55 protein-coding genes and 1 tRNA gene (1 of these 56 running past the window's edge) are annotated in these 55,849 nt (G+C 64.0%); 31 read left to right on the top strand and 25 right to left on the bottom strand.

Translation table 11 applies throughout. The features are described 5' to 3' along the window. Window positions 1-22: 22 nt before the first annotated feature. Window positions 23-1,312: an acyl-CoA dehydrogenase family protein gene (locus BSY18_RS06435; RefSeq protein ID WP_054135242.1), complete on the bottom strand. Its 1,290-nt coding sequence runs from the start codon at window positions 1,310-1,312 to the stop codon at window positions 23-25. Window positions 1,313-1,337: 25 nt separating this feature from the next. Beyond that, window positions 1,338-2,771 carry an MFS transporter gene (locus BSY18_RS06430; protein ID WP_171900184.1) on the bottom strand — a complete coding sequence of 478 codons (1,434 nt, stop codon included), beginning with the start codon at window positions 2,769-2,771 and terminating at the stop codon, window positions 1,338-1,340. Between the two features lie 323 nt (window positions 2,772-3,094). Between BSY18_RS06430 and BSY18_RS06425 the strand changes: the two genes are divergently transcribed. From BSY18_RS06425 to BSY18_RS06405, 5 genes are all read left to right on the top strand, one after another. Beyond that, the gene (locus BSY18_RS06425) at window positions 3,095-4,276 is read left to right on the top strand and encodes an acyl-CoA dehydrogenase family protein (RefSeq protein WP_069051747.1); all 1,182 of its coding nucleotides are present in this window, start codon (window positions 3,095-3,097) and stop codon (window positions 4,274-4,276) included. A gap of 138 nt (window positions 4,277-4,414) precedes the next feature. Next, a complete protein-coding gene (locus BSY18_RS06420) occupies window positions 4,415-5,551 on the top strand; it encodes an acyl-CoA dehydrogenase family protein (protein ID WP_069050039.1) in 1,137 nt (378 codons plus the stop codon). Window positions 5,552-5,665: 114 nt separating this feature from the next. Then, window positions 5,666-6,808 carry an acyl-CoA dehydrogenase family protein gene (locus tag BSY18_RS06415; RefSeq protein WP_054135238.1) on the top strand — a complete coding sequence of 381 codons (1,143 nt, stop codon included), beginning with the start codon at window positions 5,666-5,668 and terminating at the stop codon, window positions 6,806-6,808. A 5-nt stretch (window positions 6,809-6,813) separates the two neighbouring features. Beyond that, window positions 6,814-7,614: an SDR family NAD(P)-dependent oxidoreductase gene (locus BSY18_RS06410; RefSeq protein WP_069051746.1), complete on the top strand. Its 801-nt coding sequence runs from the start codon at window positions 6,814-6,816 to the stop codon at window positions 7,612-7,614. A gap of 108 nt (window positions 7,615-7,722) precedes the next feature. Beyond that, the gene (locus BSY18_RS06405) at window positions 7,723-8,442 is read left to right on the top strand and encodes a DUF4197 domain-containing protein (protein ID WP_069050038.1); all 720 of its coding nucleotides are present in this window, start codon (window positions 7,723-7,725) and stop codon (window positions 8,440-8,442) included. A 2-nt stretch (window positions 8,443-8,444) separates the two neighbouring features. Here the strand turns inward: BSY18_RS06405 and gmk are convergent, their stop codons facing one another. The 4 genes from gmk to BSY18_RS06385 form a co-directional block, all read right to left on the bottom strand. After that, window positions 8,445-9,104, bottom strand: coding sequence for a guanylate kinase (gene gmk / locus BSY18_RS06400; RefSeq protein WP_069050037.1), 660 nt, complete (start codon window positions 9,102-9,104; stop codon window positions 8,445-8,447). A gap of 86 nt (window positions 9,105-9,190) precedes the next feature. Next, on the bottom strand, window positions 9,191-9,577 hold the full coding sequence (locus tag BSY18_RS06395; protein WP_069050036.1) for a hypothetical protein: 387 nt from the start codon (window positions 9,575-9,577) through the stop codon (window positions 9,191-9,193). 69 nt (window positions 9,578-9,646) lie between these two features. After that, on the bottom strand, window positions 9,647-11,044 hold the full coding sequence (gene fumC, locus BSY18_RS06390) for a class II fumarate hydratase (protein ID WP_069050035.1): 1,398 nt from the start codon (window positions 11,042-11,044) through the stop codon (window positions 9,647-9,649). Window positions 11,045-11,077: 33 nt separating this feature from the next. Beyond that, window positions 11,078-11,551 carry an SspB family protein gene (locus BSY18_RS06385; RefSeq protein ID WP_054134881.1) on the bottom strand — a complete coding sequence of 158 codons (474 nt, stop codon included), beginning with the start codon at window positions 11,549-11,551 and terminating at the stop codon, window positions 11,078-11,080. 119 nt (window positions 11,552-11,670) lie between these two features. Between BSY18_RS06385 and hisB the strand changes: the two genes are divergently transcribed. From hisB to BSY18_RS06340, 9 genes are all read left to right on the top strand, one after another. Continuing rightward, window positions 11,671-12,264: an imidazoleglycerol-phosphate dehydratase HisB gene (gene hisB / locus BSY18_RS06380; protein ID WP_054134882.1), complete on the top strand. Its 594-nt coding sequence runs from the start codon at window positions 11,671-11,673 to the stop codon at window positions 12,262-12,264. Next, the gene (gene hisH / locus BSY18_RS06375; RefSeq protein ID WP_069050034.1) at window positions 12,257-12,877 is read left to right on the top strand and encodes an imidazole glycerol phosphate synthase subunit HisH; all 621 of its coding nucleotides are present in this window, start codon (window positions 12,257-12,259) and stop codon (window positions 12,875-12,877) included. Before hisB ends, hisH begins: the two co-directional genes overlap by 8 nt. Window positions 12,878-12,879: 2 nt before the next feature. Continuing rightward, entirely contained in the window at window positions 12,880-13,605 is a 726-nt protein-coding gene (hisA, locus tag BSY18_RS06370) for a 1-(5-phosphoribosyl)-5-[(5-phosphoribosylamino)methylideneamino]imidazole-4-carboxamide isomerase (RefSeq protein ID WP_054134992.1), read from the top strand. Then, window positions 13,605-14,372 carry an imidazole glycerol phosphate synthase subunit HisF gene (hisF, locus tag BSY18_RS06365; protein ID WP_069050033.1) on the top strand — a complete coding sequence of 256 codons (768 nt, stop codon included), beginning with the start codon at window positions 13,605-13,607 and terminating at the stop codon, window positions 14,370-14,372. The genes hisA and hisF overlap by 1 nt, the downstream gene beginning before the upstream one ends. A gap of 149 nt (window positions 14,373-14,521) precedes the next feature. After that, window positions 14,522-14,782, top strand: a complete 261-nt coding sequence (locus BSY18_RS06360) for a hypothetical protein (RefSeq protein WP_069050032.1) — start codon at window positions 14,522-14,524, stop codon at window positions 14,780-14,782. Between the two features lie 57 nt (window positions 14,783-14,839). Then, a complete protein-coding gene (locus tag BSY18_RS06355) occupies window positions 14,840-15,163 on the top strand; it encodes a phosphoribosyl-ATP diphosphatase (protein WP_069050031.1) in 324 nt (107 codons plus the stop codon). Window positions 15,164-15,169: 6 nt separating this feature from the next. Then, a complete protein-coding gene (locus BSY18_RS06350; protein WP_069050030.1) occupies window positions 15,170-15,550 on the top strand; it encodes a histidine triad nucleotide-binding protein in 381 nt (126 codons plus the stop codon). Window positions 15,551-15,607: 57 nt separating this feature from the next. Further along, the gene (locus BSY18_RS06345) at window positions 15,608-17,161 is read left to right on the top strand and encodes a pentapeptide repeat-containing protein (protein ID WP_150126222.1); all 1,554 of its coding nucleotides are present in this window, start codon (window positions 15,608-15,610) and stop codon (window positions 17,159-17,161) included. A gap of 139 nt (window positions 17,162-17,300) precedes the next feature. Continuing rightward, window positions 17,301-18,848, top strand: a complete 1,548-nt coding sequence (locus BSY18_RS06340) for an amino acid permease (RefSeq protein ID WP_054134889.1) — start codon at window positions 17,301-17,303, stop codon at window positions 18,846-18,848. A 46-nt stretch (window positions 18,849-18,894) separates the two neighbouring features. On the opposite strand, the gene BSY18_RS06335 is transcribed toward BSY18_RS06340, so the two are convergent. After that, window positions 18,895-20,130 (bottom strand): multidrug effflux MFS transporter, encoded by a 1,236-nt coding sequence (locus tag BSY18_RS06335; RefSeq protein WP_069050028.1) that lies wholly within the window; start codon window positions 20,128-20,130, stop codon window positions 18,895-18,897. 108 nt (window positions 20,131-20,238) lie between these two features. Here BSY18_RS06335 and dinB point away from each other — a divergent pair, with 108 nt between their 5' ends. Further along, the gene (gene dinB, locus BSY18_RS06330) at window positions 20,239-21,339 is read left to right on the top strand and encodes a DNA polymerase IV (RefSeq protein ID WP_069051745.1); all 1,101 of its coding nucleotides are present in this window, start codon (window positions 20,239-20,241) and stop codon (window positions 21,337-21,339) included. A 15-nt stretch (window positions 21,340-21,354) separates the two neighbouring features. Here dinB and BSY18_RS06325 read toward each other — a convergent pair whose 3' ends face one another. Both BSY18_RS06325 and gyrB read right to left on the bottom strand, forming a co-directional pair. Then, window positions 21,355-21,825, bottom strand: coding sequence for an NUDIX domain-containing protein (locus tag BSY18_RS06325; protein ID WP_054134891.1), 471 nt, complete (start codon window positions 21,823-21,825; stop codon window positions 21,355-21,357). Between the two features lie 36 nt (window positions 21,826-21,861). Beyond that, window positions 21,862-24,378, bottom strand: a complete 2,517-nt coding sequence (gene gyrB, locus BSY18_RS06320; RefSeq protein ID WP_069050027.1) for a DNA topoisomerase (ATP-hydrolyzing) subunit B — start codon at window positions 24,376-24,378, stop codon at window positions 21,862-21,864. Between the two features lie 154 nt (window positions 24,379-24,532). On the opposite strand from gyrB, the gene BSY18_RS06315 reads away from it, so the two are divergent. The 3 genes from BSY18_RS06315 (at window position 24,533) to guaA (ending at window position 28,331) form a co-directional block, all read left to right on the top strand. Beyond that, the gene (locus tag BSY18_RS06315) at window positions 24,533-25,066 is read left to right on the top strand and encodes a hypothetical protein (protein ID WP_069050026.1); all 534 of its coding nucleotides are present in this window, start codon (window positions 24,533-24,535) and stop codon (window positions 25,064-25,066) included. Window positions 25,067-25,173: 107 nt separating this feature from the next. Then, the gene (locus BSY18_RS06310; RefSeq protein ID WP_069050025.1) at window positions 25,174-26,733 is read left to right on the top strand and encodes a class I adenylate-forming enzyme family protein; all 1,560 of its coding nucleotides are present in this window, start codon (window positions 25,174-25,176) and stop codon (window positions 26,731-26,733) included. Between the two features lie 32 nt (window positions 26,734-26,765). After that, window positions 26,766-28,331, top strand: a complete 1,566-nt coding sequence (gene guaA, locus BSY18_RS06305) for a glutamine-hydrolyzing GMP synthase (protein ID WP_069050024.1) — start codon at window positions 26,766-26,768, stop codon at window positions 28,329-28,331. Between the two features lie 35 nt (window positions 28,332-28,366). Here guaA and BSY18_RS06300 read toward each other — a convergent pair whose 3' ends face one another. Beyond that, window positions 28,367-29,269: a LysR family transcriptional regulator gene (locus BSY18_RS06300; protein ID WP_069050023.1), complete on the bottom strand. Its 903-nt coding sequence runs from the start codon at window positions 29,267-29,269 to the stop codon at window positions 28,367-28,369. Between the two features lie 130 nt (window positions 29,270-29,399). Here BSY18_RS06300 and BSY18_RS06295 point away from each other — a divergent pair, with 130 nt between their 5' ends. Both BSY18_RS06295 and BSY18_RS06290 read left to right on the top strand, forming a co-directional pair. After that, entirely contained in the window at window positions 29,400-29,729 is a 330-nt protein-coding gene (locus BSY18_RS06295; RefSeq protein WP_069050022.1) for a nuclear transport factor 2 family protein, read from the top strand. Beyond that, window positions 29,726-30,544, top strand: coding sequence for an SDR family oxidoreductase (locus BSY18_RS06290; protein ID WP_069050021.1), 819 nt, complete (start codon window positions 29,726-29,728; stop codon window positions 30,542-30,544). Before BSY18_RS06295 ends, BSY18_RS06290 begins: the two co-directional genes overlap by 4 nt. Window positions 30,545-30,550: 6 nt before the next feature. Here the strand turns inward: BSY18_RS06290 and BSY18_RS06285 are convergent, their stop codons facing one another. Both BSY18_RS06285 and BSY18_RS06280 read right to left on the bottom strand, forming a co-directional pair. After that, window positions 30,551-31,309: an NYN domain-containing protein gene (locus BSY18_RS06285; RefSeq protein WP_054134899.1), complete on the bottom strand. Its 759-nt coding sequence runs from the start codon at window positions 31,307-31,309 to the stop codon at window positions 30,551-30,553. Between the two features lie 37 nt (window positions 31,310-31,346). Continuing rightward, entirely contained in the window at window positions 31,347-31,973 is a 627-nt protein-coding gene (locus tag BSY18_RS06280) for a pyridoxamine 5'-phosphate oxidase family protein (protein ID WP_069050020.1), read from the bottom strand. A gap of 110 nt (window positions 31,974-32,083) precedes the next feature. Here BSY18_RS06280 and lipA point away from each other — a divergent pair, with 110 nt between their 5' ends. Both lipA and BSY18_RS06270 read left to right on the top strand, forming a co-directional pair. Beyond that, complete coding sequence (gene lipA / locus BSY18_RS06275; protein WP_054134901.1) at window positions 32,084-33,025, top strand: lipoyl synthase; 942 nt, start codon at window positions 32,084-32,086, stop codon at window positions 33,023-33,025. Between the two features lie 10 nt (window positions 33,026-33,035). Then, window positions 33,036-33,500 carry a type II toxin-antitoxin system RatA family toxin gene (locus tag BSY18_RS06270; RefSeq protein ID WP_054134902.1) on the top strand — a complete coding sequence of 155 codons (465 nt, stop codon included), beginning with the start codon at window positions 33,036-33,038 and terminating at the stop codon, window positions 33,498-33,500. Here the strand turns inward: BSY18_RS06270 and BSY18_RS06265 are convergent. The 3 genes from BSY18_RS06265 to BSY18_RS06255 are packed head-to-tail and all read right to left on the bottom strand — an operon-like array spanning window position 33,458 to window position 35,722. Then, entirely contained in the window at window positions 33,458-33,961 is a 504-nt protein-coding gene (locus BSY18_RS06265) for a CinA family protein (protein WP_231683905.1), read from the bottom strand. The two genes, BSY18_RS06270 and BSY18_RS06265, sit on opposite strands and share 43 nt — an antisense overlap. Further along, the gene (locus tag BSY18_RS06260; protein WP_150126221.1) at window positions 33,958-34,506 is read right to left on the bottom strand and encodes a hypothetical protein; all 549 of its coding nucleotides are present in this window, start codon (window positions 34,504-34,506) and stop codon (window positions 33,958-33,960) included. The genes BSY18_RS06265 and BSY18_RS06260 overlap by 4 nt, the downstream gene beginning before the upstream one ends. Window positions 34,507-34,519: 13 nt before the next feature. Continuing rightward, window positions 34,520-35,722 (bottom strand): bifunctional 2-C-methyl-D-erythritol 4-phosphate cytidylyltransferase/2-C-methyl-D-erythritol 2,4-cyclodiphosphate synthase, encoded by a 1,203-nt coding sequence (locus BSY18_RS06255; protein ID WP_069050019.1) that lies wholly within the window; start codon window positions 35,720-35,722, stop codon window positions 34,520-34,522. A 94-nt stretch (window positions 35,723-35,816) separates the two neighbouring features. Between BSY18_RS06255 and dusB the strand changes: the two genes are divergently transcribed. The 7 genes from dusB to hflX all read left to right on the top strand — a co-directional run bounded on the left by dusB (window position 35,817) and on the right by hflX (window position 45,119). After that, a complete protein-coding gene (gene dusB / locus BSY18_RS06250; RefSeq protein WP_442856578.1) occupies window positions 35,817-36,815 on the top strand; it encodes a tRNA dihydrouridine synthase DusB in 999 nt (332 codons plus the stop codon). After that, window positions 36,815-37,897 (top strand): two-component system sensor histidine kinase NtrB, encoded by a 1,083-nt coding sequence (locus tag BSY18_RS06245; protein ID WP_054134906.1) that lies wholly within the window; start codon window positions 36,815-36,817, stop codon window positions 37,895-37,897. Before dusB ends, BSY18_RS06245 begins: the two co-directional genes overlap by 1 nt. Before the next feature lie 5 nt (window positions 37,898-37,902). Beyond that, on the top strand, window positions 37,903-39,306 hold the full coding sequence (locus BSY18_RS06240) for a sigma-54-dependent transcriptional regulator (protein WP_069050017.1): 1,404 nt from the start codon (window positions 37,903-37,905) through the stop codon (window positions 39,304-39,306). A gap of 114 nt (window positions 39,307-39,420) precedes the next feature. Next, on the top strand, window positions 39,421-41,754 hold the full coding sequence (locus BSY18_RS06235) for a sensor histidine kinase (RefSeq protein WP_069050016.1): 2,334 nt from the start codon (window positions 39,421-39,423) through the stop codon (window positions 41,752-41,754). A gap of 3 nt (window positions 41,755-41,757) precedes the next feature. Beyond that, window positions 41,758-43,122: a nitrogen assimilation response regulator NtrX gene (gene ntrX, locus BSY18_RS06230; RefSeq protein ID WP_054134909.1), complete on the top strand. Its 1,365-nt coding sequence runs from the start codon at window positions 41,758-41,760 to the stop codon at window positions 43,120-43,122. Window positions 43,123-43,273: 151 nt separating this feature from the next. Beyond that, window positions 43,274-43,771, top strand: a complete 498-nt coding sequence (gene hfq / locus BSY18_RS06225; protein WP_082382278.1) for an RNA chaperone Hfq — start codon at window positions 43,274-43,276, stop codon at window positions 43,769-43,771. Between the two features lie 40 nt (window positions 43,772-43,811). Next, entirely contained in the window at window positions 43,812-45,119 is a 1,308-nt protein-coding gene (gene hflX, locus BSY18_RS06220) for a GTPase HflX (RefSeq protein ID WP_069050015.1), read from the top strand. Here the strand turns inward: hflX and mazG are convergent. Genes mazG through BSY18_RS06170 form a run of 10 tightly spaced genes read right to left on the bottom strand, consistent with a single transcriptional unit; the run spans window position 45,114 to window position 54,820 of the window. Then, a complete protein-coding gene (gene mazG / locus BSY18_RS06215) occupies window positions 45,114-45,908 on the bottom strand; it encodes a nucleoside triphosphate pyrophosphohydrolase (protein WP_083231339.1) in 795 nt (264 codons plus the stop codon). The two genes, hflX and mazG, sit on opposite strands and share 6 nt — an antisense overlap. A 44-nt stretch (window positions 45,909-45,952) precedes the next feature. Beyond that, on the bottom strand, window positions 45,953-46,567 hold the full coding sequence (locus BSY18_RS06210) for a retropepsin-like aspartic protease family protein (protein WP_069050014.1): 615 nt from the start codon (window positions 46,565-46,567) through the stop codon (window positions 45,953-45,955). After that, window positions 46,567-47,343 (bottom strand): MBL fold metallo-hydrolase, encoded by a 777-nt coding sequence (locus tag BSY18_RS06205; protein ID WP_069050013.1) that lies wholly within the window; start codon window positions 47,341-47,343, stop codon window positions 46,567-46,569. The genes BSY18_RS06210 and BSY18_RS06205 overlap by 1 nt, the downstream gene beginning before the upstream one ends. Further along, entirely contained in the window at window positions 47,340-48,119 is a 780-nt protein-coding gene (locus tag BSY18_RS06200) for a TatD family hydrolase (protein ID WP_069050012.1), read from the bottom strand. Before BSY18_RS06200 ends, BSY18_RS06205 begins: the two co-directional genes overlap by 4 nt. Continuing rightward, window positions 48,119-49,681: a methionine--tRNA ligase gene (gene metG, locus BSY18_RS06195; RefSeq protein ID WP_069050011.1), complete on the bottom strand. Its 1,563-nt coding sequence runs from the start codon at window positions 49,679-49,681 to the stop codon at window positions 48,119-48,121. Before metG ends, BSY18_RS06200 begins: the two co-directional genes overlap by 1 nt. A 53-nt stretch (window positions 49,682-49,734) precedes the next feature. Next, window positions 49,735-50,745, bottom strand: coding sequence for a hypothetical protein (locus tag BSY18_RS06190; protein ID WP_083231338.1), 1,011 nt, complete (start codon window positions 50,743-50,745; stop codon window positions 49,735-49,737). A gap of 4 nt (window positions 50,746-50,749) precedes the next feature. After that, window positions 50,750-51,376 (bottom strand): dTMP kinase, encoded by a 627-nt coding sequence (gene tmk / locus BSY18_RS06185; RefSeq protein WP_442856571.1) that lies wholly within the window; start codon window positions 51,374-51,376, stop codon window positions 50,750-50,752. A gap of 10 nt (window positions 51,377-51,386) precedes the next feature. Next, on the bottom strand, window positions 51,387-52,532 hold the full coding sequence (locus BSY18_RS06180) for a D-alanyl-D-alanine carboxypeptidase family protein (protein ID WP_054134917.1): 1,146 nt from the start codon (window positions 52,530-52,532) through the stop codon (window positions 51,387-51,389). A 54-nt stretch (window positions 52,533-52,586) separates the two neighbouring features. After that, window positions 52,587-53,702, bottom strand: coding sequence for a septal ring lytic transglycosylase RlpA family protein (locus BSY18_RS06175; protein ID WP_069050009.1), 1,116 nt, complete (start codon window positions 53,700-53,702; stop codon window positions 52,587-52,589). Between the two features lie 26 nt (window positions 53,703-53,728). Further along, on the bottom strand, window positions 53,729-54,820 hold the full coding sequence (locus BSY18_RS06170) for a lytic murein transglycosylase (protein WP_083231337.1): 1,092 nt from the start codon (window positions 54,818-54,820) through the stop codon (window positions 53,729-53,731). 239 nt (window positions 54,821-55,059) lie between these two features. Between BSY18_RS06170 and BSY18_RS06165 the strand changes: the two genes are divergently transcribed. Together BSY18_RS06165 and BSY18_RS06160 are read left to right on the top strand one after the other, a co-directional pair. Further along, window positions 55,060-55,149: transfer RNA gene (locus tag BSY18_RS06165), tRNA-Ser, on the top strand. 636 nt (window positions 55,150-55,785) lie between these two features. After that, window positions 55,786-55,849: the start of a curli assembly protein CsgF gene (locus BSY18_RS06160; RefSeq protein WP_069050007.1), read on the top strand. The gene runs 314 nt beyond the window's last position; 64 of the gene's 378 nt are visible here — the first part of the coding sequence; the start codon lies at window positions 55,786-55,788; its stop codon lies beyond the right edge, outside the window.

The raw sequence follows: 55,849 nt of genomic DNA, 5'->3' as shown, positions 1-55,849 counted from the left end.
GTTAAGGGAGAGGGAAAAACGTTCAACGCGTCACACCCAGATCACCCGAGCTGAGCGCACCGTCGTCATCATTCACGCCGTGGCGTCCCAGTTCCATCCGCGCGATGGTGCGGTTGTGCACCTCATCGGGGCCATCGGCAAGCCGCAGCGTGCGCATATGCGCATAGGCCTTGGCGAGACCGAAGTCTTCGCTGACACCAGCGCCGCCATGTGCCTGGATGGCATCGTCGATGATCTTGAGCGCCATGCGGGGCGCGGCGACCTTGATCATCGCGATCTCGGCCTTGGCGTACTTGTTGCCGACCTTGTCCATCATGTCAGCAGCCTTGAGGCAGAGCAGGCGGTTCATCTCGATATCGATGCGCGCAGCGGCCAGACGCTCATCCCAGATGCTGTATTCCGAGATGCGCTTGCCGAAAGCGACGCGGGTTTGCAGACGGCGGGCCATCTTGGCCAGTGCCTCTTCGGCCACGCCGATGGTGCGCATGCAGTGGTGGATGCGGCCAGGTCCAAGCCGACCCTGCGCGATCTCGAAGCCGCGACCTTCACCCAGCAGGATGTTCGAAGCCGGGATGCGAACGTTGTTGAGCTCGATCTCCATATGGCCGTGCGGCGCGTCATCATAGCCGAACACCGGCAGGTGGCGCACGATGTTCACGCCGGGCGCATCGAGCGGCATCAGCACCATCGATTGCTGAGCATGGCGCTTGGCCTCGAAATCGGTCTTGCCCATCACGATCGCGATCTTGCAGCGCGGATCGCCCGCGCCAGACGACCACCATTTGCGGCCGTTGATGACATATTCGTCGCCTTCGCGGCGGATCGAGGTTTCGATGTTGGTCGCATCGGAAGAGGCAACCTGCGGCTCGGTCATCAGGAACGCAGAGCGGATTTCGCCGTCCATCAGCGGCTTGAGCCACTCGTCCTTGTGCGCACGGGTGCCATAGCGGTGCAGCACTTCCATGTTGCCGGTGTCGGGCGCCGAACAGTTGAACACCTCGCTCGCCATGCCGACACGGCCCATTTCCTCGGCGCAGAGGGCATATTCAAGGTTGGTGAGGCCGGGGCCATCGAATTCGAAGCTGTCGTCGACATGCGCCAGATTGGGGTTGGAGGGCGGCATGAACAGGTTCCAGATGCCCGCGGCCTTGGCCTTGGCCTTCTCTTCCTCGATCACGGGCAGCACCTTCCAGCGCGACCCTTCCTTCTGCTGGGCGTCATAGTCCTTTTCGCGCGGACGGACGTTGCTTTCGATGAACGCGCGGACGCGGTCGCGCCAATAGGCCTGGCGCTCGGTAAGATCAAAATCCATGTTTCGGGTTTCCTTTCATAGGGATCTAGCGATTGGCGATATCTGCAAGCCGCGCTTCATGATCGGCGCGGCCCAGCGGAAAGCGGGTGAACAACCAGGCGCACAACACGCCGATGGCCGTGGTGGCGATGGCAAAGGTAACTGCGAGGCGATCGATGACCTGCGCGGCCACTTCCCCCGGCTGGGCATTTTCGGGGAAACCGGCGGTCGACAGGATCAGCGCAGACGCCAGAATGCCGAGCCCGCCGATGCACTTCTGCATGAAGAAGAAGCCGGCAAAGAAAATCCCCTCGGTGCGCTTGCCGCTGCTGGCTTCGGCCGCGTCGGTGACATCGGCGATCATCGAACTGATCATCATCATCGCGCAGATGCCGAAGGTTGTCGACAGCGCAATCAGCCCCAGCACCAGCGCGATCGACAGCGTTGTGCCGTTGTCGGGGAACAGCCCTGCCAGACGCAGCCAGTACGGCATCGTCGCAAGCGTCAGCGACAGCAGTGCGCCGATCGCGGCGGTACGCGGCTTTTCCAGGCGCCGCGAAACCGGTCCGACGATCACGAACGCCAGCGCGACGCCGAGGAACAGCACGAACGGATAGATGTTGAACGCCATTTGCGGGAATTCCCACACGTACAGCATCAGATAGTTGGTCAACGCAAAGAACAGCCCCTGATTGGCAAAGGCGCAGATTCCCGCGGCGAGCAGCAGCTGGAAAGGCCGGAACTTCAGCGCGGCGACAAAATCGCCCAGGCCGTGCGCGGCATGGCGGATGTCGCCGGTATTGGGCTTGGCCATCAACCTGTGCGTGCCGAGCGCGGAGACGACCACCGAGACCAGCATGACGATCGCGCCCGCCACTGCATAGCGGTGATAGCCATTGGGGTTGAGCACGCCATTTTCATAGCCGGGCTCGGGCACCAGCAGCAAAGCATAGGCGGCGTAGAGCATCACAAGGCCCCCCAGCCAGCCGAACAGGAAGCGATAGCGCAGTACCTCGGTGCGTTCGTGATAATCGCGGGTCATCTCCGGCAGCATCGCCAGCGCCGGAACCTCATAAGCGGAGAACGAGAAGCGAACCGCCATGGCCACCACAATCAGATAGACGAACAGGCCGCCATTGCCGATCTCGGGCGGGTTCCAAAGCAACAACCACGACAAGGCGATCGGCAGCGCAGCGGCATAGAGCCAGGGGTGGCGCCGACCCCAGCGGCTGCGCGTCGCATCCGACTTGTGGCCGACAATCGGGTCGAAAAAGGCATCTGCGATCAGCGCGATCAGCACCGCAAGCCCAACCTGCTCGGCGGGCATCCCCACGACCTGGTTGAAATAGATCAGCAGGAAGACGGCAAAGCCGTTGTCCTTGATGCCATAGGCCACCGAGCCGAAGCCGTAGGCCAGCTTGGTGCCCATCGAAACGCGGGCGGCAACTGGCTTGGTGGTCAGGCTGGCAAGATCGGTCATGCGTGGCAAGCGCCCCCAAGGGTGGCGCGATGCCGACGGGCGACATGAGGCACCGCCGCGCCTGTTGGCGCTGGCCATGCTATGGACCGGGCGGCCCGCTGCATTGATTCTCTCCCGCTTGCTTTGCTTGGGGTTACCATATGACGCCTGCCGTAAACGTCAACCGCGCTCGCGCTGACGTTACGGCATTCGGCCTAGGATTCAACAGGCTTGCAGCCCGGTTCGCTCCACCATAGACTGAGTCGCGAAGCGCAGTTTTGGCCGCAGGAAAAACTTCCCGGCCAGGGCGCGCGCTGGATCAAACCATGCGGGAGAGGATGACGATGAGCGATCTCGATCAGTTCAGACTGGACGTGCGCGAATGGCTGGAGGCGAACTGCCCCGCCGAGATGCGCGAGCCGGTGCGCGGCGAGGATGACGTCTGCTGGGGCGGACGCAACTGGACTTTCAAGAACGAAGCGCAGAAGCAGTGGCTGGAGCGCTGCGTGGCCAAGGGCTACACCGTTCCCGACTGGCCCAAGGCCTATGGCGGCGCTGGTCTCTCCGCAGGCGAGGCCAAGATCCTCCGTCAGGAAATGGCGCGGATCAACGCGCGCCCGCCGCTGTCGAGCTTCGGCATCTGGATGCTCGGCCCCGCACTGCTGCAGTTCGGGACCGAGGAGCAGAAGGTGCATTATCTGGGCCAGATCGCGCGCGGCGAAATCCGCTGGTGCCAAGGCTATTCGGAACCCGGTTCGGGCTCCGACCTCGTCAGCTTGCAGACCTTCGGCGAAGACAAGGGCGACCATTGGGTGGTCAACGGCCAGAAGATCTGGACCAGCTATGCCGACAAATGTGACTGGATCTTCTGCCTGGTCCGCACCGACAAGACCAACAAGTATCAGGGCATTTCCTTCCTGCTGTTCGACATGGAGACGCCCGGCGTCACCACCAAGCCGATCAAGCTGATCAGCGGCAACTCGCCGTTCTGCGAGACCTTCTTCGACAACGTCGTGGTGCCCAAGGAGCAGATCGTTGGCGAACTGAACCGCGGCTGGGATGTCGCGAAGTATCTGCTGGGCCATGAGCGCGAGATGATCTCGGGTGGCGGCCTCGGCGATGGCGCGCCGTCGCTGGGCGCGCAGCTGCTGGGTTCGATCGGTACCAACGGCCTCGGCCAGCTCGACGATGGCCTGCTCCGCGCGGAGCTTGCGCAGTTCGATGTCGATGCGCTGGCGTTCAAGGCGATGGCCGAGCGCTTCACCGACGAGATGAAGTCGGGCAAGGGCCACCCCGCCCAGCCCAACATGATGAAGTACGCCGGAACCGAGCTCAACAAGCGCCGCCACGAGCTGGTGATGGCGGGCAACGGATCGGACGCGCTCGAATGGGAAAGCGAAGCTTCCAAGGGCGGCGCAAAGGCGCGCAACTGGCTGCGCACCAAGGCGAACAGCATCGAGGGCGGCACCAGCGAGGTGATGCTCAACGTGATCGCCAAGCGCATCCTCGACCTGCCGGGGGCGTGATCGCCATTTAGCCCTTTTTGATCGGTCCCCTGCGCAAGCAGGGGTCCATCTCCCGAGCGTTGCGTTTGGTGCACCGGCAGGAGATGGCTCCCCGCCTTCGCAGGGAACCGCGCATCTCAAGATTTGCGAGACATTTCCATGCCAATGTACCTCAACGAAGACCAGGCGATGCTGCGCGACAGCGCGCGCGAGTTCCTCAAATCGGAAGCCCCGGTCAGCCATCTGCGCAAGCTGCGCGACGACAACTGCAAGGACGGTTTCCGCCACGCGCTGTGGAAGCAGTTCGGCGAAATGGGCTTTACCGGAATCCTGATCGGGGAAGACGATGGTGGCCTCGGCCTCGGTCATGTCGAAGCGGGAGTCGTGCTCGAGGAGATCGGCCGCAACCTGTCGCCGTCGCCGTTCCTGACCACTGCGATCGCAGGCGTTGCCGCACTCAACCATGGCGGGCAGCATCTCAAGGACAAGTTCTTTCCCGGCATTCTGGCCGGTGAAACCGTGCTCGCGCTGGCGATCGACGAAGGCGCCAAGCACCGGCCTTCGCACATCACCACCAAGGCCGAGCGTTCGGGCAACGGCTTCAAGCTCACCGGCAACAAGCAGTTCGTGATCCAGGGCGCGAGCGCCGATGCGCTCATCGTTGCGGCGCGCACTGCAGGCGCCCCCGGTGAAACCGACGGGCTTACGCTGTTTGCGGTCGATAAGGACGCCGCGAACATGTCGATGGACAGCACCCGGCTGGTCGACAGTTCGATGGCGGCGCATGTCACGTTCGACGGTGTCGAGGTCGATGGCGATGCGGTGATCGGTGAAGTCGACAACGGCTGGCAGGTGCTCTCCTCGCTGCTGCGTGCAGGGCGCGCAGGCTCGGCCGCAGAGCTCGTCGGCGTGGGTGCAGGAGCGATGGACATGACCGTCGATTACCTCAAGCAGCGCAAGCAGTTCGGGCGCCTGATCGGCGAGTTCCAGGCGCTGCAGCACCGCGCCGCGCATCTCTACAGCGAAATGGAAATCGCCCGCGCCGCCGTGCTCAAGGCACAGCAATTGCTCGACGAGGGCAAGGACAGCGCCGAGATCTACGTTTCGGTCGCCAAGGCCAAGGCTGGGCGCACCACCAACCTGACCGTGCGCGAAGGCGTGCAAATGCATGGCGGCATCGGCATGACCGACGAGTACGACATCGGCTTCTACATGAAGCGCGACCGCGCGCTCAACGAGTTCATGGGCGATGCGAATTTCCACGCCGGACGGGTGGCGGAAATTTTCGGGTATTAAACGCCAAGAGCCCCTCCCCTTTAGGGGAGGGGTTGGGGTGGGGAATGGAGTGGCGGCGGAAGTTATTTCCCCACCCCCGACCCCTCCCCTGAAGGGGAGGGGAGAAACGTAAGCATGGCACTCGATCCCGATATCTTCGACGCGCTGCTCGAGGGCGTACGCCGGTTCGTCACCGAGCGGCTGCGTCCGCTGGAAGCCCAGGTGTCGGAGACCGACGAGATCCCCGATGATCTGGTGCAGGAGATGCGCGAGCTCGGGCTTTTCGGACTGTCGATCGGCGAGGAATTCGGCGGGCTGGGCCTCAACATGGAGGAAGAGGTGCGCATCGCGTTCGAGCTCGGGCGCACGTCGCCTGCTATGCGATCGACCTTCGGCACCAATGTCGGCATCGGCAGCCAGGGACTGGTGATGGACGGCAACGATGCGCAAAAGGCCAAGTATCTGCCGAGAATCGCCAGCGGTGAGATCATCACCTCGTTCGCGCTGACCGAGCCCGATGTCGGGTCGGACAGCGGCGCGGTGAAAACGCGCGCCGAGCTCGACGGCGATTCCTATGTGCTCAATGGCTCCAAGCGCTACATCACCAATGCCGACAAGGCCGACCTGTTCACCGTGATGGCGCGCACCGGCGGCCCCGGCCCCAAAGGGGTGAGCGCCTTCCTGGTGCCGCGCGATCTACCAGGGCTTTCAGTGGGCAAGCCCGAGCGCAAGATGGGTCAGCAGGGCGCGCATGTCTGCGACGTGATCTTCGACAATGTGCGCGTTCCAGTGGAAAACAGGCTGGGCGCTGAAGGCGATGGCTTCAAGGTCGCGATGCGCGTGCTCGATCGGGGGCGGCTGCATATCTCGGCTGTCTGCGTTGGCGCGGCCGAGCGGCTGATTGCCGACAGCGTCGCCTATGCCAAGGAGCGCAAGCAGTTCGGCAAGCCGATCGCCGAGTTCCAGATGATCCAGGCGATGATCGCCGACAGCGTCGCTGAAGCCAAGGCGGCCAAGGCTTTGGTGCTGCAGACCGCCCGCGCCAAGGACCGGGGCGAGCGGATCACCGAGGATTGCGCCTGCGCCAAGCTGATCGCCTCCGAAATGGTCGGAAGGGTCGCCGATCGCGCGGTGCAGATCTTCGGCGGGGCGGGTTATATCGCCGATTACGGAATCGAACGCTTTTACCGCGATGTCCGCCTGTTCCGCATCTATGAGGGAACCAGCGAGATCCAGCGCACCATCATCGCAAGGGAAGCCTTGCGCAACGAAGGATGAATATGATGAACATCGAACAGCTGTTTTCGGTCAAGGGCAAGGTCGCCCTCGTGACCGGCGGATCGCGCGGCATCGGCAAGATGATCGCGCAAGGCCTCATCGCCGCTGGCGCCAAGGTCTATATCTCGGCGCGCAAGGCCGATGCCTGCAATGCCACCGCGGAAGAACTCGGCCCCAACTGCATTTCGCTTCCCGCAGACATCTCGAGCGTCGCAGGCGCGCGCCAGCTGGCGGCACAGTTCGCCGAGCACGAGAGCCGTCTCGACATCCTGGTCAATAACGCAGGCGCGGCCTGGGGCGCTGAGTTCGAGGATTTCCCTGAAGTCGGCTGGGACAAGGTGATGGACCTCAACGTCAAGTCGCCGTTTTTCCTGACCCAGGCGCTGCATGGTCTGCTCAAGGCGGGTGCGACCGCCGAGACCCCTGCGAAGGTGATCAACATTTCGTCAGTCGATGGAATGCGGATCAACCCGTGGGAAACCTACAGCTATCAGGCCAGCAAGGCGGCGCTGATCCAGCTGACCAAGCGCATGGCAGTCCGCCTGCTGCGCGATCATATCTACGTCACCGGCATCGGCCCTGGCGCGTTTCCGTCTGACATGAACAAGGCCGCGCGCGATCATGGCGACATGGTTTCAAAGAGCGTCCCCAACAAGCGCGTCGGCGACTGGATGGACATTTCCGGCGCGGTGATCTTTCTGGCCAGCCGGGCCGGGGATTACGTCATCGGAACCACGATCCCGGTCGATGGCGGCATCGTCAACGCGCAGGTGCCCACGGGGGGCTACGACCCCGAAGGGCACTGATCCACTTCAAACCGCGATGTGACGACACGTAAAATCGCAGCGCCTGCTCTGGCGCTGCGGTTCGCGTTGCTGCATCCTGCTGCAAGGACAAGAGCAGGAGAGAGCAGCATGGCATTCCGGAGCATTCCTCTCGCGCTGGCGCTCGCCGTCTCGGCAGTCACCGCCGGTGCCATCATCGCGCCGACCGCCGCCGTCGCGCAAAAGGCAAAGGCCGGCAAGGCAGCGGGCGGATCGATGAAGGGGCTGCTTGGCAACGCCTCCGACAGTGCGCTCGACCAGTTGTCCAGGCCCGGCGCATTCTATGCCGATCAGGCCGTGCGCATCCTGCTGCCAGGTCCGCTGCAAAAAGCGACCAAGCTGATGAAGCTGACCGACAAGGCGGGGCTTACCAACAACCTTACCCGTTCGATCAACGATGCCGCTGGACTTGCAGCGCAGGAAGCCAAGCCGGTGTTCCGTTCGGCGATCGATTCGATGACGCTGACCGATGGCGTCGGCATCGTCACCGGAGGGGATACCGGCGGCACGCAATATCTCAGGCGGACCTCGGGCGATGTGCTGCGGCAGAAGATGCGGCCGCTGGTGAGCGATGCACTGGGCAAGACCGGCGCGCTCAAGCAACTCGATTCGCTTGGGCGCGGGGGCGGAACCGGCAGCATGCTGGGTGCCCTCGCTGGCGTGGATCTGAGCCGCGACGGGTTGATCGACAGCGTCACCGATCAGGCGATGTCCGGCATCTTCACCTATATCGGGCGCGAGGAATCGAATTTCCGCAAGAACCCGCTCAAGGCCGGGCAGAAGCTGCTCGACGCCGTCACGGGCAAATAGCGTTACGGGCGGTCGGTGGGGTTCATCAGGTCGCGGACAAAGTCGATAAGACCAGTCTGGCGCGCGCGCCGCATGCGCTCGGACTGCAGGATCTGGCAGACCTTGGTGAAGCAGCTCTCGACGTCGTCGTTGATCACCACGAAGTCATAGCCGTCCCAATGGCTGATCTCGTCCTGCGCGCGCGCCATGCGGCTGGCAATCACCTCTTCGTTGTCGGTGTTGCGGCCACGAAGCCTGCGGTGCAGTTCCTCGAGCGAGGGCGGCAGGATGAATACGCGCACCACATCGCCCTCTGCGCGCTGGTACAGTTGCTGCGTGCCCTGCCAGTCGATGTCGAACAGGAAATCCTGGCCCTCGCGCAGACCCTGCTTCACCGCAGCCTTGGGAGTGCCGTAGAAATGGCCGAAAACCTTGGCCCATTCGAGCAGCGCGTTGTCCTCGACCAATTGGTGGAAGGTGGCTTCGTCGATGAAGTGGTAATGGGTGCCGTCGATCTCGCCCGGGCGGGGAGGGCGGGTGGTGACCGATACCGAAAGGCACAGCTGCGGGTCCGCTTCCAGCATCATCCGCGCGATGGTGGATTTGCCCGCGCCCGAGGGCGATGAAAGGATGAACAGCAGCCCGCGCCGAGCGAGCGCATTTTTGGAAGCGGAAATGACCATGGCGGCTCATGGCCAAAGCCGGGCCTTTGCGTCAACCGGTTTGTGCAGTTGGCCCGGGATGCAGACGATCAATCAGGACCCGACGATCAGCCCTTGGGCTTGGAATTGAGCTCAGCCTCTTCCTTCGCCTTGCGCTGATCGTAGATCGCCTTGGCGAGCAGCGCGCCGCCCACCAGCAGGGCGCCGGGGACCGAGCGAGTGGCGATGCGCGCGGCAATCGCGCCCATCAGCGTCCCACCGAAAAACCCAGCGGCGAGATTGCTCTTGGCGCGCGAACTGATCAGGCTGCGCACCATCTCGTCATTGGCAGCAGTCGAGATCAGCCGACCCGCACCGCTGATCGCCCCGCGCGACCAGTGCGCGGGCGGCGTCGATGTCGCAGGCGCGCTACCGTTTGCAACAGGTCCGGGAGTCGCTGCCGGAGCGGCGGGGGCAGGGACGGGGGCGGGCGGGGTCGTGGTGGGGCTGGTCATGTGGCTATCCATAGCTGAATTGGGTTTGGACCTCAAACGCCCCATCACGTCCAAGCGTTCCGCGCCGATCTAGCGTCCGGTCATATCCTCTGCGCGGACGTGCTCATCGAACGTTGCCTCGTCCACCAGGCCGAGCGCGAGCCCCGCCTGTTTGAGCGTCAGCCCGTGTTCGTGCGCGTGCTTGGCGATCCTCGCGGCGCTGTCATATCCGATCACCGGGGCCAGAGCGGTGACCAGCATCAGCGAGCGATCGACCAGTTCGGCGATGCGACCCGTATTGGCCTGCAGCCCTTCGACGCAGCGCTCGGCAAAGCCTTGCATTCCAGTCGCGAGCAGATCGATCGAGCGCAGCACATTGGCGCCGATCAACGGCTTGAATACGTTGAGTTCGAGATGCCCCTGCATCCCGCCGACAGTCACCGCCTGATGGTTGCCGATCACCTGCGCCGCGACCATGGTCAGCATCTCGCACTGGGTCGGGTTGACCTTCCCGGGCATGATCGAGCTACCCGGCTCATTGGCTGGAAGATCGAGCTCGCCAAGCCCCGAGCGCGGGCCCGAGCCCAGCAGCCGGATATCGTTGGCGATCTTGGTCAGCGCTACCGCCAGCGTGTTCAACGTGCCCGAAAGGTGCACCAGCGGATCGTTGGACGCGAGTGCCTCGAAGCTGTTTTCCGCCGGATGGAACGGGTGACCGGTAATCTCGGCAATCGCCTGGCACATATCCAGCGCGAAGCCCTCGGGTGCGTTTAGCCCCGTGCCCACCGCAGTTCCGCCGATCGCCAGCCGATACGTGCCTGCAACAATCCCGGGTTCGATCCGCCGTCCGCAGCGATAGAGCTGGTTGGCATAGCCGGAAAATTCCTGCCCCAGTGTCAGCGGCGTCGCATCCTGCAGATGGGTGCGACCGATCTTGACGATATCGGCCCATTGCTCGGCCTTGTCCTCCAGCGCCACGGTCAGCCGGGCGAGTGCGGGCAGCAGCCGGGCGCGGCATTCCAGGCTGGCAGCGATATGCAGCGCGCTGGGAAAGGCATCGTTGGACGACTGGCCCATGTTGACATGATCGTTGGGGTGCACCGGCGTCTTGCCGCCGCGCGTTCCGGTGAGAAGTTCGTTGGCACGGCCCGCGATCACCTCGTTGACGTTCATGTTGCTCTGAGTGCCGCTGCCTGTCTGCCAGATGGTCAGCGGGAACTGATCGTCATGCCTGCCGGTGATCACCTCGGTCGCGGCCGCATCGATGGCGTCGGCGATCTCGGCGGGCAGGCCGTGGCGGCGGTTGACCCGTGCTGCGGCCTGCTTGACGATCGCCAGCGCGTGCACGATCGCGATCGGCATCCGCTCGTGCGGCGCAAACGGAAAGTTCTCGATGCTGCGCTGGGTCTGCGCGCCCCAATAGCAATCCGCAGGCACCGCGATGGAGCCCAGCGAATCGCTCTCCAGGCGGGTGTCGGGCTTGGTCATGAAGGCTGGTCCGTCTGTTGAGCGGCCACGCCGCTATTTGCGCTTGCCGAAATCCACGCTGACAACGTTGGAACCATCGCCATCGCCGCCGGGATGGTCGTTTTCGGCGGCCTCGTGCGGCTCGGGCGGAGGCGTGTCGCCGGTCACCTGGAACTGCAGCCCGAAATCGACCGCAGGGTCGACGAACGCGGTGATCGCGCTGTACGGGATGAACAGGTGTGCAGGCACCCGGTTGAAGCTCAGGCCCACCGCAAAGCCCGTCTTTTCAACCTTCAGGTCCCAGAATTTCTGCTGGAGCACGATGGTCATTTCGTCGGGGAAACGCTCGACCAGATGCCGGGGAATATCGACACCCGGCGATTTGGTCTTGAAGGTGATATAGAAATGGTGGTTTCCGGGGAGGCCGTTGGTCTCCACCTCGCCCAGCACCCGGCCCACGACAGCGCGCAGGGCTTCCTGCACGATCTCGTCATAGGGAATCAGGCTGTCGGCTGCATCGTCACTCATGCCTTTTTGTTGGACTGACTGCCGCGCAGGGTCAAGGCGCTATTGCCATGTCGGGGCAATGAGCTTCGACAGACGGCAAAGATGTTGCGCGTGCCCGCGAGGTGATTATAGGGCGCACCATGCGCAGCGCCCGGATAGAACGCAAGACCCATGAAACCGACATCTTCGTCGAGGTGAATCTCGACGGGACCGGTCAGTTCGACGTCTCCACCGGTATCGGGTTTCTCGATCATATGGTCGAGCAATTCTCGCGCCATTCGCTGATCGACTTGACCTGCCGGATCAAGGGCGACCTGCATGTCGACCAGCACCACACCACCGAGGATTGTGCGCTGGCGATTGGCCAGGCGATCGTCCAGGCGCTGGGCGACAAGGGCGGAATCGTCCGCTATGGCCACGCCTATTCGCCGATGGACGAGACGCTGAGCCGGGTTGCGGTGGATATATCGGGCCGCCCATTCTTCGTCTGGAAGGCGGGCTTCACGCAGCCCCGTTTGGGCGAGATGGACACCGAGCTGTTCGAACACTGGTTCCATTCGATCGCGCAGACCGCAGGGCTGACGCTGCACATCGAACTGCTCTACGGCGCCAACAACCATCACATCTGCGAAAGCATCTACAAGGGTTTTGCCCGCGCGATGCGGTCCGCAGTCGAGATCGACCCGCGCAAGCAGGGCGCCATTCCCTCGACCAAGGGTGTGCTGGGTGGCTGAGCGCGTTGCGCTGATCGATTACGGCGCGGGCAATCTGCACAGCGTCCACAACGCGCTGAAGGCGGCAGGCGCTCCCGACATCGCGGTGTCGGCCGATCCCGATATTGTGCGCAACGCCGACCGGATCGTTCTGCCCGGTGTGGGCGCCTTCGCCGCCTGCATGGGCGGGCTTGCGGCTATTCCGGGAATGATCGATGCCCTGGAAGCAAGGGTGCTGGGCGACAGGGTGCCGTTCCTTGGCATCTGCGTCGGCATGCAGCTGCTCGCAACGCAGGGTGTGGAGCATGGCGTACATGCGGGCCTCGGATGGATTCCCGGCGAGGTTCGACTGATCGATGCCGCGCCGGGCATCAAGGTGCCGCATATGGGCTGGAACGATGTCGTGCCCGAACCACGTGCGCCGCTGATTGTGCATGGCGAGGCCTACTTTCTGCACAGCTATCACTTTGTCGCCGCCGATGAGGCGCATGTCGCCGCGCGCACCGATCATAGCGGACCTGTCACAGCTGCCGTGGCGCGGGACAACATTATCGGCGTTCAATTTCATCCGGAAAAGAGCCAGGCCTACGGGCTGGACCTGCTCCGGCGCTTTCTCGACTGGAGCTGGCCATGAGCATCATCGTTTTTCCGGCCATCGATCTCAAGGGTGGACAGGTGGTCCGGCTCGCCGAGGGCGATATGGACCGCGCGACCGTGTACGGCGATGATCCCGCAGCACAGGCGATGCTTTTCTCGCAGGCCGGCGCGCAGCATCTGCACGTCGTCGATCTCGACGGCGCGTTTGCCGGCGAGGCGGTCAACCGCAGCGCGGTCGAATCGATCATCGCGAGCTTTCCCGGCTATCTGCAGCTGGGTGGTGGAATCCGCACGCGCGAAGCGGTCGAGGGCTGGTTCGGCCTGGGTGTCGCCCGCGTCGTCATCGGCACCGCTGCGCTGACCGACCCCGAATTCGTCCGCGACATGGCCAAAGCCTATGAAGGCGGCATCGTCGTCGCGGTCGATGCGCGCGACGGCATGGTCGCAACGCACGGCTGGGCGGATGTCTCTGATGTCCCCGTCGCCGATATGGCGCGCCGGTTCGAGGATGCGGGCGTCGCCAGCCTGCTGTTCACCGATGTGGGCCGCGACGGCATGCTCAAGGGCTGCAACATCGAGGCGACCGTGGCGCTCGCACGCACCACGGATATCCCGGTAATCGCCAGCGGCGGGGTGAAGGGCATCGACGATATCCACATGCTCAGCCTGCATGCCGAGGACGGCATCGAGGGCGTGATCACGGGCCGCGCGCTGTATGATGGCCGGCTGGACCTGGCGACCGCGATCGCGATGGCCGCGCGCTGATGAGCGTTCGCGTCCGAGTCATTCCCTGTCTCGACGTCGCCAATGGCCGGGTGGTCAAGGGCGTGAACTTCGTCGATTTGAAGGATGCGGGCGATCCGGTCGAACAGGCGCGCGCTTATGACGCCGCCGGTGCCGACGAGCTGTGTTTCCTCGACATCTCGGCCAGCCACGAGGCACGCGGCACGATCATCGACGTGGTCCGGCGCACGGCCGAAGTCTGCTTCATGCCGGTGACCGTCGGCGGCGGCGTGCGTAGCCCCGAAGATGCGCGCGCGCTGCTGCTGGCAGGCGCGGACAAGGTCGCGATCAACAGCGCGGCGGTTGCAAGGCCCGAGCTTGTCGGTGATATCGCCGAGCGCTTCGGCAGCCAGTGCGTCGTCGCCTCGATCGATGCGCGGCGCCGCGCGGAAGGTGATGGCTGGGAAATCTTTACCCATGGCGGACGCAAGGCGACCGGGATCGATGCCATAGAGCACGCGCTCAACCTGACCAGGCTGGGCGCAGGCGAGTTGCTCGTGACTTCGATGGACCGCGACGGCACCCGCGATGGCTATGATCTGGAGCTCATCCGCACGATCGCCGACCAGGTGGATATCCCGGTCGTGGCGAGCGGTGGCGTCGGCCATATCGGCCATCTGGTCGACGGCGTGACCCAGGGCCATGCCAGCGCGGTGCTGGCTGCCTCGATATTCCATTTCGGCGAAGCGAGCATCGCCGATGCGCACGCAGCCTTGCGCGCGGCAGGTCTGCCTGCGCGGGGCGGTTGACTGGGTAAAATCAGCTGACCGGAATGTCGGCCCGCTTGACAAGCGGGAGATATGGGCGTGGGGCTTTAACCATTGTACGCAAGCAATTCCGCCGCTCAGGCCGATTTGGCCAGCAGCTTGCTTAACTTTTGAACATGAAGTGTCTCGGAATGAAACCCGGCAGAATCAACGGCTTTACCGCGCGCGGGATCGTGGGCGCATTGGGCGGCGCGTTGCTTTTAGGCCAGCAGGCGCTGGCCAGTCCGCTGTCGGGTGCGACGCTCGACGGTCTGACCCGCGCCGAAGGCATCCGCAGTTGGATCGAGATCGCAGAACCCGGCAATCTGGGCCTGCTGTTCATGGGAATTGCCGGACTGCTGATCGGCCGCTGGGCCGCGGGCGGCAAGCGCAAGGGCCCGCCCAAACCCTGAACGGTCGAAGCTTCGCCCTCTTGACCTTGGCCATGGCTGCGCGCAGAGCGCTGAACCATGGCAGACCCCATCATCCAGCGGCTTGAAGCCATCATCGCCGAGCGGCGCAGCGCCTCTTCCGACAGCAGCTACGTGGCGAAGCTGAGCGCCAGGGGCCGTGCCCGCATCGCCCAGAAGATCGGCGAAGAGGGCGTCGAGACCGTCATCGCCGCGATCAAGGACGACGGCCCGGGCGTGATCAGCGAAAGCGCCGATTTGATTTTCCACCTGCTGGTGCTGTTTGCCGATATGGGCCTGACCTGGGACCAGCTTCTCGCTGAACTGGATGCCCGCGAAGGCACCTCCGGGATCGCCGAAAAGGCATCCCGCCCGAAGGAGTGACCGATCATGCCGATTGACCCCACGCTTCCCTATGACGACCAGAACATCTTCGCCAAGATTCTGCGCGGCGAGATTCCGTGCAAGAAGGTCCACGAGGACGACCATGTGCTGGCGTTTAACGACATCAACCCGCAGGCGCCCACGCATGTGCTGGTGATCCCCAAGGCACCGTTCGTCAGCTGGGACGATTTCTCGGCGCGGGGCACCGACGAGCAGATTGCGGCGTTCGTGCGCGGTGTGGGCGAGGTGGCGCGCATGCTGGGGCTGGTCGAGCCCGGCTATCGTCTGCTCGCCAATGTCGGCATGGATGCGCACCAGGAGGTGCCGCACCTCCATGTCCACCTGTTCGCGGGGCGCAAGCTGGGCCCGATGCTGATGAACGGCTGACCTTTTCGGCGGGACGGCCCTGCGATAGACTGGCGGCGCACAGGGGGAAGGGTGATCATGATCAGGCTGCTGGCGATCATTTCCATTTTGCTGCTGACGATCACTCCGGCCTGGGCGGACAGCGCGGTTCCCTGCGTGCGCATGCTCGGCGATTTCTGGGGCGAGACTCCGGCCCCGTCCGATATCAGAACGCTCGACGGCACCGCCTACAAGAGCCCCGAGGACCTGGCGCGCGCTGTCGGCGATGGTGCGGTGATTCAGGGCGGCAATTTCTCCGAGTGGGATTTCCGCAAGGTCCGGCTGACCAAAGCGTGTTTCGTGGAGGCCGATCTCAAGGGAAGCGTGTGGACCGGGGCCAGCGCGCCCGGGGTTGGCTTCATCAAGTCCGACCTGACAGAAGCCGCTTTGAGCTCGATCAGGGCCCCCGGCGTGCTGTTCCGTGATGCGGTGCTGACCAACACCCATGCCGACAAGGCCGACTTCAGCGGCGGGTGGTTCGAGGGGGGCTGGTTCGATGGCGGTGTCGATGGTTGGAAACTCGATGAAGCGAACCTGACCGGTTTCACTTTCTCCTGCGGCATCACCCTGTCCGATGGCTGCCCGCTTTATGATGGCGACCGGCAGATTTCGGCGCGTGGTGCCGACTTTACCCGCGCGAAGCTCAGCAGCTTCCACCGTTATGGCCTGAGCGACATCGAACTTGACGGTGCGGTGCTCGATCGCACCGAGATCTCTCCCGGCCAGCTCGCCAGCATGAAGGGGCGCAAGATTGTCCACCCCCTGGTGCTGACAGGCGCCGACAGGACGATCGAGCTTTCGGTGGAAGAGGCCCAGGCGATCGCCGACGATACCGCAATCGCCGCGTCCTTTGCCAGCGGCCCCTCGTTCGATTGCGCACGTGCGGCGAGCGCTGTCGAAAAGATGCTGTGCCTGCCCGATGCGCCCGACCTTGGCCAGGCCGACCGTGACATGGCCGCATTGTTCGCCAGGGTCCGCAAGGTCCGCCCGCAGGCGGTGGCAGAACAGCGGCAATGGATCGGACAACGCGACGCGTGCATGCGCGGCGAATACCCGTCCGATTGCGTGCGCGCCGCGCACCGCGACCGGATCGGGGTGCTTCTCGGCCAGCTTGGCGAGCAGGAGTGGTTAGCGCGCGGGCAGGGCGCGGTTTTCATCGAGGATTCCCTTCCGCTGACCGATGCGATGCGCGCCAGTGCCGTATTTGCGCGGATCGCTCCGGTGCTGGCAGGTGCATCGGACGCGCTGGTCTATGTCAGCCGCGCTGCCGACGGAAGCTATGCGGTGAGCGGCGAGGCGGTCGGTGCCAATGCGCACACCTGTTCGCTGGGTGCTTCGGGCCTGCGGCTCGATCCGCTGACCGGATGGTACTCCGCGCCGATCCCGGGCAAGCGGCTCAATGCCAGGGTCATCCGCGTCCATGACGACGTGGTGGAGGTTTTCGAGAGCGGGCGCCCCTCGGGCGACCTGCCCGAGGCCGAGCTGGATTATGCCAGTTGCGGAATGCGCGCCGCATTCTCGCCGCTGCGGCGGATCGACCTGCAGCCTGCGGATCTCAAGCGCTATGCCGATCAGGCACGTTTGCATGAGTAAAGCCCTCACTCCTGCCGCAACTTTATGACAAGCCGGTTGCCAGCGCGTGAAAAGCCGCTAATCCTTGGGGCATAGGGGTGTAGCCCCGGGACGCAACCGGCAGGTCCGAACCTGCCATGGGTGGGAAATCGACAACATCATGAAATTTGCCCGTGTCAAACCGCTGGACGCCATATTGGCGACCGCGAAGAAAAAATCATTGCACCCGACGCTCGGGGCCTTTCAGCTGACCCTGTTCGGGATCGGCTGCGTCATCGGTACCGGCATCTTCGTGCTGACGTCTGCGGGCGCGCAAAAGGCCGGTCCCGGCCTGATGCTGGCGTTTGCGATCGCAGGCCTGATCTGCATCGTGGCCGCTTTGTGCTATGCCGAAATCGCCGCAATGATCCCGGTCGCGGGGTCTGCCTATACCTATACCTATTCGGTAATGGGCGAAATGCTCGCCTGGACCGTCGGCTGGGCGCTGGTGCTCGAATATGCCGTGGCGGCAAGCGCGGTGTCGGTCGGATGGTCCGGCTATTTCACCGGCACGATATTGAACGAATTCTTCGGGATCGTTCTGCCACCATATCTGACAGCAGGCCCTGTCGCGCTGGGAGGCGCACCGGGTGGTCTGATCAACCTGCCTGCCGTGGTCATCGCGCTGCTGGTGACGTGGTTGCTGATGATCGGCACCAACGAATCGGCCAAGGTCAACGCCGTGCTGGTGCTGATCAAGGTGACCGCGCTGACAGCGTTCATCGTGCTGACCCTGCCTGAAACCGAAATGGCCAACTTCAATCCCTTCCTGCCTGCCGGTGTGTTTGGCGGCTTTGGATCGGGCGTGGGCGCCGTGGGTGCTGCCGCGACCATCTTCTTTGCCTATGTCGGCTTCGATGCGGTCTCGACAGCTGCCGAAGAAACCAAGAACCCGCAGCGCAACGTGCCGATCGGCCTGATCGGCAGCCTCGGCATCTGCACGGTGTTCTATATCCTGGTGGCTGCAGGCGCAGTCGGATCGATCGGCGGCCAGCCGATCATGGGCCCGAACGGCGTTCCGTTCCCCGCAGGCTCTGAAGAACTCGCCCGCCAGTGCGCGCTGCCCGAATATTCGGAAATGCTGGTCTGCTCGAACGAGGCGCTGGCGCACGTGCTGCGCAAGATCGGCTTCAGCGGCGTGGGCAACATGCTGGGCATCGCGGCCTTCATCGCGCTGCCTTCGGTGATCCTGATCCTGCTGTTCGGCCAGACCCGCATCTTCTTCGTGATGGCGCGCGATGGCCTGCTGCCCGAAGGCCTGTCGAAGATCCACCCCAAGTGGAAGACGCCCTATGTCGTCACCGCGATCACGGGTGCGATCGTGGCCTTTGCCGCAGCGTTCCTGCCGGTCGGACAGCTTGCCGATATCGCGAATGCCGGAACACTCTATGCGTTCATGATGGTGGCAATTGCGGTGATGATGCTGCGCAAGACCGATCCCGATCGCGAGCGGCTGTTCCGTACGCCGGCCCTGTGGCTGGTCGGACCGGCGACGATCGCAGGATGCATCTTCCTGTTCCTCAACCTGCCGTTCGAGGCGATGATCGTGCTGCCTGCGTGGGCTGCTGTCGGCCTGGTGATCTATTACCTCTATGGCTACAAGGCGAGCCATCTGGGCAAGGGCATCGTCGAGGTACCCGACGACGACATCCTCAACCCGCACGGTTGATCCAGAAAAACCCCGGCCTCACCCGCCGGGGTTTTTTGTGTCCAACCTACATCGGCGATTTCGGACAGGTGCCCGGGCGCGCGAACAGCTTGCCGCGCTCGGCCCAGAAGATCACCGCAAGCGCCGCGATGCCGCAGACAAGAAAGCCCAGTGCCATCGGAAGCGTGCTTCCGTCGAAGGCCTGGCCGACAAAGGCGCCTATCGCAGTGCCCAGCACGGTGCGGAACGCCATCTGGAAGGACGAGGCCGCACCTGCCATCTTGGCGAACGGTTCCATTGCGATCGACCCGAAATTGGCGCCGATAAAGCCGATCATCGCCATGTTGAGCGCGACAATCGCCAGAAACAGCGCCATCGGCTCGCCCGGGATCAACGCCGCGCCGATCTGCATCGCCGACAGCACCAGGAACGCCAGCAACGCCGATTGCGAAACGCGGCGTGCGCCGAAACGCTCGACGATGCGGCTGTTGAACCAGTTGGAAAGCGCCATCGATCCTGCGACCGCGGCGAAGGCGTACGGGAAAATCTCGCGCGCGCCGAACACTTCTGAAAAGATCTGCTGCGAGCTGTTGAGGAAGCCGAACATCGCCCCCATCAGCAGGCCGCCCGCGGCGACGTGGCCAAAGCCGGTGCGGTTGAACACAACCTTGAACCAGGTGCTGCCGATCGTGTCGAGCCGGATCGGGATGACGTTTTCGGGCTTCAGCGTTTCGGGAAGCCGCAGGAACACCCACACCCCCACAGCGGTGCCCATCACGGTCAGCAGGATGAAGATGAACTGCCATTCGGCGAAATACAGGATCAGCTGGCCGATGGTCGGCGCGATCACAGGCACCGCCATGAAGACGATGAAGATGATCGACATGAACCGCGCCATCCGGTCGCCGGAAAAGATGTCGCGGATCACAGAGACCACCAGCACGCCCATCGCCGCCGCAGAAAACCCTTGGGCAAAGCGCAGCATCAGCAGAGTGTCGAAATCGGGTGCAAACGCGCAGGCGAGACCGAACACGACATACATCGCAACCGAAAACAGCAGCACCGGCTTGCGACCGAACCTGTCGCCGATCGGACCATAGAACAGCGACCCCAGACCCATGCCCATCAGGTAGCTGCTGATGATGTACTGCCGGTTGTTGGGATCGGTGACGGAGAACGCTTCGCCCAGCGCGGGGAATGCCGGAAGGATGGCATCGATCGCCAGCGCATTGAGCGCCATCAAGGCGGCCATCATCGCCACGAGCTCGCGCGGGCCCAGCGGAAACTCCGTGGTCGGCGCCAAGGCAGCTCTGGGCGCCGGTTCTGCTAACTGGTTATTGTGCATTGCATCATAATGGGCGTTGCGGCCGCGATTGCCAACCGCCTGTCGCACTTCTATTTCTCTGCCAGCATGCCAGACCCCCATGATCCGCCGCTGCGCAAGATCATCCACATCGACATGGATGCCTTCTTTGCGAGCGTCGAACAGCGCGACAACCCGGCGCTGCGCGGGCGGCCCGTCGCGGTTGGAGGCTCCTCACGGCGGGGTGTGGTGGCCGCGGCCAGCTATGAGGCGCGGACCTTCGGGGTGCGCTCGGCAATGCCATCGGTCACCGCGCTGCGGCGCTGCCCCGACCTGCTGTTCGTCAAGCCGCGTTTCGATGTCTATCAGCAGGTCTCGCGCCAGATCCGCGCCATCTTTGCCCGGCACACCGATCTGATCGAACCGCTGTCGCTCGACGAGGCGTATCTCGACGTCAGCATCAACAAGCACGCCATCGCATCGGCGACGCAGATCGCGCAGATGATCCGCGCAGATATCGCGCGCGAGACCGGACTGACCGCAAGCGCCGGCGTGTCGTACAACAAGTTCATCGCCAAGCTGGCGAGTGATCAGAACAAGCCTGATGGCCTGTGCGTGATCCGCCCCGAGCAGGGACCTGCCTTTGTCGCCGCACTGCCGATCAAGCGCTTTCATGGCGTCGGCCCGCGCACCGCGGAAAAGATGGCGGGGCTCGGCATCGTTACCGGCGCCGATCTGGCGGACAAGACCGAGCAATGGCTGCTTGCGCATTTCGGCAGCTGGGGAAGCTATCTGCACGGCGCCGCGCGCGGGATCGACCACCGCCCGGTGCGCCCCGACCGGATCCGCAAGTCGATCGGCGGCGAACGCACCTATGGCGAGGATATCTGGACCGAATCGGGATTGCGCGAGGCGCTGGAGATCATCGCCGACATCGTGTGGGAACGCGTCGAACGCAACGAGGCGCAGGGGCGCACCGTGACCCTGAAGGCGCGCTATGCCGACTTCCAGACGATTACCCGCGCCCGTTCGCTCGGCCAGCCGGTGCCGGACCGCGCAGCCTTCGGCCAGATCGGCCAGGCGCTGGTCGATCAGATCCTGCCGCTGCAGAACGGCATCAGGCTGCTGGGGCTGACCTTGTCGGCCCTGTCGAGCGCCGAGGAAGAGGAAGAGGCCGATCTGCGCCAGCCCGAGCTGCCATTCAGCTGATCGGCAGCTCCTATCCTACCACTCGGCTGCTGGCGGCAGGCCGTCGCGCACCTCGATCAGGCGGCGCAGGCTGGCAGGTGCGATGTTGGCGGGCAGGAGGTCAAGCGGAACGAAAGCCGCCTCGATGATCTCGCGCCCATCGACGCAAGGTTCGCCCGAGGCCGTGCCGGTCACAACGGTGATGTGATTGCGCGCGCCCTCGGCAGCGGAGAAGAATTCCCCATGAATCCGTGCATTGCCAAGCCTGCAGCCGGTCTCCTCGCGCAATTCGCGCTCCGCCGCGGCCAGCACGGTCTCGCCGCGATGGATGCCTCCGCCGGGTAGCATGAACAGGTCGCGCGACTGATAGCTGTGCCGCACGAGCATGACGGTGCCGCCATCGCCCAGTGCGACGACCTTGACGCCGTAGGTGCGCGGCTTGAACACCCGCCAATAGACCAGCCGGACCTTCTGGGCGACCCGGTAGACCGGATGCAGCGCGCTCATGCGCGCTGTCCGGACCCGCCGCATCGCCCGAAGCGCTCAGACATCCAGATTGGCGACGTTGAGCGCATTCTCCTGGATGAACTCGCGACGCGGCTCTACGATATCGCCCATCAGCTGGGTGAAAACCTCGTCGGTGATGTCGGCGTCGTCGACCTTGACCTGCAGCAGCGAGCGATGGTTGGGATCGAGCGTGGTTTCCCAAAGCTGCTCGGCGTTCATCTCGCCCAGCCCCTTGTAGCGGGCGATGGCCAGCCCCTTGCGCCCAGCCGCGAGGATCGTTTCGAGCAGAACCGAAGGCCGATTGATCGTCACGCCGGTGGCCACGGTGACGGCGTCATCCGCTTCATCGCCATCGATGTCGCTCTCGGTCGGCGCAGCGGCGCCCGCTTTGACCAGCCTGCTCGGGTTCAGGTACATCGGGGCGAATTCGCCTGCCACCCTGTGCAGCTTGCGCGCCTCGGCGCTGTTGAGGAAGGGCAGATCGACAACGTGATGGTCGGTGACCCCGCGCCACCAACGCTCGAGATGATAGCCGCCCTCGACAGACAGTTCGCCCGTCCAGCGCGCCTCAGGATCAGCTCCGCCCATCCAGGCCGTCGCGGTGTTGACCGCGGCCAATCTGTCGCTGTCCGGCATATCGGGCGAAAGTGCCCCGGCAAGCGCCAGCCCTTCGATGATCAGAGGATCGTAACGGCGCGGGACGTACGTCATCAGGCTCTTCATGCGCCGGGCGTGCTCGACCAGTTCGCGAAGATCATCGCCGCCACGCGCGCCCTCTACCGTCTCGAGAATACGGCCCTGCAGCCCTGCATCGACCAGATACTGGTCAAGCGCGTCATTGTCCTTGAGATACACCTCGCTCTTGCCCTTGGCGACCTTGTACAGCGGCGGCTGGGCGATGTACAAATGCCCGGCGCGGATGATCTCGGGCATCTGACGATGGAAGAACGTGAGCAGCAGCGTGCGGATATGCGCGCCGTCGACGTCAGCGTCGGTCATGATCACGATCTTGTGATAGCGCAGTTTCTCGATGTTGAAATCATCGCGAATGCCGGTGCCCATCGCCTGGATCAGCGTGCCAACTTCCTTCGACGAGATGATCCGGTCGAAGCGCGCACGCTCGACGTTGAGGATCTTGCCCTTCAAGGGCAGGATCGCCTGATAATGCCGGTCGCGGCCCTGCTTGGCCGATCCGCCTGCCGAGTCACCCTCGACCAGGAACAGTTCGGACTTGGCAGGATCACGCTCCTGGCAGTCGGCAAGCTTGCCGGGCAACGAAGCGATGTCCATCGCGCCCTTGCGCCGAGTGAGTTCGCGCGCTTTCTTGGCGGCCTCGCGGGCCGCTGCGGCATCGATGATCTTGGCGACGATCGACTTGGCGTGCGCGGGGTTTTCCTCGAGCCACTCGGCCATCTTGTCGGCCATCAGGCTTTCGAGCGGCTGGCGAACCTCGGAGCTGACAAGCTTGTCCTTGGTCTGCGAGCTGAACTTGGGGTCGGGAAGCTTGACCGAGACGATCGCGGTCAGGCCTTCGCGCATGTCATCGCCGGTGAGCGAGACCTTTTCCTTCTTCAGCAGCCCCGACTTTTCCGCATAGCTGTTGAGCGTGCGGGTCAGCGCGGCACGGAAGGCCGCCAGATGCGTGCCGCCGTCGCGCTGTGGTATGTTGTTGGTGAAGCACAGCACGTTCTCGTAATAGCTGTCGTTCCACTCCAGCGAGACGTCGATGGTTACATCGTCGCGCGACCCGGAAATCGCGATCGGATCGGGCATCAGCGGCTGTTTGTTTCGATCGAGCCATTTGACGAACGCGGCGATGCCGCCCTCGTAATACAGATCGTGCTCCTTGGGCTCGGCGTGGCGCTCATCGCGCAGGATGACGCGGACGCCCGAGTTGAGGAACGCGAGCTCGCGATAGCGGTGCTCAAGCTTCTCGAAATCATATTCTGTGACGTTCTTGAACGTGTCCTGCGAAAACAGGAAGGTGACCTGCGTGCCCTTCTTGCCCTCGGGCGCAGGTCCCATGACCTTCAGCGGCGCTTCGGAATCGCCGTGGCGAAAGCGCATCCAGTGCTCCTGGCCGTCGCGCCAGATGCGCAGCTCGAGCCATTCCGACAGCGCGTTGACGACGCTGACGCCCACGCCGTGCAGGCCGCCGGAAACCTTGTAGGCATTGTCGTCGCTGGTGTTCTCGAACTTTCCGCCCGCGTGCAGCTGGGTCATGATGACCTCGGCCGCCGAGATGCCCTCTTCGGTATGGATTCCCGTGGGGATGCCGCGGCCGTTATCCTCGACCGTCACCGAATTATCGGGGTTGAGCGTGATCAGCACGCGGTCGCAATGGCCGGCGAGCGCCTCGTCGATGGCGTTGTCCGAAACCTCGAACACCATGTGGTGCAGGCCTGATCCATCGTCGGTATCGCCAATGTACATGCCCGGGCGCTTGCGCACCGCATCGAGGCCCTTGAGGACCTTGATCGAATCTGCGCCATAGCTGTTGGTGTTGGCCGGGTTCTGGTTATTCTCGGTGGAAGTGCTGGGAGTGTCTGTCATCTTTGCGTCATAGCCGCGCGAGACCCGAAACCCAAGCGGAACTGGTCGTTTTTGCACATATTTTAGCGTGCCACAGACGCTGTGGAACGACCTGCCACGATCCCTCCGCCGCAGCTTGCTTGTATGACCCGGGCGATCACCTATAACCGGAACCATGAAAGCCAATCCGCTGCCTCTGATCGCCGTGCTGCTGCCCATTTTGGTGGTTGCCGGATGCGCCGACCCCGAACCTGCGAGCAAGCGCGAGCCGGGCGGTCAGGCCGCTGGCGAACGGCTGGGCGCGTCCGACGCCAGCCCGACCGCGCGCCCGGTGAGCATCGGCGAGGGCGGAACGCGCTTTGCCGCCTGCCAGGGACGCGGCCGCGTCGGCGGATTGCGCGGGGGCGAACTGCCGGTGCGCGATGCTCCGTTCGATGGCGCCAAGCAGGTCGGCGCACTCACCGACGACACCCATGTCTTTGTCTGCACCCGCAGCCTCGACCAGCAATGGCTTGGGGTCGTGGTCGGACCATCGCCCAGCAGCCAGGCCGCTCCCGAAGGCGCAGCTGCGCCGCCAACGGATGAGGCAGCCCCCGCCGCAACGGTCGATTGCGGGGTGACGAGGCCCGTTCGCACCAAGCAGCCTTATGCCGGCCCATGCCTGAGCGGCTGGGTGGAAAACACCTTTGTCGCCGCGGTGGCCAATTGATCGGCCGTCAGGCTGTCGTCCCTGCGATTGCCGCTTTCCTCGTGATGCCGCTCTGGGCATAACTTGCCTCAAGCAGGTGGCGCTCAAGCCGCCGGGAGAGGATTTGGATGGACATAACAGCAGAGCTCGAACGCGAATTCGGCAACTGGCCGGGAATTGTTGCGGCATGGGGAACGCTTCAGCCCGATGCCATCGCGCTCGATGACGGGTATCACCGCATCAGCTGGGGCGCGCTGTCGGGCCAGGTCGACCGCATCGCCGCGCAGCTGATCGCCGATGGCCTGCAACGCGGCCAGGCGGTAGCGATTCTCGGCACCACCGGCATCCCTTATGCGCTCGCTTATCTGGCGGCGATCCGCGCCGGCGGCTGTGCTGCGCCACTCACCACCAGCGCAACGCCGCGCCAGCTCGCCAACATGCTCGCCGATTCCGGCGCGATCCACCTGTTCATTGATGGCGACAAGCGCGCCGAACTGCTCGCCAGCGGAGTGGATCTGGGGACGGCGCGCCATGTCATGCTCGATGCCGCGGCCGGTGAAACGCCTTCGCTGAGCGAATGGATGGCGCCGGAAGGCTCCGTGCCCGACATCGCTCCGCCGCAGCCGGGCGATGCCTTCAACATCATCTATTCCAGCGGCACCACCGGGACCCCGAAGGGCATCGTGCATTCGCACGCCATGCGCTGGCGGCAGTCGGTCGCGGGGTTCCAGGCGATCTATAGCGAACAGGCACGCGCGATCCTTTCCACCCCGCTCTATTCGAACACCACGCTCGCGGTGTTCCTGCCCACTATCGTGCATGGCGGCATGGTGCGGCTGATGGGCAAGTTCGATTCCGGACAGTGGCTGAATGCCGCCCAGGCCATGCGCGCCACCCACACCATGCTGGTGCCGGTGCAGTACCAACGGCTGATGTCCGACCCGGCGTTCGATTCGCATGATCTGTCATCGATGCAGGTCAAGTTCTGCACCAGCGCCCCGTTCAGTGCAGAGCTCAAGGCAGAAGCGCTGCGCCGCTTCCCCGGCGGTCTGGTCGAAATCTACGGAATGACCGAGGGCGGGGTGGTGTGCATGCTCCAGGCGCACAACTTCCCCGACAAATTGCACACCGTCGGCCAGCCGGTGAAGGGACACGACCTCAAGGTCATCGACGAAGAGGGCAGGGAACTGCCACCGGGATCCAAAGGCGAGATGGTGGGTCGCTCGCCGACGATGATGAGCGGCTACAAGAACCAGCCCGACAAGACGCGCGACATGGAATGGCGCGACGCGGACGGCAATCTGTGGTTCAAGATGGGCGATATAGGAATCGTCGACGAGGACGGCTTCGTCCAGATTGTCGGGCGCGCCAAGGACATGATCATCTCGGGCGGGTTCAACATCTACCCCAAGGACCTCGAGGAAATCCTGATGCAGCAGCCCGGCGTCGCAGATGCCGCGGTCGTCGGGATGCCGTCCGAGCGCTGGGGCGAAACCCCGGTGGGCTTCGTGGTCGCGGCGCCGGACCATGCGCTCGAACTCGATCAGCTGCTCGCCACCGTCAACGCCGAACTGGGCAAGACCCAGCGCCTCTCCGCGCTCCATCCGATCGACGAACTTCCGCGGAGCCATATCGGCAAGATATTGAAGACGGACCTGCGGGCGATGCTGGCCGAGACTGCAGGCTAGACTCGCCGCGTTGCCCCAACTATCGGCAGACCATGACCATAGCCCATGACGAATCCGTTCTGATTGTCGATTTCGGCAGCCAGGTGACGCAGCTTATCGCACGCCGGGTGCGCGAGGCGGGGGTGTACAGCGAGATTGCCCCGTTCAGCAGCGCGGAAGCGGCATTTCACCGGATGAAGCCCAAGGGGATTATCCTCTCGGGTGGTCCGGCATCGGTGACCGAAGACGGCAGCCCGCGCGCTCCGGAAGCGATCCTGCAATCGGGCCTGCCGATCCTGGGGATCTGCTATGGCCAGCAGACGATGACCCAGCAATTGGGCGGCATGGTCGAAGGTGGCGGCGAGAAGGGCGGCGAATTCGGTCGCGCGTTCATCGAGATCACCGACCGCTGCCGGTTGTTCGACGGGCTGTGGAAGGAAGGCGAGGCGCATCAGGTGTGGATGAGCCATGGCGACAAGGTAACTGCGCTCGCTCCCGGCTTCCGTGCAGTCGCATCTTCCCCCGGCGCGCCGTTCGCGGTGATCGCCGATGACGAGCGCTGCTTCTACGCGATGCAGTTCCACCCCGAGGTCGTGCACACCCCCGATGGCGGCAAGTTGATCGCCAACTTCGTCCGGCATGTCTGCGGCTGCCGGGGCGACTGGTCGATGGCCGAGTTCAAGGCTGCCAAGATCGCCGAGATCCGCGAGCAGGTCGGCAAGTCGCGCGTGATCTGCGGGCTTTCCGGCGGTGTCGACAGCGCCGTTGCCGCCGTGCTGATCCACGAGGCGATCGGCGATCAGCTGACCTGCGTGTTCGTCGATCACGGGCTGATGCGGCTGGGCGAGGCCGACCAGGTCGTCAGTCTGTTCAAGGGGCACTACAACATTCCGCTCGTGCATGTTCAGGCCGAAGCGTTGTTCATGGGAGGCCTCGCCGGAGTTACTGATCCTGAACTCAAGCGCAAGTTCATCGGCAAGACCTTTATCGATGTGTTCGAGTCCGAAGCCCGCAAAATCGGCGGCGCGGAGTTCCTGGCGCAGGGCACACTGTACCCCGATGTCATCGAAAGCGTCTCGTTCACCGGCGGGCCGTCTGTAACGATCAAGAGCCACCACAATGTCGGCGGCTTGCCCGAACGCATGAACATGAAGCTGGTCGAACCCTTGCGCGAGCTGTTCAAGGACGAGGTGCGCGCATTGGGCCGCGAGCTTGGCCTGCCCGACGTGTTCGTCGGTCGCCATCCGTTCCCTGGCCCCGGTCTTGCCATCCGCATCCCTGGTGAGGTCACGCGTGAGCGCTGCGACATCCTGCGCAAGGCCGATGCGGTCTATCTCGACGAGATCCGCAACGCCGGCCTGTACGACGCGATCTGGCAGGCGTTTGCCGTGCTGCTGCCGGTCAAGACCGTGGGCGTGATGGGCGATGGCCGCACCTATGACAACGTCTGCGCGCTGCGCGCCGTGACCAGCACCGACGGCATGACCGCAGACATCTATCCGTTCGACTCAAGCTTCCTGCAGCGCACCGCGACGCGGATCATCAACGAGGTCAAGGGCATCAACCGCGTGGTCTACGACTACACGTCAAAGCCGCCCGGCACGATCGAGTGGGAATGAGGCGAGGGCTCGGCCGCATTCCAGCCGGGTAACCTTCACCTTCGGCGGCGGCCGAAGTCGCGCGCGAGGTCGACAAACGCCTTGAAGGCCGCAGACGGGTTGCGCCGGTTCGGGTAATAGAGGCTCAAGGGTGCGAGCGGCGGTGTCCAGTCTTCGAGCACACGGATCACCCGCTGCTCAGCGATATCCTCGCGGACGTCGGATTCCATGAAGAACCCGAGCCCGACATCTTCCAGCACCGCGATCCGCGCAAGGCTCGCCTCGTCCAGCGTGATGCGACCGGTGACGTCGATCTGCACCGCTTCGCCCTGGCTCTCAAAATGCCAGCGATAGAACGAACCATTGGGAAGCCTCACCCGAATGCACGCATGGCCAAGCAGATCGGCAGGGACCAGCGGGGTACCATAAGCGCGCAGATAGGCCGGGGTGGCGACCGCGGCGTGGCGCTGGGGCGGGCCCAGCGGGATCGCGATCATGTCGCTGGGGACAAGGTTGGCATTGCGCAGGCCGAAATCGAACCCGTCGGCGACGATGTCGACCATCCGCCCTTCGGTTACCAGATCGACATGCACCTGCGGATATTCGCGGAGGAAGCGCAGCACCAGCGGCGCGAGGACCTCGCGCGCAGCCGTGGCGAAGGCATTGATCCGCAATGTCCCTGAAGGTGTCACCTGCTGCGAACTGGCAATGTCCATCGCCTCGCGAATGTTCTGGAGCGCAGGGGATACCTGCTCGACAAATCCGCGGCCTGCCTGCGTGAGCGACACGCTGCGGGTGGTGCGGTTGAACAGCCGGACGCCGAGCTGACGTTCGAGCTTGGCGACGGCGTTGCTCAGCGCGGTGGTCGACATGTCCAGATCAAGCGCAGCCCCGCGGAAGGAGCCGCAGCGCGCAACCGAAAGAATGCAATCGAGCTCGACGAGATTGTGCCGGATCATTGTCCTGTTTTTCGCAATATCATATCCAGGATTATCCCGATTATCGGATCAAAGGTCCATCGCTAAATTGCAGACACAGCCCAGCGGCCAGAAGCTGCCTGAACAGGGCTGCACGAGATGGAGACCCCATATGGCAATCGACCTGCCCGAGAGCATTTCCAGATATTTTGCCGCCGACCGCGAGCGGGACGCCGAAGCTGTCGTCCAATGCTTTGCACCGCATGCCACCGTCCGCGATGAGGGAAGAACCCATTTCGGCCGTGATGCCATCCGAACCTGGAAGCAGGATACCGCAAGCGCCTTCAGCTACACGGTCGAGCCTTTTTCGATCACCCGGGAAGGTGATCGCATCGTGGTCACCAGCCATCTTGCCGGAAACTTCCCCGGCAGTCCGGTCGATCTGCGCTACCTGTTCGCCATCAGCGGAGAGCAGATCACCGCGCTGGAGATCACGCCATGAGCGCGGGATCGCAGTGTATCGGTCCGGACGCGGGCGGGGGGCGGTTCATCGACCTCACCGGCAAGCGGGCCTTGATCACCTCGGGCACACGCGGCGCGGGCGCCGCGACCGTCGCGTTGTTTCGCGAGCTTGGCGCCGACGTGCTGACCACCGCCCGGACCCGGCCGGATGACTGGAACGATGTTCCGTTCTTTGCCAGCGACCTCACACACGCGGATGGCTGCGCCGCGCTCGCGGCGGAAGTCCACGAACGCATGGGCGGTGCCGACATCATCGTTCACATGCTGGGTGGCTCGTCCGCGCCGGCCGGTGGGTTCGAAGCGCTGAGCGATGCTATCTGGGCAAGCGAGATCGATCTCAACCTGATGCCAGCGGTGCGGCTTGATCGCGCTCTGGTCCCGGGGATGGTCAGCCGGGGGCAGGGCGTCGTGGTCCATATGACCTCGATCCAGAGCCGGTTGCCGTTGCCCGAGGCGACGACCGCCTATGCCGCAGCCAAGGCGGCGCTCTCGACCTACAGCAAGAGCCTGTCCAGACAGGTGTCGCCGCATGGGGTGCGCGTGGTGAGGGTGTCGCCGGGCTGGATCGAGACCGAAGCGTCGATCGACCTTGCAACGCGGCTTGCCGAGCAGGCCGGAGGCGACATCGAGCAAGGCCGCAGGATGATCATGGATTCGCTTGGCGGCATTCCCATCGGACGGCCGTCGACCCCAGCGGAAGTGGCAAGCCTGATCGCTTTTCTGGTATCGGACCGCGCGGGCAGCATCACCGGAACCGAACATGTCATCGACGGCGGCACCATACCGACCGTCTGAGCAAGATCAGCGCAGGCGCTTGACGAACAGCCCGCCGTTCTCGCGGCGCTCGGTGGTGAACTGCGGCGAAGCTTCGAACATGTCGAGCAGACGTGGGAAACCATGGTTGCGGACGTCGAAGCTGGACCGGTTGCCCGCGATCTTGCCGACTTCGCTGAGCGACGCAAAGCCGCGCTCGTCGCGCTTGCTGGCCTGATAGGCATCGATCAGCAGCTGGATAACGTCCTCGTCGATGCTTGCGCCGCCTGCAGCGGGCTTGGGGTCCGGCTTGGCGCTGCTCCTGGCGGCAGCGGCGTTGTCGGCTTTCTTCTCAGCCCCCTGCACCTTGATCAGCGCGTTCACATCGATAAACCGGGTGCAGGCCTGCTTGAACGCTTCGGGCGTCTTGTCGCCGCCAAAGCCATAGACGGGCAGGCCGTCCTGGCGGATGCGCTGGGCGAGCGGCATGAAATCGCTGTCCGAACTCATGATACCGAAGCCGTTGACCCGGCCCCGGAACAGCAGGTCCATCGCATCGATCGTCATCTTCATGTCGGTGGCGTTCTTGCCCTTGGTCAGGTCGAACTGCTGCTGGGGCTCGATGCCGAACTTGTGGACGATATCCGCCCAGCCCTTGAGCGCGGGCTTGCGCCAGTTGGCGTAGGCGCGGCGGATGTTCACCGTGCCCAGTTCCGCCAGCACGGTCAGCACCGGATCGATCCCGGACGGGCTGGCATTGTCCGCGTCGATCAGCAGGGCGATGTTAGGGGGCGTTTCCTTGGTCATTCCCGAAAATGGCGCTTCGGCGGGTCAAAAGCAATCGTCATGGCACCAGCCATTCGCCCCGCCATTGGCCGTCAGGCGCGCGGTGAAACAGCGCGCGGCGGTGTCCGGTGTGCGCGAGATGCAGGAATTCGATCGTGTCGATCTGCGCCATCAGCAGCGCGAAATTGGCGCGCCCGGGGGCGACCTCGTCGTCATCCTCGGGCTTGCGGCCCTCGATCTCTGCGGGCAGCCCTGAGACCGGCACGTCGGATACCGTGCCGGGAGCCGGATCGGCGAGATAGCAGCGCCTCGCAAACAGCGTCGCTTCACCCCAGGCCTGATCGGCTGCGGCAGTATCGGTTTCTATCCGCGCCACGCCCGACAGGCGGAACTGGCGCTTGGCTGCGGGATCATAGCCCAGGATCGAGACCGGGCTGCCATCGCCGATCTGATCGACCTTGGCCGCGCGGGAATCGGTGTGAAAGCGCAGCGTCGCCGACGCCCCGTCGAACGCCCGCAACACCATCACCCGCTGGCTCGGAACGCCGTCACCAGTGATCGTCGCGACGACAGGGGTATGCATCGGGGCGCGGCGGTCCTTAGCGGCGCGGCCCAGCCGCTGCCAGACATCGGCCAGCACGGCGTCGAGATCATCGGGCAGGTCGAGAAGGCTTTGAGATGTCATGGATTCCCCGCTTTGGACTGGCCGTCATCGCGCAGCCTCGGGCATAAGTGTGGGCAGGCGGGCGCTTTTACCAGTGGAAGTGCGCGGGGGCCTGCGCTAAAGCGCCAGTCATGAACGAAGTCACGCCCATCGAGAGCCCCGAAGGCCGTCCCGCCCGTGTCCGCAAGCCGGACTGGATCCGCGTTCGCGCACCCACCAGCAAGGGTTTCAACGAAACCCGCAAGCTGATGCGCGATCTCAACCTCAACACCGTGTGTGAAGAGGCGGCGTGCCCCAACATCGGCGAGTGCTGGACCAAGAAACACGCCACGGTGATGATCTTGGGCGATGTGTGCACCCGCGCCTGCGCTTTCTGCAACGTCAAGACCGGCATGCCGCGCATGGTCGACACCAAGGAACCCCAGCACGTCGCAGATGCGGCAGCGCAAATGGGGCTCGAGCATATCGTCATCACCTCGGTCGACCGCGACGACCTTGCCGATGGCGGCGCGAGCCAGTTCGTCAAGGTGATCGAGGCGCTGCGGCGGACCACGCCCAAGACGACGATCGAGATCCTGACCCCCGATTTCCGTAACAAGCACGAAGCCGCGGTCGAGGCGATCGTCACCGCCCGGCCCGATGTGTACAACCACAATCTGGAAACCGTGCCCCGGCTCTATCCCACCATCCGTCCCGGCGCGCGCTATTACGCCTCGCTCCGGCTGCTCGAGATGGTCAAAAGGCTCGATCCGTCGATCTTCACCAAGTCGGGCATCATGCTCGGCCTGGGCGAAGAACGGCTCGAGGTGCACCAGGTGATGGACGACATGCGCTCTGCCGATGTCGATTTCCTGACCATGGGCCAGTATCTGCAGCCCACGCCGCGCCACACCAAGGTCATCGATTTCGTGACCCCCAAGGCATTCGATGCCTATGCGGCGATCGCGCGTGCCAAGGGCTTTTTGCAGGTCGCATCCAGCCCGCTGACCCGGTCGAGCTATCATGCCGGCGAGGACTTTGCCCAGATGCGCGCCGCGCGCGAGGCAAAGCTGGCACGGCAGGCGGCACGGTAAGAGGCCCCGGATGCCATCGCACCGCGAGACCCGGCATCTGCCCTGGAGTCACGAGCAGATGTATCATCTGGTCGCCGACGTCGCGCGCTATGCCGAGTTTCTGCCCTGGGTGATCGCAACCCGGGTCAAATCGGACAGCGACACCGAGATGGTGGCCGACATGGTGGTCGGCTTCAAGCAATTACGCGAGAAGTTCACCTCGCTGGTGCGTAAGGTGCCCGGTGAGCGGATCGAGGTCGAGTATCTCGACGGCCCGCTCAAGAACCTCGAAAACATCTGGCAGTTCGCCAGCGACGGCAAGGGCGGGTGCACCGTCGACTTCTACGTGTCGTTCACCTTCAAGAACCGGCTGTTCGAAACGCTGGCCGGCCAGTATTTCGACCGCGCCTTCCGCAAGATGGTCAGCGCGTTCGAAACCCGCGCCGAAGAGCTTTACGGCAACAGCAGTTCGAGCGCGGCCATCGTCGCTTCCTGACGAATCTCCGCGCGACTGAGCGTGGGATCGAAATTCTTCTGCTCGGCGGTGATGTCGTTCTCGCTCTGGCCGCGCAGCGCGCAGGCGAACACCACGGTGCCCACAGGTTTGCTCTCGGTGCCTCCACCGGGCCCGGCCACGCCGGTGATCGCCACCGCAACATCCGCATCCGAATGCTTCAGCGCGCCGCGCGCCATCGCCCAGGCGACGGCGGGCGAGACCGCGCCGAAGGTGTCGATCAGCTCGGCACTGACCCCGAGCGATTCGATCTTGGCATCGTTGGAATAGGTCACGAAGCCGCGATCGAGCACATCCGAGCTGCCGGGAATTTCAGTGATCGCCGCGCACACCAGTCCGCCGGTGCAGCTTTCCGCCAGCACGATCCGGCGGCCGGCGGTGATATTCTCGGTCACCACCCGCTCGGCAAGATCCATCAGCAGCGATGGCAGCAGGCCTTTCACTTCGCGGAATCCTTGCACAGGGTGAAGGGGTTCTTGCTGGTCTCGCCAGGCTTTTTCGAGGTCTCGTCCAGCTTCATCAGCGCGATCAACAACTTGCCCATGTTCTCGGGCGGCAGCGGTTCGAGCGCGCTGTAGAATTCCTCCACCGCGTTGCAATTTTCTGGCTTGATCTCCTGCTCGACCAGCGCGGTGATCGCCGCGGTGAGCAGCGGACGGAAGATCTGCGGATCGCTCCCCGGCGGCAAGGGCAGTTCCACCGCCGCCAGGAAGGCGCGTCCGGCCACCGGCCAGGCCCTGTCAGCGGCAGGCTGATAGACCTGGCTGATCTTGGTGGACGAGCGGGTGAGGGCAGACGCTGCTGGCAGATGCGGCAGGCAGGCCCGGCGGGCGCTGGACAACGCGTCGGGCAAAGCCGCCACCGCGAGCGACTGTGCCTGGCTGTTTGAGAGGCACGCGGCGGTTTGCGCAGCAGCGGTCTGGGCGGCCAGCGCCCCGGCCATGGCCAGCACCGCTGCGGATCGGGTCATCAGTGTCGTTCGTGTCATGTCTGTTATCCTGTCAGGGTTGTCCGGCAACCATCACGCTGGCCGCTGCCTGCGCGGCGATGCCTTCGCCGCGACCGGTGAAGCCCAGGCGTTCGGTCGTTGTCGCCTTGACTCCCACCTGATCCGGTCGGAGCGCAAGAATAGTGGCGATGCGTTGCTGAATGGAAGCTTTGTGCGGGCCGATTTTCGGCTCCTCGCAGATTATGGTGAGGTCGATATTGGCGATCTGCCCGCCCTTGGCGCGGACCAGAGATGCTGCATGCGCGAGGAACTGCGCCGAATCCGCACCGCGCCATTGCGGGTCGCTGGGCGGAAAATGCTCGCCGATATCGCCCAGCGCCATGGCACCGAGCAGCGCATCTGTGATTGCATGCAGCGCGACATCGGCATCGCTGTGCCCGACAAGTCCCCGATCATGCTCGATTTTTACGCCGCCCAGCCACAGTTCCTCGCCGCTCGCCAGCCGATGCACGTCATAGCCGATGCCGGTGCGGACCATCATCGCGGCAGGCGCTGGAGCAGGCTGGTGTGACACGGCAAAGTCCTCGGAAAAGGTGATCTTGGTCAACGCCTCGTCGCCTTCGACCAGCGCGACGGCAAGGTCGTGAGCGCGGGCGATCTGGCTGTCGTCGGTGGGGGTGCGATCGGACGACCAGGCGAGGTGCGCGGCCAGGATCGCGTCGAAATGGAATGCCTGGGGGGTCTGGATCCGCCAAAGATGCGCGCGATCGACCGCCTGCTCGATGACGCCATCGGCGCCGCGCGCGATGCTGTCGACCACGGGCAGCACAGGCACCGCGCCGGGATTGGCGTCCAGCGCGGCATTCAACCGGTCCAGAACGTCGTGCGAAAGGGAAGGGCGGGCGGCGTCGTGGATGAACACCCGGTCCGTCCCACCCTGCGCAGCGAGCGCCAGCAGACCCAGCCGCACCGAGTCGCTGCGTTCGGCGCCTCCGGTGACCAGCACGATGCCGTCCAGCCCGGCCAGCGCGGCCTTGGCCGACGCAGTCTGGCCTTCACCGATCACGACAACGATGCGCGGCGCAGCGTCCCAGCTGGCAAATGCCTCGACGCTGTGGCGGAGCAGGGGCTTGCCGCGATACTCGGCAAACTGCTTGGGCACATCGCCGCCAGCGCGCAGGCCCTTGCCCGCAGCCACGATCAGCGCGGCGGTGCGGGAGGTGTCGCTCGAAAGGCTCGGTTTTGCATCGGACATCGGGCGCGGGGCATAAACCAAGTGCTGCTTGCCCGCCAGCCGCTTTGCGATTATGGGGCTGCCTAAATATTAGGCACGCATCATCATGACCCATATCCCCGCCCTCAAGCCGATCCAGATCGGCCCCTTGCAGATCGACGAGCCGGTGCTGCTTGCGCCGATGACCGGCGTGACCGACATGCCGTTCCGCACTTTGGTGCGGCGCTATGGCTCGGGGCTCAACGTCACCGAGATGATCGCCAGCGAGGCGATGATCCGTGAGACGCGCCAGTCGCTGCAGAAAGCGGCCTGGCATGCGGTCGAAGAACCGGTGTCGATGCAGCTCGCCGGGTGCGGTCCGAAGCAGATGGCCGAAGCAGCCAAGCTCAACGAGGACCGTGGCGCTGCGATCATCGACATCAACATGGGCTGCCCGGTGAAGAAGGTGGTCAACGGCGATGCGGGCTCGGCGCTGATGCGCGACCTGCCGCTGGCCGCCGCACTGATCGAGGCGACGGTCAAGGCGGTCAAGGTGCCGGTGACGGTCAAGATGCGCATGGGCTGGTGCCATGACAGCCTCAACGCGCCGGAGCTTGCGCGGATTGCCGAGGATCTGGGCGCGAAGATGATCACCGTCCACGGCCGCACCCGCAACCAGATGTACAAGGGCTCGGCCGACTGGGCATTTGTTGCGAAGGTAAAGGCAGCGGTGAAGCTTCCGGTTATCGTCAACGGCGACATCTGCAGCATCGAGGATGCGCGCACCGCGCTGGAGCAGAGCGGCGCCGATGGCGTCATGATCGGACGCGGCGCCTATGGCAAGCCATGGCTGCTGGGGCAGGTGATGCATGCGCTGCGCACTGGCGAGACGTTGCCCGACCCGAATCTGGACGAGCAGTACCGCGTGATCATCGAGCATTATCACGCGATGCTCGAGCACTACGGCAGCGACACCGGCGTCAAGATGGCCCGCAAGCATCTGGGCTGGTACACCAAGGGGTTGCCGGGCTCTGCCGAGCTGCGCAACAAGATGAACCAGATCGACAATCCCGATGTCGTGACAGCGATGCTGGGTGAGTTCTACCGGCCCTGGCTGCGTCAAGCCGCCGCCTGATGGTGGCCAGCGCTGCCATCGCGCCGGATGCGGCGGCTCAGCTGCAGAGCCTGCCGATGGCTGTGGTCATGCTGCACGCCGACCGCACGATCGCAGCAGCCAATGCGGCGGCGGAAAACCTGCTCGAGCAAAGCGCACGCCGGCTGATCGGTCGGCATCTGTCGGAGTTCCTGCGTTTCGACGATGCGCGGATCGGGCTCGCGCTCGACCAGCCCGACACCAATCTGGCCGCGCACGGCATGCGGGTGCAGATCGGCCGCAACAGCGTGCGCGAGGTCGATATCTCACTCAGCCCGGTGGCCGAAGGGTGGCAGCTGCTGGTGCTCAACGAATCCGGCGCGGGATCGCCGCTGTTCGACAGCGAGCCCGCCGCCGAGGGCTTTGCGGTGCGCGGACCCGATATTCTGGCGCATGAGATCAAGAACCCGCTCGCTGCGATCAAGGGCGCTGCGCAGCTGATCGAACGACAGCTCGATGGTCCGGGGCGACGCCTCTCTGGACTGATCACCGCAGAGGTGGACCGCATCGCCCTGCTGATCGACCAGATGCAATCGCTTACCCGGCGCACTGCCGCGCCGGTGCGGCCCTGCAACATCTATGAGCCGCTGAGCCGCGTACGCGAGATCGTGGAGACCGCGCACCCCGACACCGTCCGCTTCGTCGAGCAGTTCGACCCCTCGATACCACCGGTGCTGGCCGATGCCGACAATCTGGTGCAGGTGCTGCTCAACCTCATCACCAACGCCCGCGAGGCGATGGAGGGGCAGGACGATGCCTGCATCACTCTGACCACCAAGTTCGTCAGCGGCGTGCGGCTGCGGCTCTCGCGCGGGGACGATCGCTATATCCGGCTTCCGGTCGAGGTGCGGGTCAGCGACAACGGCCCGGGGATCGATGCGGACATCGCCGAGGACATCTTCTCGCCCTTCGTCACCAGCAAGAAGACCGGGCAGGGGCTGGGCCTCGCTTTGGTTCAGAAGCTGGTGCGCGACATGAACGGGCGCATCGTGCACGAACGTGACGCGCAGCAGGGGCTCACCAATTTCCGGCTGTTCCTGCCGCTTGCCACCCTGGGGAACTGATCATTATGGCCAAATCGGTTTTGCTGGTGGAGGACGATCGCTCGATCAGCCAGGTGATCACCGCCGCGCTGGAGGCCGAAGGCTGCGCCGTCGATCATTGCACCTCGATCGCACGGCGCAACACGCTCATCGCCGACAAGCGCTATGCCGCGATCCTCACCGATGTGATGCTAGAGGACGGCGATGGCATCGCCACGCTGGGCGTGGTGCTCCAACGCCATCCAGATACGCCGGTGATCGTGCTTTCGGCGCAGAACACGCTCGATACCGCGGTACGCGCAAGCGAGGCGGGTGCTTACGAATATTTCCCCAAGCCCTTCGATCTGGATGAACTGATCCGCGCCGTACTTCAGGCGATCGCGCGCAGCGGCGATTCCGGCGGCATCATGGACGCAGACCCTGCCGATAGCGGGCTGCCGCTCGTCGGGCGCAGCGCGCCGATGCAGACGGTCTACCGCATGATCACCCGGGTGCTGCGCAATGACCTGTCGGTGCTCATCCTGGGCGAATCCGGCACCGGCAAGGAACTGGTGGCAGAGGCGATCCATCAGCTGGGCCACCGCAAGCAGGGCCCGTTCGTCGCGGTCAACATGGCCGCGATTCCTGCCGAACTGATCGAGTCAGAGCTGTTCGGCCATGAAAAGGGCGCGTTCACCGGGGCCGTCACGCAGTCGATCGGCAAGTTCGAGCAGGCCCATGGCGGCACGCTGTTTCTCGACGAAATCGGCGACATGCCGATGCAGGCGCAAACGCGGCTGCTGCGCACGCTGCAGACCGGGCGGATCACCCGCGTCGGCGGCCATCGCGAGATCGAGCTCGACGTGCGCTTCCTGGCAGCGACCAATAAGCCGTTCGGGCCGCTGATCGAGGCCGGGCTGTTCCGCGAGGATCTGTATTACCGCATCAACGTGGTGCCGATCGAGCTTCCGCCGCTGCGTGAGCGGCTGAGCGACATCCCCGCGCTGGTGGAACATTTCCTGGCGCTTGCGGTGCAGGAGGGCCTGCCTCGGCGGATCTTCGACGATAGCGCAATCGCCGCGATGCAGCGCCGCAACTGGCGCGGCAACGTCCGCGAGTTGCGCAATCTGGTGTTCCGCGCAGTCATCATGAGCCGCGACGACCTGATCACCGCCGAGGCATTGGGGAGCATTTTCGACGAACCGGCGCTCGGCGGCGAACCCCGGCGCGAAGAGAGCGACTTCGATCAGGCTGTCAGCCGCTTCCTGCTCACCGAACGGCCCGAACATGGCGCGGTGTATGATCGCGCGCTCGCGGCGTTCGAAATTCCGCTGCTGCAATCGATCATGCGCCAGTGTGATGGCAACCAGGTCAAGGCGGCCGCGATGCTGGGGATCAACCGCAACACGCTGCGGAAGAAGCTGGTCGAACACCGCCTGACGAACCTCTGATAGCCCCGGCAGCGGACCCATGCGTCGAAGCGGGTGCGTTATGCGGTGATATTCTGCAACACTTAAGTAAAATGCCTTGTATTCTGGCAACGCACCTGTTGTAAACTCACCACTATGCTTGCGTCTTCCGCACTGCCCCAGCCCAGGAAAAGCCGGTTTGCGCGCCGCTTTGCCGTCATGATGCGCAAGGGCAGCCTGTTTCCGGTGCTTGAGGTCGGCTGCGTGCTGCTGTTGATCACGATGATCGGCTTCTCGATCTGGCTGGTCGGCAGCTACCAGGGCCGCCAGGCGATGGTGCCTGCTCCGGTGACCGCCACCCTGCTGGTCGGCAATCTGGTGCCCGCCATGGCGCTGCTCGCACTTATCGGCAGGCGCGTTGCGATCAGCCGCGCGGGTGTCAGCGGCGAGCAGGGGACAGGCCGCCTGCACGTGCGGTTCGTCGCGTTGTTCTCGCTGATCTCCTCGATCCCGATGCTGCTGGTCGTGGTGATCACCTCGCTATTGTTCCAATATGGCGTCGAGTTCTGGTTCTCAGACCGCGCGCGCGGGATGCTGGAAAACGCCAACGATCTGGCGCGCGGCTATTATGAAGAGGGACGCCGCGACGTCTCTGCCGAGACTGTCGCGATGGCAAGCGATCTGCGCGAATATCTGCAGCAGACCCGGATCGACAGCCCCGAGTTCGCCGAGGCCTATATCTTCCAGGTTGTCGGCCGCAAGATGAACGAATCCGCCATTGTCGAGATCGGCGATGACGGGGTGATCCGCACCGCCGCGATCGTCGACCCCGACAACCGCACCTCGTCGGACCGGGTCACACCGGATATCGTGCGGCAGCTGGAGGCGGGCGAAACCGCGGTGGTATCCGCCGAAGCCGACCGCATCGAAGTGGTTACGCCGCTCGACAAGAAGGCGAGGGTGTATCTGTATGTCGCGCGCGCCTCCAACCAGCTGGCGCTGAGCCAGTGGGAGCGGGCGCAGACGGTGCTGTCCGACTACAAGGCCCTGTTCTCCCGATCGCAGAACCTGCAGGTCCAGTTCAATATCGCGCTGTTCGTGGTTTCTCTGCTGCTGGTCGCGGTCGCCTTGTGGGCTGCGCTCAAGTTCGCCGACCGAATGGTGCGGCCGCTGACCGACATGGCCAGCGCCGCGCGCGACATCAGCACCGGCAATTTCGCAACGAGGGTGGACACCGCCAACCGCACGGACGAAGTCGGGGTGCTGGGCCGGGCATTCAACCGCATGGCGAGCCGCCTCTCCGAGCAGACATCCGCGCTGATACGCGCGAACAGCCAGCTCGACGATCGCCGCGCCTTTACCGAGGCGGTGCTCGAATCCGTCAGCGCCGGCGTGATTTCGGTCGATCCCATGGGCATGGTGCGGCTGATGAACAGCACCGCGCAGCGGCTGTTGCTGATCGACGCCGAGCAGTGCCTGGGCTGCACCCTGTCGAGCATCGCGCCGCCCTTTGCGCGGCTGGTGGGCGACGGCACCGAGAAGGCGGTGATCCAGTATTCGCGCGGAACCGATCTGCTGACATTGGCGGTGCGCACCGTGCGCGAGCCTTATGGCCTGGTGATCACCTTTGAGGATATCACCCAGCAGCTGGTCGACCAGCGACAGGCAGCGTGGTCGGACGTCGCCCGGCGGATCGCGCACGAGATCAAGAACCCGCTGACCCCGATCCAGCTTGCCGCCGAGCGGCTCAAGCGGCGCTATGGCAAGAAGGTCAGCGAGGACGACCCGACCTTCGGCCAGCTCACCGACACGATCGTGCGGCAGGTGGGCGATCTGCGGAACATGGTCGACGAATTCTCGTCCTTTGCGCGGATGCCCAAGCCGGTGTTCCGCGAGGAGAATTTCTTCGACCTCGTGCGGCAGGCAATCTTCCTGCAGGAAGTCGCGCATCCCGCCATTCGCTTTGCGGCCGAAGGCGTGCACGAGGGCAGCGACCTGCATTGCGACCGCCGACAGATCGGCCAGGCGGTAACAAACATTCTCAAGAATGCCGTGGAAGCCATTGAGGCCAAGGCACAGGCCGATGAGGTCTATCAGGGCAGCGTCACCGCCACCGTCTCGCGCCAGGCGCAGTATCTGGTGCTGACGCTGGACGACAACGGCATCGGCCTGCCCGCAGACCGCGACCGCATCGTCGAGCCCTATATGACCACGCGCGAGAAGGGGACCGGGCTTGGCCTCGCGATCGTCAAGAAGATCGTCGAGGAGCATTTTGGCGACCTTGCCTTTGAATCGAATGACGTCGGCGGGACGCGCGTCATCATCCGGCTCGATACCGATCTGCTGCTCGCCAGCGCCGGACAGGATGCAGCCAACGCCGCGCCTGTCATCCGGCACAGCAGCGCAGACCGGGCATCGCGCACCGGCGCGACCGCGGACCGCCGCCACAACGAACTGAGCCGCACGGCACAGGATGAGGAAAGCAACTGATCTATGCCTTTGGAAATCCTGATTGTTGATGACGAGCGCGATATCCGGGACCTGGTCTCGGGCGTGCTGGAGGACGAAGGCTATAGCTGCCGTTCGGCCGGTGGCAGCGATGCCGCGCTCGCCGCGATCGACGAACGCCGCCCGTCCCTGGTGCTGCTCGACGTCTGGCTCAAGGGCAGCAAGCTCGACGGGCTCGAACTGCTCGACGAGATCAAGTCGCGCGATGCCGATCTGCCGGTGATCATATTTTCGGGTCACGGCAACATAGACACCGCGGTCTCGGCGATCTCGCGCGGCGCGATGGACTTCATCGAAAAGCCGTTCGAGGCCGAACGACTTATCCACATGGTCGCGCGCGGCACCGAAACCGCGCGGCTGCGGCGCGAGAATGCGCAGCTGCGCGAAAAACTTGGCATTTCCGACGAATTGACCGGCAGCTCCAGCGCGATCAACGCGGTCCGCGCGACGCTCAAGCGCGTCGCCAACAGCGGTAGCCGGCTGCTGATCACCGGACCTGCAGGCGTGGGCAAGGAGGTCGCCGCGCGGCTGCTGCACAGCTGGAGCGGCCGTTCGGGCGGGCCGTTCATCACGGTCAACTCCGCGCGGATGACCCCGGATCGGTTCGAGCAGGAGCTTTTCGGCGAGGAGGACCAGGGCAGGGTGGCGACATCCGGGCTGCTCGAACGCGCGCACGGCGGGACGCTGTTCCTCGACGAGGTCGCCGACATGCCCGAATCCACCCAGGCCAAGATCCTGCGCGTGCTGACCGACCAGAGCTTCTCGCGCGTGGGCGCGACCCGACCGATCAAGGTCGATGTCCGCTTCGTGTCGGCAACGTCGCGCAATCTGGAGCACGAGATTGCCGAGGGACGCTTCCGCGAAGACCTGTTCTACCGTTTGAACGTCGTGCCGGTCGAGATCCCGGCGCTCACCGAACGCCGCGACGACATTCCCGCGCTGGTCGAGCATTATGTCGCGCGCTTCGCCAGCGAGCATGGCATCACGCCGCCGGAAACCAGCAGCGAGGCGATGGCAGCGCTGCAGAGCTACAACTGGCCGGGAAATGTCCGCCAGCTGCGCAACGTTATCGAGCGCACGATCATCCTGGCGCCGCGCGGCAGGCTCTCGCAGATCGATGTGGACATGCTCCCGCCCGAACTGGTGCAGGGCGATGGCGGGCGCGCAGCGGGCATTTCCAGCCTGATGGGGGTGCCGCTGCGCGAGGCGCGCGAGAGCTTCGAACGCGAATATCTCAAGATCCAGATCCGGCGCTTTTCGGGCAATATCTCGAAGACAGCCGAGTTCATCGGGATGGAGCGCTCGGCCTTGCACCGCAAACTCAAGCTCTTGGGGCTGCACGACCGTTGATTGGCAAGGAAAAGCGGTAAACTGGCCATTGGCGACAGGGGCTTTCGGCACTATGTATGGGGTGCGGCCTTTGGCGGCAGCCGTGCCGGATGTGACGGACAGGCTTTTCATGAACCGTGGTGCAACGTCACCACCAAGACCGGGGGTCAAAATGACCGAAAAGGCTCAAAACATTCAGGATGTGTTCCTCAACTCGTTGAGGAAATCGAAAATCCCGGTGACCATGTTTCTGGTCAAGGGCGTCAAGCTTCAGGGCATCGTGACCTGGTTCGACAATTTTTCGGTCATGCTGCGCCGCGATGGCCAGTCACAGCTTGTCTACAAGCATGCGATTTCGACCGTTATGCCTGCCCAGCCGATCGATCTCGGGATCTTCTCGGGGCTGATGGGTGCCAAGAACGCCAAGAACCGCAACCTGCAGGAAGTGTTTTTGCGCACCGTGCAGGAAACCGGGGTTCCGGTGACCATGTTCCTGATCAACGGCGTGATGCTGCAGGGCAAGGTCGCGGCTTATGACCTGTTCTGCATGCTGCTCGAACGCGAAGGCATGGCACAGCTGGCCTACAAGCACGCGGTATCCACCGTGCAACCCAATGCCCCGGTCGATCTGACCGGCGACTGGGGTGATACGGACAGCGAAGAAGATTGAACCGGCGGTTCGGGGGCCGGACAAAAGGAAAAAGCAAAGTTTGAACGACCCTCACGCTCTTGATTTCGTTCGCGGTACCCGCGCAGTCATTGCCTATCCCGATCTCGGCCGACGCGGCGCGGTGGATTCCGACGCGCGTCTGGAAGAAGCGCGAGGGCTTGCGCTGGCGATCGGCATTTCGGTGTGCGCATCGCACGCCTTCCGGATCCGCACCGCGCGCCCTGCGACTTTGTTCGGCGGAGGGCAGGTCGATATCATCGCTGCCAGCCTGGAAGACGAAAAGGCCGAACTGCTGATCGTTGACGGCAGCCTTTCGGCGATCCAGCAGCGCAATCTGGAGGAACGGCTCAAGGTCAAGGTCATCGACCGGACCGGGCTGATCCTTGAAATCTTCGGCGAGCGCGCCGCGACCGCCGAAGGGCGGCTGCAGGTGGAGCTTGCGCATCTCGATTATCAGGCGGGCCGACTGGTGCGTAGCTGGACCCACCTTGAGCGCCAGCGCGGCGGCTTCGGCTTCCTCGGTGGCCCGGGCGAAACCCAGATCGAGGCCGACCGCCGCATGATCCGCGATCGCATGGCCAAGCTGCGGCGCGAGCTGGAGCAGGTCAAGCGCACCCGCGGGCTGCACCGCGAGCGGCGTCAGAAGGCACCCTGGCCGGTGATCGCGCTGGTGGGCTATACCAATGCGGGCAAGTCGACGCTGTTCAACCGGCTGACCCAAGCCGGGGTGATGGCGGAGGATCTGCTGTTCGCGACGCTCGACCCGACAATGCGCGCCATCCGTCTGGACGGGGTGGAAAAGGTCATCCTCTCGGACACCGTGGGCTTCGTTTCGGATCTTCCGACCGAGCTTGTCGCCGCGTTCCGCGCGACGCTCGAAGAGGTGCTGTCGGCCGATCTTGTCATCCATGTCCGCGACATGGCGCACCCCGATGCGCAAATGCAGGCGGAGTCGGTGGAGACGATCCTAACCGATCTTGGCCTGGTCATCGATCCGGTGCTCGCCGAACAGGGGCTGGCGACGCCCTTGATCGAAGCGTGGAACAAATGGGACATACTGGACGAGGACGCGCGCGCGTTTCTCACCGAAACCATGCCCGATGATCGCACCGTTTGCCCGATCTCGGCACTGACCGGGGAAGGGGTGTCAGACCTGTTGCGGGCAGCATCGGCTGCGCTGGTGATCAGCCACCGCATTCATGACGTCAATCTGCCCCGGCACGATGGCCAGCGGCTGGCTTGGCTGCACGCGCATGGGGAGGTGCTGACATCGGACGAGAAGGGCGATGAGCTGGCGCTTTCGGTGCGGCTGTCGGACAAGGACTGGGGCAGGTTTCAGGCGCTATAGCCCGCGCGTCGAAGCTTTCGCGCGCTGCCAGAGCTCTTCCTTTTGCTCGAGCGACAGTCCTGCGAAGGCATCGCCGGCATCGGTTTCCATCGCGCGGAAGCGGCGCTCGAACTTGGCATTGGCCGCGCGCAATGCGTCTTCTGCGCTGACGCCCATATGGCGGACCATGTTGACCGCAGCGAACAGCAGATCCCCCGCTTCGTCGATCCGTTCGACTTCACTTTCGGCCTCGAGCAATTCTTCGATTTCCTCGCCGATCTTCTCGACCGGACCCATGACATCGGGCCAGTCGAACCCGGTGCGCGCTGCGCGCTTCTGGAGCTTCTGCGCGCGCATAAGCGCCGGCAGCGCCGATGCGACGCCATCCATGGCGCTGGATGAGCCGCCATCGCTGCGTTCTTCGGCCTTGATTGCCTCCCAATCCCATTGCTCGACCGACTGGTCTGCGAAGATGTGCGGATGACGGCGGACCATCTTCTCGCTGATCGCGTCGATCACATCGCCGATGGCGAAATGTCCGGCTTCCTCGGCCATGCGGCTGTGGAACACAACCTGCAGCAGCAGGTCACCAAGCTCGTCCTTGAGCGCGGCCATATCGTCACGCTCGATCGCGTCGGCGACCTCATAGGCTTCTTCGATGGTGTACGGCGCGATCGTCGCAAAGGTCTGCTCGATATCCCATGGACATCCGGCCTGAGGATCGCGCAGCCGCGCCATGATCGTGACCAACCGGTCGAGCGGGGTGGTTGCGGCCGGGGAAATGGCGGAAGGGTCAGTCTCGGATGTCATCTGTTTAAGTCCGATAATATATATTATGTTAAATTAATACCATGTCAGCGCGAGGTGGTTCGCGGCACCAGGATCATGCTGTCGCCCTCGACCCGCCAGCTTTCCAGCGCCGAAAGGAAATTCATCCCCAGCACATTGGTCTCGCCAAAGGCAGACGCGATCACCACTGCATGATCCTTCATGCCAAGCGATCCGACGCGAAGATCCGCCACGGTAGCCCGGTCGGCCTCGACGATGCCATTGGCGGTTTCGAGCACCACCTTCATGCTGAGCGGATCCGGCTCGACACCGGCGCTGCGTGCCGCATCGACCGACAGCGCGGTAAAGCTTGCGCCGCTGTCGACCATGAACCGCACAGCTGCACCATTGACCTCGGCGTTGACCCAGAAATGTCCATCTTCACCCTTGCGCAGCGTCGTCGGCGCGCCGGTGATCGCAGGCGCACCGCCAAGGCCGAGTTCGCCGGTGACACCCTCCCAGATCATCTTGAGTTCGGGGCGAAAGCTCACCAGCAGGAAGATCAGCGCGAAGATGCCAAGCCAGCCCAGCGCCATCTTGAGCGTCTGGCCGATCGGCAGGCTGCGCGAGACCAGGGCGCTGCCGACCAGCACCAGCAGCAACAGGCTGTAGATCAGGCTCGCGGTTTCGCTTTCGCCCATTACGCTACCTGCTCGAGGTCGATGGTCAGCCCGTCAAAGCCCGGCTCGATTGCGTCGGGCAATTGCGCGCACAAGGTCGCGTAATCGAGGCTCTTGTCCATATGGGTCAGCACCGTGTGCCGCGCGCCGGTACGGGTCGCCAGATCCATCGCCATCTCCAGATTGGCATGCGTGGGATGCTTTTCGTAGCGCAGGCAATCCGTCACCAGCACATCGCAGCCGGAATACAGCGCGACCATGTCGTCGGTGACGCTGGCGAAGTCCGTGGCGTAGACGATCGACATGCCATCGGCGTCGAACCTGAGACCGGTCGACAGCACCGGACCGTGCGGCTGATCGACGCAGCGCACCCGCATGCCGCAAATGATCTGGTCATCGGCCAGATCATGCGGGTCTACGATCGAAGGATACCCGTCTCCGCCTGCAAAAACATAGTCGAAACGGCTGATAAGACTTTGTAAACTATAGTCTCTGCCAAAGCCCGGTAACGGCTTGCGGCTGCGATGATATAGCGCGCGCAAATCGTCGATGCCATGGCTGTGATCGGCATGGTCGTGGGTCCAGATCACCGCGTCGAGCGCGCCGATGTCCTGCGCGAGGAGCTGGTTGCGAAGATCCGGCGATGTGTCGATCAGCACCCGCTTGCCGGCATGTTCGACGATCATCGACACCCGCGAACGGCGGTTGCGCGGATTGGTGGGGTCGCACGCGCCCCAATCGTTGCCGATCCGCGGGACCCCGCCTGAGGTGCCCGATCCCAGCAGGATCGCCTTCATGGGCGCGCCCGGTTGAACAGGCGGTAGAAGTTCTGCGACGTCGTTTCGCACAGGTGCTCGTACGGTTCGTCGCGCAAGCCCGCGACAAAGCGCGCGGTATCGGCCACGAACGCAGGCTCACCTTGCTTGCCGCGGTGCGGCACCGGCGCGAGGAACGGCGCGTCGGTTTCGACCATCAGCCGATCCACCGGAATATCGCGCGCCACCGCCTGTAGATCCTTGGCGTTCTTGAATGTCACGATACCAGAGATCGAGATGTACAACCCGAGGTCCAGCACCTTGGCGGCGAAATCGGCGCTGGCGGTGAAGCAGTGGATCAGCGCGGGGAAGGCCCCCTTCCCCATTTCTTCAACCAGGATCGCCGCAGTGTCGTCCTCGGCATCGCGGGTGTGGACGATCAGCGGCAGGCCGGTGATGCGCGACGCCGCGATGTGCGAAATGAAGCTGCGGCACTGCTGATCGCGGTCGGAATGGTCGTAATAATAATCGAGCCCGGTCTCGCCGATGCCGATGACCCGCTCGTCCGCTTGGGCCCGTGCGACCAGGCGTGCGGTGTCGATATCCGCATGCGCATCGGCCTCATGCGGGTGGATGCCGATGCTTGCCCAGACATCCGCCTCGCGGTGCGCGGTGGCGGTCACAGCGTCCCATTCGCTGGCGCGGGTGGAGATGTTGAGCATCGCGGTGACGCCCGACGAACGCGCACGCTCGAGCAGGTCAGGCTGCTGCTCGGCCATGCCCTTGTAGTTCAGGTGGCAGTGCGAATCGACCAGCATCACTCGGCGTCTTCGGCAGGCAGATCGATGCGCGGGAACAAAGGCTTGGGTACGCCCACCTGATAGTCGCTTTCGGCGAGCGGCGAATACCAGTGACTGCCCATCGCAGCGAGCGAACGGACATCGTCTGGAACGCCCATATGATCGAGCAACGCCTTGGCGCTGCCCGGGATGACGGGAGAGATCGCGATCGAAAGCTGCGCGATGGCGATGTACAATGTCGCCAGTACCGTCTCCATTCGTTCGGGATCGGTCTTCTTGAGCGCCCAGGGCGCCTGTTCGTCGACATAGGCGTTGCAGGCAAACACCGCGCGCATCCACGCCTCGATCCCTTGCGACAGCGAAAGTTCCTCGAAAGCCTTGGGCATCTCGGTCTGCAGCGCATCAGTCAGAATCTCGAACAGCGCTGTATCGGCGGGCTGGTGGCCCCGGATCGCGGGCAGATAGCCATCTAGGTTCTTGGCGATGAAGCTAAGAATGCGCTGGGCGAGGTTTCCGAAGCTGTTCGACAGATCGGCATTCGACCGCATCGCAATGGCTTGCGGCGAATAGCTGCCATCCTGTCCGAAGCTGACCTCGCGCAGCAGGAAGTAACGCAACTGGTCGACGCCAAAGGCATCGGCGAGCGCAAACGGATCGACGACGTTGCCGACCGATTTGGACATCTTCTCGCCCTTGTTGAGCAGGAAACCGTGGCCGAACACCTGCTTGGGCACCGCGATGCCAGCGCTCATCAAGAAGGCGGGCCAATAGACCGCGTGGAAACGCACGATATCCTTGCCGATCAGGTGCAGATCGGCGGGCCAATGCTTGGCCATCAATTTGGTGTCGTCGGGATAGCCCAGGCCCGTGAGATAATTGGTCAGCGCATCAACCCAGACGTACATCACATGCCCATCGCTTCCCGGCACCCCGACGCCCCAATCGAAGCTGGTGCGCGACACGGACAACGGACGCAGGCCCGACTTGACGAAACTGACGATCTCGTTGCGCCGCGTGTCGGGCTGCAGGAACTCGGGATGCTCCTCATACAGAGCGAGCAACTTGTCCTGATAGGCATCGAGCCTGAAGAACCAGCTCTCTTCCACCGTCCATTCAACTGGCGTTCCCTGCGGAGACTGCTTGCCCCCCTGCCCGTCGTCTACCAGCTCGTCTTCGGCATAATAGGCTTCGTCGCGGACCGAGTACCAGCCTTCGTAGCGATCAAGATACAGGTCACCATTTGCGTCCATCGCCTTCCAGATTGCCTGGCTCGCGCGATGGTGCTCGTCTTCGGATGTCTGGATGAAGCGATCATAGCTGACGTCAAGTCTGTCGCACATATCCTTGAAATATTGTGACATCTCATCGGCCAACGCGCGCGGCGTCGTGTCCAGTTCGCGCGCCTTTTGCAGCATCTTGAGGCCATGGACATCGGTTCCGGTCTGGAAACGGACATCGCGGCCGCTGAGCCGCTGGAAGCGCGCGATCACGTCGGCGGCAATCGCCTCATAGGCATGGCCGATATGCGGGCGGCCATTGGGATAGCTGATCGCGGTGGTGATGTAATAGGGTTCGCCCATGGCGGTGATGTCTGCCGTTCGTTCGGGTGGTGGCGGTAAACGCCGGTTGCGGCCTATCTAGGCGGGGCCAGCCGCGCCAGCAAGCCGCCAATTTGAAACGCGACCGCTGCAGCATCGAGGTTGAGCAGCACTGCGCGCGAGGCGAGCGCGCCAATCTCCTGCCACGCGGCGATCGCACCGGGCAGCCGGTCGTCGCGCAGATCGCGGATCCGCCGCGCGGCAAAGCGCGGCGCATAATGCAGCAGCGCCTGGAACCGCTCGCGGTTGGCCTTGTTCGCGACCATATTGCCGAGTGCGATGCGGGCCCGGTGATCGCGGTCGCCATGGTCGGCGATCTCGCTGAGCAGAGCATCGATGCGGGCCATGTCCAGCCCTGCAAAGCTGAGCGCCTGGCCCGGAGCCCCCTGCCCGAGCCGCACCAATGCTGCGATCTCTGCATCGGGCAGTTCGGGGCGAACCGCACGCAGCGCGTCGGCCATGTCGGGATCGCTGAGCGCCGGAAAATCGAGCACCAGACAGCGCGAGCGGATCGTCGGCAGCAACCGCCCAGGATTGTGCGCGATCAGCATGAATATGGTATCGGCAGGCGGTTCCTCGAGACTCTTGAGCAACGCGTTGGCAGCGTTGCGCTCAAGCTGATCGGCCGCATCGAAGATGATCACCCGCCGGTCCGCCAGGCTGGGGCGCACGGTCAGACGCTTCTGCAGCGCGCGAATCTGATCGACCTTGATGTTGCGCGCAAGATCGAAGGGTTTTCCTTCCTCGGCCTTGCGGGCTTCCTTGTCGTTCTGCGGACCCAGGGTAATGTAGTGGCAGTCGGGGTGCTTGCCTTCCAGCAGCAGCCGGCCCTCTGTGCCGTGCATATCGCCGTCGAAATGCCCCGCGGCAAAATCGGGCGAGCGGGTCAGCAGATGGGCCGCGGCAGCCAGCGCGAAGCTGCGCTTGCCAATCCCTTCGGGCCCCGCCAGCAGCCAGCCATGGTGCAGTCTGCGCGCCTGGAATGCCCGCAAAAGCGTGGTTTCAGGCTCGGCATGTCCCAGCCATTGTGCCTGCGACGCCATCATGACGTCATGCCATCAACGGCGCGATGGCCGCGACGATGCGAGCATGGACCACTGCGCTGTCGCCGCTCGCATCGATGGTGCGAAACCGCTGAGGCTCAGCGGCTGCGAAGTCGCGGAATGCCTGGGTTACTGCGGCATGATAGGCCGCATCGCGCCCGCCGATCCGGTCGCTGGACGCGCCATCACGCAACAGCGCACGGCGCGCAGCCTCGTCCGCCGGCAATTCGAGCAGCAAGGTGCAATCGGGAAGAAAGCCTTCGGACCCGAACCGGTGCAGGTCGAGGATCGCTGCATCGCCAAGGCCGCCTGCGATCCCCTGATAGGCGCGGCTGCTGTCGAGGAACCGGTCTGACAGCACCCAGCCGCCTGCGTCGACTACCGGACGGATCAGCCTTGCGACATGATCGGCGCGCGCTGCGGCGAACAGCAAAGCCTCGCTGCGCGCGTTCCAGCGATCGGCGGCGCCCTCGAGCAACAGCGCGCGGATCGCCTCGGCGCTGTCGGTGCCACCCGGCTCGCGGGTGACGGTGACGGTCTGCCCCTGCGTCCTTAGCCAGTCGGCCAGCAGCCTGATCTGAGTCGATTTGCCGACCGCCTCGCCACCCTCGATCGAGATGAAGCGTCCGCGCACGGGGATGACCTCAGGCGCCGAAGAACGAGAGAATTCCCGCCCACAACCGTCCGAAGAACCCTGCCTCCTCGACCGCCTCGGCGGCCACCAGCGGCATCACCTGGCGGTCCATATCGGGCGCCGAGACAACCAGGGTCGCCACTTGCTGGCCCTTGGCGATCGGCGCCTTGAGCGGGCCCTGATACACCACCTTCAGCGTGACCTTGTCGGTATCGGCGGTACGCGGCAGCGTCAGCGCCAGATCGCGCGGGGCGATCAGCGCGAGTTCGCGCTTGCTGCCCAGCTGAACCGGAGCGGTATCGACAGTCTTGCCCTTGGTAAACAACGGCACCGATTTCCACGACCGGAAGCCCCAGTTCATGAACCGCACCGATTCATTGACGCGTCCGTTATAGCTGTCGAGCCCTGCGACCACCATGACCAGGCGGCGGCCGTTCTGTTCGGCAGAGCCGGTAAAGCCGTATCCGGCCTCTTCGGTGTGCCCGGTTTTCAGCCCATCGGCGCCGTCGACCTTGCCCAGCAGCGGATCGCGGTTGGGTTGGGTGATGCCGTTCCAGGTGAAGCTGCCCTTGGAGTAGAACCGCTTGTAAAGCTTGGGATGGTTGCGAATGGTCGCGGTCGCCAGCTGCGCCAGATCGCGCGCTGTCACCTGGGTCACGCCCTCGTCCGGCCAGCCATTGCTGTTACCGAAGCGGCTGTTGGCAAGGCCGATTTCCTTCGCCTTCTTGTTCATCATGTCGACGAACGCCTCTTCCGAGCCTGCAATGCCCTCGGCCAGCACGACGCAAGCATCGTTGCCCGAAAGCGTCACGATCCCGTCGAGCAGATCCGCCACGGTGACCTGACTGCCGACGGCCAGAAACATGCTGGATCCCTGGTTGTTCCACTTGCGCCAGGTGTCGGGAGAGACGCTGATCTTCTGGTCGAGCTTGAGCTCGCCCTTCTTGATGAGGTCGAATGCCACATAGGCCGTCATCATCTTGGCCATCGATGCCGGCGGGATCTGCTTGTCCGCATCGCGCGAGAAGAGCACCGCGCCCGATGACAGGTCGGTCATATAGGCGATCGGGGCTTCCGAGACATAGCTGGGGGCAGCCGCTGCCAGCGGGGTCGCCAGCAACGAGAACATGGCAAGGCCAATAAGCGGGGTTTTCATCTGTTTCCCATGGTTTCGATCAAAGGGGGATGGGCCGTTGGATGGCCCTTGTTATCAGCGACCGGAGTCCTGCTGGATTCGAGACCCCTGATAGCCATTCCGCTTCGCCAGCGTAAGACCCTGTTCTGCCGCCTTGGCATCGGCATAGGGTCCATAGCGGACGCGAAACAGCTTGCCATCCCGGCTAACCTGCGTGATCGCGCCGATCCGCTTGGCCAGTTCATCCGCGCGCGCCCTGGACGAAAATGCGGCGACCTGAACGAAATAGGCTGAAGACGCGCCACCTGTAGCCGCCGCGACAGGCGGTTTGTCGGACCGGGGCTGATCGAGCAACGCCCGGTTGGGTGCGCTGCTGGTCTCGGCCGCCCGCGGCTGCGCGCCCTCCCCTTCGACAATGAAGCGATCATTGCCTTGGCCAGCGGGCGCAGCCTTGGCGGGCGCTGGCTTCGCGGCGGCCTGCTTGGGCGGTTTGGCCTTTTCAGTTGGCTTGCCCGGTTTGCTGACGGGTTCGGGCGCCGTAGCTGCAACAGCAGCCGGAGCGGTCGACGCGGCAGGGATAGCAGCGGCATTGGCCGGACGCGGTAAGCCGTCCAGCTTGCGGCGCAACGGCACCAGCAGCGATTCGGGCGTATCCATGCGCAAAGCCACCGGCTTGCCCGCGCGCAGCATCGCGCGTTCGGCCTCGGGCGGGTTGACCCGGCGCACTCGCACCGCGAACGCGCCCTTGCCTAGCACCCCTAGCTGCCGGGCAGCGCCCTGCGACAGGTCGATCAACCGGTTGGAGGCGGCAGGACCACGGTCATTGAGCCGCACCAGAATGGTCTTGCCGGTGTCCAGCGAGGTCACCTCGACATAGCTCGGCAGCGGCAGAGTGCGGTGGGCGCCGGAAATGCCTTCGGGAATGAAAAGCTCGCCATTGGCGGTGTTGCGTCCGTTCAGCTCTTCGCCGTACCAGCTCGCATACCCTGCTTCGTCATAGTTGAACACATCGACCGGGGTGTAGGTGATGCCATCGAGCACATAAGGCTCGCCCAGCTTGGCGGGATAATCGGATACGGATCCCGCCAGCGTGGCCGGTGCGGTCTCCAGGCTGCGGCTCACATTGCTGCCGCCCCCGCAACCCGACAGCAGCAGCGCCATCCCCAGGCTACCGATCATCGCATTCTTCATCGCCAATCCCCCTTTGCCTGCACCCGTCAGTTGCGCACGCCATCGGCCAGCAGGCCCACCGACATCGCATAATAATTGGAGCAGTTGTAATCCAGTATGGCGCGATAGTTGCGCGTCAGCAGATAGCCCTGCGCATCCAGGCCAGGTGTGATCAGCAGCGATGCCTCTACCCGGTCGTCGGCGGGCCAGACGCCACCGGCAGGATAGACGCCCAAGGCCTTCCATTCGCGCATGGTTTTCCATTCGCTGTGCCGCTCGACCGCACGGGCGCATTTGGCGACACGCTCGCGGCTGGCGATGGCATTGGTGTTCAGCGTCGCGGGTACCGATACGGCAAAGCCCCAGGGCTCGCCCCGCTGCCATCCGGCCGCCAGCATGTAATTGGCGATCGAGGCAAAGGCATCCGCCCTGCTCGACCAGATTTCGGCCTTTCCGTCGCCATCGCCGTCCTTGGCAAGCTTCAGATAGACCGACGGCAGGAACTGCGGATAGCCGAACGCGCCCGCGTAGCTGCCACGCAACACCGACCGGGGAACGCCCTTGTCGATCATCTTGAGCACTGCGATCAGTTCGCCTTCGAACAGCTCACGCCGGCGCCCTTCATACGCCAGCGTCGCCAAGGCCCGCGGCAGATCGGTGCTCCCCATGATCGTGCCATAGCTTGTCTCATGCCCAAAGATGGACACCATGATCGACGCCGGAACCCCGGTCTGCTGTTCGATCGCGACCAGCCGCGCGGCTTCGTCGGAATAGACCTGACGGCCCTGGCGGATCTTCGCAGCGTTGATGCGCTTGGCCATTTCGGGACCGAAGGAGGGGAAGGCCTGGCCCGTGGGCGTCGGCGCAAACCGCCGGTCGAGCGCGGCCACGCTCTCGTCGAACGACAGCGTCGGTAGCACGCTGTCTATGGCGCGCTGCGAAACACCCTCGCGCCGCGCGCGGGCGGCCACCGTATCAAGATAGCTGGCAAAGCCCTGTGTCTGCTGGGCATCGGCCCCGGGCAGCGGCTGGACGATTTCACGCTGTGCGGTGCTGGGCGCCCCGCATGCGAGCAGGACGATTGTCGCCCCCATCGCGGCAGCGCGCGACCCAAGCCTTTGTACAATATTGATAACCATGCGATACTCCCACAGGGCGTTGTGCCACACAAAGCATCGCGGGGGAAAGGGCGAACATCCCCCACCCATCCCGGCCCCGCCACGCTTGAACGGCCCGGGCGGGCAATGCCTTTTACCCGGACGTCCGCTCCTGCGCCCGGCCCGTCCAAGTTTCGCTTTTCAGATTACCCCGCCTTCGCTAGGAAACCGCCCGCACCGCCCGGGAGATACATGCTCTCCTTTCGGCAAAGGGTGCCGCGGGAAGAGTGTCCGAGTGGTTTAAGGAACCGGTCTTGAAAACCGGCGAGGGTGCAAGCTCTCCGTGGGTTCGAATCCCACCTCTTCCGCCAGGCACCGTTTGCCTCATGATAGCCGCCGGGCCGGTAATCCGGCTTGCGTCACCCCGTTCGCAAAATGCAACCATCCGCCTTGCTGCGTTCAAACGTCTGGAGGGCTTTTTCGGGCCTCGATATACTGCTTGCGACCGCACCGATCGCCGTGTTTATGGTTAACGCGGAGGGGCCCATCGTCTCGGCGCTCTAAAATCGGCATCTGCTGTGACAGCAACATGACAAAAGCTGTGTGTTTTCTGTGTCATATCCGGACAGAATGTAAAATCGGAGCCCCAACTGGGGCGGCTGGGCACTCCACTCGTCTGATCCAGAAACTCGGCTCATCGCCCCCGCCGGACAAGAAAATGGGAGAAATGCTGGGGCGGATGCCGGTCGGTTTGTTCGACCGTTGAGGGGGTCGGAGATATTCCCCTCAATTTGAATGATTTATATAGTGCGTTTGCACTATTTTACGCCCCCTTAAACCTCCTTAAGGTTGTCTTAACAAAATCGAGTCGCAAAAAAAAGATGATGCCAGCTGATGGGCGCAAAGCTCACGGGGCAAGCTGCAGGAGATTAATTGTGCACTCGGCTATAAGTGCGACCAGGGCCGCAGCAGCGGCCTTGTTGGGGGTGGTTTGGGCTTTTGTTCCGTTGGGCAGCACCGCGCATGCCCAGGACATTGTCTACCAGCCCATCAATCCAAGTTTCGGCGGCA

It is taken from the genome of Blastomonas sp. RAC04 (assembly GCF_001713435.1).
GTDB classification, from domain to species: Bacteria; Pseudomonadota; Alphaproteobacteria; order Sphingomonadales; family Sphingomonadaceae; genus Blastomonas; species Blastomonas fulva.
Note: the sequence above shows the minus strand (reverse complement) of the source record. Positions and strands in the feature narration are given on the sequence as shown.

What these genes read in the sequence shown, in the direction of transcription:
- BSY18_RS06290 (WP_069050021.1), top strand. Translation starts at nt 29,726, where the DNA reads ATGAGCGCGGGATCGCAGTGTATCGGTCCGGACGCGGGCGGGGGGCGG.
- hisF (WP_069050033.1), top strand. Translation starts at nt 13,605, where the DNA reads ATGAGCGTTCGCGTCCGAGTCATTCCCTGTCTCGACGTCGCCAATGGC.
- ntrX (WP_054134909.1), top strand. Translation starts at nt 41,758, where the DNA reads ATGCCTTTGGAAATCCTGATTGTTGATGACGAGCGCGATATCCGGGAC.
- BSY18_RS06415 (WP_054135238.1), top strand. Translation starts at nt 5,666, where the DNA reads ATGGCACTCGATCCCGATATCTTCGACGCGCTGCTCGAGGGCGTACGC.
- BSY18_RS06350 (WP_069050030.1), top strand. Translation starts at nt 15,170, where the DNA reads ATGCCGATTGACCCCACGCTTCCCTATGACGACCAGAACATCTTCGCC.
- BSY18_RS06170 (WP_083231337.1), bottom strand. Translation starts at nt 54,820, where the DNA reads ATGGTTATCAATATTGTACAAAGGCTTGGGTCGCGCGCTGCCGCGATG.
- BSY18_RS06345 (WP_150126222.1), top strand. Translation starts at nt 15,608, where the DNA reads ATGATCAGGCTGCTGGCGATCATTTCCATTTTGCTGCTGACGATCACT.
- BSY18_RS06240 (WP_069050017.1), top strand. Translation starts at nt 37,903, where the DNA reads ATGGCCAAATCGGTTTTGCTGGTGGAGGACGATCGCTCGATCAGCCAG.
- BSY18_RS06205 (WP_069050013.1), bottom strand. Translation starts at nt 47,343, where the DNA reads ATGAAGGCGATCCTGCTGGGATCGGGCACCTCAGGCGGGGTCCCGCGG.
- BSY18_RS06300 (WP_069050023.1), bottom strand. Translation starts at nt 29,269, where the DNA reads ATGATCCGGCACAATCTCGTCGAGCTCGATTGCATTCTTTCGGTTGCG.
- BSY18_RS06405 (WP_069050038.1), top strand. Translation starts at nt 7,723, where the DNA reads ATGGCATTCCGGAGCATTCCTCTCGCGCTGGCGCTCGCCGTCTCGGCA.
- BSY18_RS06325 (WP_054134891.1), bottom strand. Translation starts at nt 21,825, where the DNA reads ATGAGCGCGCTGCATCCGGTCTACCGGGTCGCCCAGAAGGTCCGGCTG.
- gmk (WP_069050037.1), bottom strand. Translation starts at nt 9,104, where the DNA reads ATGGTCATTTCCGCTTCCAAAAATGCGCTCGCTCGGCGCGGGCTGCTG.
- BSY18_RS06315 (WP_069050026.1), top strand. Translation starts at nt 24,533, where the DNA reads ATGAAAGCCAATCCGCTGCCTCTGATCGCCGTGCTGCTGCCCATTTTG.
- BSY18_RS06360 (WP_069050032.1), top strand. Translation starts at nt 14,522, where the DNA reads ATGAAACCCGGCAGAATCAACGGCTTTACCGCGCGCGGGATCGTGGGC.
- BSY18_RS06285 (WP_054134899.1), bottom strand. Translation starts at nt 31,309, where the DNA reads ATGACCAAGGAAACGCCCCCTAACATCGCCCTGCTGATCGACGCGGAC.
- hfq (WP_082382278.1), top strand. Translation starts at nt 43,274, where the DNA reads ATGACCGAAAAGGCTCAAAACATTCAGGATGTGTTCCTCAACTCGTTG.
- fumC (WP_069050035.1), bottom strand. Translation starts at nt 11,044, where the DNA reads ATGACCAAGCCCGACACCCGCCTGGAGAGCGATTCGCTGGGCTCCATC.
- BSY18_RS06430 (WP_171900184.1), bottom strand. Translation starts at nt 2,771, where the DNA reads ATGACCGATCTTGCCAGCCTGACCACCAAGCCAGTTGCCGCCCGCGTT.
- BSY18_RS06435 (WP_054135242.1), bottom strand. Translation starts at nt 1,312, where the DNA reads ATGGATTTTGATCTTACCGAGCGCCAGGCCTATTGGCGCGACCGCGTC.
- BSY18_RS06255 (WP_069050019.1), bottom strand. Translation starts at nt 35,722, where the DNA reads ATGTCCGATGCAAAACCGAGCCTTTCGAGCGACACCTCCCGCACCGCC.
- metG (WP_069050011.1), bottom strand. Translation starts at nt 49,681, where the DNA reads ATGGGCGAACCCTATTACATCACCACCGCGATCAGCTATCCCAATGGC.
- BSY18_RS06340 (WP_054134889.1), top strand. Translation starts at nt 17,301, where the DNA reads ATGAAATTTGCCCGTGTCAAACCGCTGGACGCCATATTGGCGACCGCG.
- gyrB (WP_069050027.1), bottom strand. Translation starts at nt 24,378, where the DNA reads ATGACAGACACTCCCAGCACTTCCACCGAGAATAACCAGAACCCGGCC.
- BSY18_RS06245 (WP_054134906.1), top strand. Translation starts at nt 36,815, where the DNA reads ATGGTGGCCAGCGCTGCCATCGCGCCGGATGCGGCGGCTCAGCTGCAG.
- BSY18_RS06310 (WP_069050025.1), top strand. Translation starts at nt 25,174, where the DNA reads ATGGACATAACAGCAGAGCTCGAACGCGAATTCGGCAACTGGCCGGGA.
- hisB (WP_054134882.1), top strand. Translation starts at nt 11,671, where the DNA reads ATGCGCAGCGCCCGGATAGAACGCAAGACCCATGAAACCGACATCTTC.
- BSY18_RS06280 (WP_069050020.1), bottom strand. Translation starts at nt 31,973, where the DNA reads ATGACATCTCAAAGCCTTCTCGACCTGCCCGATGATCTCGACGCCGTG.
- BSY18_RS06200 (WP_069050012.1), bottom strand. Translation starts at nt 48,119, where the DNA reads ATGCTGGTCGATTCGCACTGCCACCTGAACTACAAGGGCATGGCCGAG.
- mazG (WP_083231339.1), bottom strand. Translation starts at nt 45,908, where the DNA reads ATGACATCCGAGACTGACCCTTCCGCCATTTCCCCGGCCGCAACCACC.
- BSY18_RS06235 (WP_069050016.1), top strand. Translation starts at nt 39,421, where the DNA reads ATGCTTGCGTCTTCCGCACTGCCCCAGCCCAGGAAAAGCCGGTTTGCG.
- guaA (WP_069050024.1), top strand. Translation starts at nt 26,766, where the DNA reads ATGACCATAGCCCATGACGAATCCGTTCTGATTGTCGATTTCGGCAGC.
- BSY18_RS06410 (WP_069051746.1), top strand. Translation starts at nt 6,814, where the DNA reads ATGAACATCGAACAGCTGTTTTCGGTCAAGGGCAAGGTCGCCCTCGTG.
- BSY18_RS06175 (WP_069050009.1), bottom strand. Translation starts at nt 53,702, where the DNA reads ATGAAGAATGCGATGATCGGTAGCCTGGGGATGGCGCTGCTGCTGTCG.
- BSY18_RS06420 (WP_069050039.1), top strand. Translation starts at nt 4,415, where the DNA reads ATGCCAATGTACCTCAACGAAGACCAGGCGATGCTGCGCGACAGCGCG.
- BSY18_RS06190 (WP_083231338.1), bottom strand. Translation starts at nt 50,745, where the DNA reads ATGATGGCGTCGCAGGCACAATGGCTGGGACATGCCGAGCCTGAAACC.
- BSY18_RS06210 (WP_069050014.1), bottom strand. Translation starts at nt 46,567, where the DNA reads ATGGGCGAAAGCGAAACCGCGAGCCTGATCTACAGCCTGTTGCTGCTG.
- BSY18_RS06295 (WP_069050022.1), top strand. Translation starts at nt 29,400, where the DNA reads ATGGCAATCGACCTGCCCGAGAGCATTTCCAGATATTTTGCCGCCGAC.
- BSY18_RS06425 (WP_069051747.1), top strand. Translation starts at nt 3,095, where the DNA reads ATGAGCGATCTCGATCAGTTCAGACTGGACGTGCGCGAATGGCTGGAG.
- BSY18_RS06385 (WP_054134881.1), bottom strand. Translation starts at nt 11,551, where the DNA reads ATGAGTGACGATGCAGCCGACAGCCTGATTCCCTATGACGAGATCGTG.
- BSY18_RS06180 (WP_054134917.1), bottom strand. Translation starts at nt 52,532, where the DNA reads ATGAAAACCCCGCTTATTGGCCTTGCCATGTTCTCGTTGCTGGCGACC.
- BSY18_RS06260 (WP_150126221.1), bottom strand. Translation starts at nt 34,506, where the DNA reads ATGACACGAACGACACTGATGACCCGATCCGCAGCGGTGCTGGCCATG.
- BSY18_RS06395 (WP_069050036.1), bottom strand. Translation starts at nt 9,577, where the DNA reads ATGACCAGCCCCACCACGACCCCGCCCGCCCCCGTCCCTGCCCCCGCC.
- BSY18_RS06355 (WP_069050031.1), top strand. Translation starts at nt 14,840, where the DNA reads ATGGCAGACCCCATCATCCAGCGGCTTGAAGCCATCATCGCCGAGCGG.
- dinB (WP_069051745.1), top strand. Translation starts at nt 20,239, where the DNA reads ATGCCAGACCCCCATGATCCGCCGCTGCGCAAGATCATCCACATCGAC.
- BSY18_RS06270 (WP_054134902.1), top strand. Translation starts at nt 33,036, where the DNA reads ATGCCATCGCACCGCGAGACCCGGCATCTGCCCTGGAGTCACGAGCAG.
- lipA (WP_054134901.1), top strand. Translation starts at nt 32,084, where the DNA reads ATGAACGAAGTCACGCCCATCGAGAGCCCCGAAGGCCGTCCCGCCCGT.